Source organism: Leptotrichia sp. OH3620_COT-345 (genome assembly GCF_003932895.1).
GTDB lineage: Bacteria > Fusobacteriota > Fusobacteriia > Fusobacteriales > Leptotrichiaceae > Pseudoleptotrichia.
Genome location: NZ_RQYW01000001.1, coordinates 57,672 through 115,342, shown reverse-complemented (window position 1 = coordinate 115,342; position 57,671 = coordinate 57,672). Strand labels below are relative to the sequence as shown.

General features: G+C 28.8%; 49 protein-coding genes (2 of these 49 cut by a window edge). 42 read left to right on the top strand and 7 right to left on the bottom strand.

What is annotated here, in order from left to right; translation table 11 throughout:
- From arcA to EII29_RS00435, 9 genes are all read left to right on the top strand, one after another.
- Positions 1-605: the 3' portion of an arginine deiminase gene (arcA, locus tag EII29_RS00475; RefSeq protein ID WP_125235579.1), read on the top strand. Its footprint begins 610 nt before the window's first position; 605 of the gene's 1,215 nt are visible here — the last part of the coding sequence; its start codon lies beyond the left edge, outside the window; it ends in the stop codon at positions 603-605.
- A 119-nt stretch (positions 606-724) separates the two neighbouring features.
- Complete coding sequence (gene argF / locus EII29_RS00470; protein WP_125235578.1) at positions 725-1,717, top strand: ornithine carbamoyltransferase; 993 nt, start codon at positions 725-727, stop codon at positions 1,715-1,717.
- Entirely contained in the window at positions 1,717-2,652 is a 936-nt protein-coding gene (arcC, locus tag EII29_RS00465; protein ID WP_125235577.1) for a carbamate kinase, read from the top strand. The genes argF and arcC overlap by 1 nt, the downstream gene beginning before the upstream one ends.
- 19 nt (positions 2,653-2,671) lie before the next feature.
- On the top strand, positions 2,672-4,069 hold the full coding sequence (locus EII29_RS00460) for a YfcC family protein (protein ID WP_125235576.1): 1,398 nt from the start codon (positions 2,672-2,674) through the stop codon (positions 4,067-4,069).
- Between the two features lie 50 nt (positions 4,070-4,119).
- Positions 4,120-5,385: an AraC family transcriptional regulator gene (locus tag EII29_RS00455; RefSeq protein WP_125235575.1), complete on the top strand. Its 1,266-nt coding sequence runs from the start codon at positions 4,120-4,122 to the stop codon at positions 5,383-5,385.
- A gap of 35 nt (positions 5,386-5,420) precedes the next feature.
- Positions 5,421-7,145 (top strand): arginine--tRNA ligase, encoded by a 1,725-nt coding sequence (gene argS, locus EII29_RS00450; protein WP_125235574.1) that lies wholly within the window; start codon positions 5,421-5,423, stop codon positions 7,143-7,145.
- A 64-nt stretch (positions 7,146-7,209) separates the two neighbouring features.
- Positions 7,210-8,331, top strand: coding sequence for an aminotransferase (locus tag EII29_RS00445; RefSeq protein ID WP_125235573.1), 1,122 nt, complete (start codon positions 7,210-7,212; stop codon positions 8,329-8,331).
- 329 nt (positions 8,332-8,660) lie between these two features.
- Positions 8,661-9,059 (top strand): hypothetical protein, encoded by a 399-nt coding sequence (locus EII29_RS00440; protein ID WP_125235572.1) that lies wholly within the window; start codon positions 8,661-8,663, stop codon positions 9,057-9,059.
- Positions 9,046-9,498, top strand: coding sequence for a hypothetical protein (locus EII29_RS00435; RefSeq protein WP_125235571.1), 453 nt, complete (start codon positions 9,046-9,048; stop codon positions 9,496-9,498). The genes EII29_RS00440 and EII29_RS00435 overlap by 14 nt, the downstream gene beginning before the upstream one ends.
- 495 nt (positions 9,499-9,993) lie before the next feature.
- Here the strand turns inward: EII29_RS00435 and EII29_RS00430 are convergent, their stop codons facing one another.
- Both EII29_RS00430 and htpX read right to left on the bottom strand, forming a co-directional pair.
- A complete protein-coding gene (locus tag EII29_RS00430; protein WP_125235570.1) occupies positions 9,994-10,425 on the bottom strand; it encodes a GNAT family N-acetyltransferase in 432 nt (143 codons plus the stop codon).
- Positions 10,426-10,451: 26 nt separating this feature from the next.
- Complete coding sequence (gene htpX / locus EII29_RS00425; protein WP_125235569.1) at positions 10,452-11,309, bottom strand: zinc metalloprotease HtpX; 858 nt, start codon at positions 11,307-11,309, stop codon at positions 10,452-10,454.
- Positions 11,310-11,630: 321 nt separating this feature from the next.
- On the opposite strand from htpX, the gene EII29_RS00420 reads away from it, so the two are divergent.
- The 5 genes from EII29_RS00420 (at position 11,631) to EII29_RS00400 (ending at position 16,122) form a co-directional block, all read left to right on the top strand.
- On the top strand, positions 11,631-12,440 hold the full coding sequence (locus EII29_RS00420) for a M48 family metallopeptidase (protein ID WP_125235568.1): 810 nt from the start codon (positions 11,631-11,633) through the stop codon (positions 12,438-12,440).
- A gap of 15 nt (positions 12,441-12,455) precedes the next feature.
- Positions 12,456-13,472 (top strand): tRNA dihydrouridine(20/20a) synthase DusA, encoded by a 1,017-nt coding sequence (gene dusA / locus EII29_RS00415; RefSeq protein WP_125235567.1) that lies wholly within the window; start codon positions 12,456-12,458, stop codon positions 13,470-13,472.
- The gene (locus EII29_RS00410; RefSeq protein ID WP_125235566.1) at positions 13,456-14,211 is read left to right on the top strand and encodes a hypothetical protein; all 756 of its coding nucleotides are present in this window, start codon (positions 13,456-13,458) and stop codon (positions 14,209-14,211) included. Before dusA ends, EII29_RS00410 begins: the two co-directional genes overlap by 17 nt.
- A 98-nt stretch (positions 14,212-14,309) precedes the next feature.
- Positions 14,310-15,641, top strand: a complete 1,332-nt coding sequence (locus EII29_RS00405; RefSeq protein ID WP_125235565.1) for an FAD-dependent oxidoreductase — start codon at positions 14,310-14,312, stop codon at positions 15,639-15,641.
- Positions 15,642-15,729: 88 nt separating this feature from the next.
- Positions 15,730-16,122 (top strand): OsmC family protein, encoded by a 393-nt coding sequence (locus EII29_RS00400; RefSeq protein ID WP_125235564.1) that lies wholly within the window; start codon positions 15,730-15,732, stop codon positions 16,120-16,122.
- 239 nt (positions 16,123-16,361) lie between these two features.
- On the opposite strand, the gene thrC is transcribed toward EII29_RS00400, so the two are convergent.
- Complete coding sequence (gene thrC, locus EII29_RS00395; protein WP_125235563.1) at positions 16,362-17,852, bottom strand: threonine synthase; 1,491 nt, start codon at positions 17,850-17,852, stop codon at positions 16,362-16,364.
- Positions 17,853-18,191: 339 nt separating this feature from the next.
- Here thrC and EII29_RS00390 point away from each other — a divergent pair, with 339 nt between their 5' ends.
- The 4 genes from EII29_RS00390 to EII29_RS00375 all read left to right on the top strand — a co-directional run bounded on the left by EII29_RS00390 (position 18,192) and on the right by EII29_RS00375 (position 21,784).
- Positions 18,192-18,605, top strand: coding sequence for a hypothetical protein (locus tag EII29_RS00390; RefSeq protein WP_148096391.1), 414 nt, complete (start codon positions 18,192-18,194; stop codon positions 18,603-18,605).
- Positions 18,606-18,731: 126 nt separating this feature from the next.
- Positions 18,732-19,451 (top strand): SIMPL domain-containing protein, encoded by a 720-nt coding sequence (locus EII29_RS00385; RefSeq protein ID WP_125235561.1) that lies wholly within the window; start codon positions 18,732-18,734, stop codon positions 19,449-19,451.
- A 30-nt stretch (positions 19,452-19,481) separates the two neighbouring features.
- On the top strand, positions 19,482-20,057 hold the full coding sequence (gene efp / locus EII29_RS00380) for an elongation factor P (RefSeq protein ID WP_125235560.1): 576 nt from the start codon (positions 19,482-19,484) through the stop codon (positions 20,055-20,057).
- 524 nt (positions 20,058-20,581) lie between these two features.
- A complete protein-coding gene (locus tag EII29_RS00375; protein ID WP_125235559.1) occupies positions 20,582-21,784 on the top strand; it encodes an argininosuccinate synthase in 1,203 nt (400 codons plus the stop codon).
- 589 nt (positions 21,785-22,373) lie between these two features.
- On the opposite strand, the gene argH is transcribed toward EII29_RS00375, so the two are convergent.
- Entirely contained in the window at positions 22,374-23,756 is a 1,383-nt protein-coding gene (gene argH, locus EII29_RS00370) for an argininosuccinate lyase (RefSeq protein WP_125235558.1), read from the bottom strand.
- A 200-nt stretch (positions 23,757-23,956) separates the two neighbouring features.
- On the opposite strand from argH, the gene EII29_RS00365 reads away from it, so the two are divergent.
- The 10 genes from EII29_RS00365 (at position 23,957) to EII29_RS00320 (ending at position 38,179) form a co-directional block, all read left to right on the top strand.
- Positions 23,957-24,862 carry an endonuclease/exonuclease/phosphatase family protein gene (locus tag EII29_RS00365; RefSeq protein WP_125235557.1) on the top strand — a complete coding sequence of 302 codons (906 nt, stop codon included), beginning with the start codon at positions 23,957-23,959 and terminating at the stop codon, positions 24,860-24,862.
- A 13-nt stretch (positions 24,863-24,875) separates the two neighbouring features.
- Positions 24,876-26,246: an MATE family efflux transporter gene (locus tag EII29_RS00360; protein WP_125235556.1), complete on the top strand. Its 1,371-nt coding sequence runs from the start codon at positions 24,876-24,878 to the stop codon at positions 26,244-26,246.
- A gap of 15 nt (positions 26,247-26,261) precedes the next feature.
- On the top strand, positions 26,262-27,806 hold the full coding sequence (locus tag EII29_RS00355) for a phospholipase D-like domain-containing protein (RefSeq protein WP_125235555.1): 1,545 nt from the start codon (positions 26,262-26,264) through the stop codon (positions 27,804-27,806).
- Positions 27,807-27,832: 26 nt separating this feature from the next.
- A complete protein-coding gene (locus EII29_RS00350) occupies positions 27,833-29,044 on the top strand; it encodes a tetratricopeptide repeat protein (protein WP_125235554.1) in 1,212 nt (403 codons plus the stop codon).
- Between the two features lie 950 nt (positions 29,045-29,994).
- A complete protein-coding gene (locus EII29_RS00345; RefSeq protein ID WP_125235553.1) occupies positions 29,995-31,455 on the top strand; it encodes a sucrose-6-phosphate hydrolase in 1,461 nt (486 codons plus the stop codon).
- Positions 31,446-32,825: a 16S rRNA (cytosine(967)-C(5))-methyltransferase RsmB gene (rsmB, locus tag EII29_RS00340; RefSeq protein WP_233573206.1), complete on the top strand. Its 1,380-nt coding sequence runs from the start codon at positions 31,446-31,448 to the stop codon at positions 32,823-32,825. The genes EII29_RS00345 and rsmB overlap by 10 nt, the downstream gene beginning before the upstream one ends.
- A 96-nt stretch (positions 32,826-32,921) precedes the next feature.
- Positions 32,922-34,691 (top strand): NUDIX domain-containing protein, encoded by a 1,770-nt coding sequence (locus EII29_RS00335; protein ID WP_125235552.1) that lies wholly within the window; start codon positions 32,922-32,924, stop codon positions 34,689-34,691.
- Positions 34,692-34,696: 5 nt separating this feature from the next.
- Positions 34,697-36,205: a YfcC family protein gene (locus EII29_RS00330; protein WP_125235551.1), complete on the top strand. Its 1,509-nt coding sequence runs from the start codon at positions 34,697-34,699 to the stop codon at positions 36,203-36,205.
- A gap of 24 nt (positions 36,206-36,229) precedes the next feature.
- Positions 36,230-37,666 carry an aminoacyl-histidine dipeptidase gene (locus EII29_RS00325; RefSeq protein ID WP_125235550.1) on the top strand — a complete coding sequence of 479 codons (1,437 nt, stop codon included), beginning with the start codon at positions 36,230-36,232 and terminating at the stop codon, positions 37,664-37,666.
- 24 nt (positions 37,667-37,690) lie between these two features.
- Positions 37,691-38,179, top strand: coding sequence for a prolyl-tRNA synthetase associated domain-containing protein (locus EII29_RS00320; protein ID WP_125235549.1), 489 nt, complete (start codon positions 37,691-37,693; stop codon positions 38,177-38,179).
- Positions 38,180-38,477: 298 nt separating this feature from the next.
- On the opposite strand, the gene EII29_RS00315 is transcribed toward EII29_RS00320, so the two are convergent.
- Positions 38,478-39,707 carry an MFS transporter gene (locus EII29_RS00315; RefSeq protein ID WP_125235548.1) on the bottom strand — a complete coding sequence of 410 codons (1,230 nt, stop codon included), beginning with the start codon at positions 39,705-39,707 and terminating at the stop codon, positions 38,478-38,480.
- A gap of 145 nt (positions 39,708-39,852) precedes the next feature.
- On the opposite strand from EII29_RS00315, the gene EII29_RS00310 reads away from it, so the two are divergent.
- The 5 genes from EII29_RS00310 (at position 39,853) to EII29_RS00290 (ending at position 43,973) form a co-directional block, all read left to right on the top strand.
- Positions 39,853-40,851, top strand: coding sequence for a Gfo/Idh/MocA family protein (locus EII29_RS00310; protein WP_125235547.1), 999 nt, complete (start codon positions 39,853-39,855; stop codon positions 40,849-40,851).
- Between the two features lie 74 nt (positions 40,852-40,925).
- Positions 40,926-41,483, top strand: a complete 558-nt coding sequence (locus EII29_RS00305) for a hypothetical protein (RefSeq protein ID WP_125235546.1) — start codon at positions 40,926-40,928, stop codon at positions 41,481-41,483.
- 333 nt (positions 41,484-41,816) lie between these two features.
- Positions 41,817-42,572: a ThiF family adenylyltransferase gene (locus EII29_RS00300; protein WP_125235726.1), complete on the top strand. Its 756-nt coding sequence runs from the start codon at positions 41,817-41,819 to the stop codon at positions 42,570-42,572.
- Between the two features lie 13 nt (positions 42,573-42,585).
- Complete coding sequence (locus EII29_RS00295) at positions 42,586-43,452, top strand: hypothetical protein (protein ID WP_125235545.1); 867 nt, start codon at positions 42,586-42,588, stop codon at positions 43,450-43,452.
- 116 nt (positions 43,453-43,568) lie between these two features.
- A complete protein-coding gene (locus EII29_RS00290; protein WP_125235544.1) occupies positions 43,569-43,973 on the top strand; it encodes a pheromone cAD1 o protein in 405 nt (134 codons plus the stop codon).
- A 98-nt stretch (positions 43,974-44,071) separates the two neighbouring features.
- Here EII29_RS00290 and EII29_RS00285 read toward each other — a convergent pair whose 3' ends face one another.
- Positions 44,072-44,983 (bottom strand): toxin-antitoxin system YwqK family antitoxin, encoded by a 912-nt coding sequence (locus EII29_RS00285; protein ID WP_125235543.1) that lies wholly within the window; start codon positions 44,981-44,983, stop codon positions 44,072-44,074.
- 130 nt (positions 44,984-45,113) lie between these two features.
- On the opposite strand from EII29_RS00285, the gene EII29_RS00280 reads away from it, so the two are divergent.
- The 6 genes from EII29_RS00280 to EII29_RS00255 all read left to right on the top strand — a co-directional run bounded on the left by EII29_RS00280 (position 45,114) and on the right by EII29_RS00255 (position 51,468).
- Positions 45,114-46,046 carry a hypothetical protein gene (locus EII29_RS00280; protein WP_125235542.1) on the top strand — a complete coding sequence of 311 codons (933 nt, stop codon included), beginning with the start codon at positions 45,114-45,116 and terminating at the stop codon, positions 46,044-46,046.
- Between the two features lie 53 nt (positions 46,047-46,099).
- A complete protein-coding gene (locus tag EII29_RS00275; protein WP_125235541.1) occupies positions 46,100-48,028 on the top strand; it encodes a lipopolysaccharide assembly protein LapB in 1,929 nt (642 codons plus the stop codon).
- Positions 48,029-48,058: 30 nt separating this feature from the next.
- Positions 48,059-48,613 (top strand): hypothetical protein, encoded by a 555-nt coding sequence (locus tag EII29_RS00270; protein ID WP_125235540.1) that lies wholly within the window; start codon positions 48,059-48,061, stop codon positions 48,611-48,613.
- A gap of 1 nt (position 48,614) precedes the next feature.
- On the top strand, positions 48,615-49,463 hold the full coding sequence (locus EII29_RS00265) for an N-acetylmuramoyl-L-alanine amidase (RefSeq protein WP_125235539.1): 849 nt from the start codon (positions 48,615-48,617) through the stop codon (positions 49,461-49,463).
- 73 nt (positions 49,464-49,536) lie between these two features.
- A complete protein-coding gene (locus EII29_RS00260) occupies positions 49,537-50,736 on the top strand; it encodes a pyridoxal phosphate-dependent aminotransferase (protein ID WP_125235725.1) in 1,200 nt (399 codons plus the stop codon).
- Between the two features lie 78 nt (positions 50,737-50,814).
- On the top strand, positions 50,815-51,468 hold the full coding sequence (locus tag EII29_RS00255) for an epoxyqueuosine reductase QueH (RefSeq protein WP_233573213.1): 654 nt from the start codon (positions 50,815-50,817) through the stop codon (positions 51,466-51,468).
- A gap of 220 nt (positions 51,469-51,688) precedes the next feature.
- Here EII29_RS00255 and mscL read toward each other — a convergent pair whose 3' ends face one another.
- Positions 51,689-52,087 carry a large-conductance mechanosensitive channel protein MscL gene (gene mscL, locus EII29_RS00250; protein WP_125235537.1) on the bottom strand — a complete coding sequence of 133 codons (399 nt, stop codon included), beginning with the start codon at positions 52,085-52,087 and terminating at the stop codon, positions 51,689-51,691.
- Between the two features lie 134 nt (positions 52,088-52,221).
- Between mscL and lepA the strand changes: the two genes are divergently transcribed.
- The 3 genes in view from lepA to EII29_RS00235 are tightly spaced (at most 32 nt apart) and all read left to right on the top strand, a layout consistent with a single transcriptional unit that may run on beyond the window.
- Complete coding sequence (gene lepA, locus EII29_RS00245; protein ID WP_305021988.1) at positions 52,222-54,015, top strand: translation elongation factor 4; 1,794 nt, start codon at positions 52,222-52,224, stop codon at positions 54,013-54,015.
- 27 nt (positions 54,016-54,042) lie between these two features.
- Positions 54,043-54,630, top strand: coding sequence for a 3'-5' exonuclease (locus EII29_RS00240; protein WP_125235535.1), 588 nt, complete (start codon positions 54,043-54,045; stop codon positions 54,628-54,630).
- Between the two features lie 32 nt (positions 54,631-54,662).
- A protein-coding gene (locus EII29_RS00235) for a DUF3427 domain-containing protein (protein ID WP_125235534.1) crosses the window boundary here: on the top strand, positions 54,663-57,671 show its 5' portion. It continues 87 nt past the right edge of the window; the window shows 3,009 of its 3,096 coding nt (coding positions 1-3,009); the start codon lies at positions 54,663-54,665; its stop codon lies beyond the right edge, outside the window.

Sequence of the window (57,671 nt, the reverse complement as noted above, 5' to 3'; positions counted from 1 at the left end):
ATGAAAGGGATAATCAGTTTCATATTGAAGGTGGAGATATTCTTAATTTAAATGATAAGGTACTTGCAATTGGAATTTCTCAACGTACTCAAGCTGCAGCAATAGATCAGATAGCAAAAAACATTTTTGCGGCAAATGATTCTTCAATAAATACCGTACTTGCATTCAAAATACCTGAAACAAGAGCGTTTATGCATTTAGACACTGTGTTTACACAAATAGATTATGATAAGTTTACTATACATCCAAATATTATGGGACCTTTAGAAGTCCATGAGATAAAAAAGAACGGAGATAATATAGAGGTAAAACTTCTGACAGGAACTTTGAAGTCAATACTCGAAAAATATCTGGAAGTTCCTGATGTTAAGTTGATAAAATGCGGCGGAGAAGACAGAATTGCAGCTGAAAGAGAACAGTGGAATGACGGTTCAAATACATTATGTATAGCTCCGGGAGTTATAGTTGTTTATGAAAGAAATGACGTAACGAACGAACTTCTTAGACAGGCAGGCTTGAAAGTTCTTGAAATGCCGAGTGCGGAACTGTCAAGAGGACGTGGAGGACCAAGATGTATGAGTATGCCTTTAGTAAGAGAAGATTAAAAATTAGTACCAAAATAGGAATTATGTGTTATAATATATTAAGACAGCTACTGGTTAATCAACAGTTTAACAGATTTTGCCAGCTGAAAATACTTTAAAATATAGAAAGGATGGTTTCAATGCCAAAAAATTTAAGCGGAAGAAATTATTTGAAATTATTGGATTTTACAAGTTGCGACATCAGATATCTGCTTGATTTGTCAAAAAACTTTAAAGAATTAAAGTTGACAGGGACACCTCACAGATATTTAGAAGGAAAAAATATAGTCCTTTTGTTTGAAAAGACATCTACACGTACAAGATGTGCTTTTGAAGTTGCAGGAATGGACTTAGGAATGGGAGTTACTTATCTTGATCCGGGAAGTTCTCAGATGGGAAAAAAAGAAAGTATTGAAGATACAGCACGTGTTTTGGGAAGAATGTATGACGGAATTGAATACAGAGGATTTGACCAAACTATAGTTGAAGAACTTGCAGCAAATGCAGGAGTACCTGTATGGAATGGACTTACAAATGAGTTTCATCCTACTCAGATGCTTGCAGATTTACTGACAATCGAAGAAAATTTCGGATATTTAAAAGGAATCAACTTTGTATATATGGGAGATACAAGAAACAATATGGGTAACTCTCTTTTAATAGCATGTGCAAAAATGGGATTGAATTTTACTGCATGTGGTCCTAAAGATTTGAAACCTGCTCAGGAATTAATTGAAAAAGCTGAAGAACTTGCTAAGGCAAGCGGAAGTATAATAAGATTTACCGAAGATGTAAAGGAAGCATGTACAAATGCCGATGTTATTTATACGGATATATGGGTATCAATGGGAGAGCCTGAAGAGGTATGGGAACAGAGAATTAAGGAATTGAAAAAATTCCAGGTAAATAAAGAAGCGATGAGCTATGCAAAGGATACTGCTATTTTCCTCCACTGCTTGCCTTCGTTCCATGATTTAAAAACAACTATAGGAAAAGAAATAAATGATAAATTCGGTTTACCTGAAATGGAAGTTACAGACGAAGTTTTTGAAAGCCCTCAGTCAAAAGTTTTCGACCAAGCTGAAAATAGGATGCATACAATTAAAGCGGTAATGTATGCTACGTTGAAATAATGGTGAAAAGAATAGTAGTTGCACTTGGAGGGAATGCTTTAGGAAATAGTCCTGAAGAACAGCTGAAACTTGTAAAGAATACGGCTAAATCAATAGTTGACATGATTAAAGAGGGATTTGAAGTTGTAATAGGTCATGGAAACGGTCCTCAAGTGGGAATGATAAATTTGGCAATGGATTATGCTGCAAACGGAGAAGTAAAAACTCCATATATGCCTTTTGCAGAGTGCGGAGCAATGAGTCAGGGATATATAGGATATCATCTTCAGCAGGCAATAAGAGAAGAACTTAATGCCCAGAATATAAAAAAAGGTGTAGTATCTCTTGTGACACAGGTAGTTGTAGATGAAAAAGATCCTGCATTTACAAATCCTACAAAACCTATAGGAATGTTTTACAGTAAGGAAGAAGCTGATAAAATAGCTTCAGAAAAAGGATTTACATTTGTAGAAGATGCAGGAAGAGGATATAGAAGAGTTGTCCCTTCACCGTCACCTAAAAGAATAGTTGAAATTGAAGAAGTGGAAGCACTTGTAGATAAAGGAACTGTTGTAATTACTGTAGGAGGAGGAGGAATACCTGTAGTAGAGGAAAATGGACATTATAGAGGTGTAGATGCAGTTATAGATAAGGATAAGTCAAGTTCCAAACTTGCCGCAGATTTAAAAGCTGATATGCTTGTTATACTGACTGCCGTTGATAAAGTTTACATTAACTATAATAAACCTGATCAGAAAGAATTAGATGTTTTAAATATCGAAGAAATTAAAAAGTATATTGATGAAGGTCATTTTGCTAAAGGAAGCATGTTGCCTAAAATAGAAGCTTGCATGGAATATGTGGAAAACAATAGAGAAGGACAGGCTATCATTACTTCATTGCAGAATGCCGGTTCAGCGTTAGTAGGAAATACGGGGACGGTTATTAAATTTTAAATGAAAGTGGGAGAATAATATGGCTAAGAAAAAAGGTATACAATTGTCCGCATTCTCAATTTTATTTCTAATAATATTCGGATTGGCAATTTTAACTTGGTTTTTTCCTCAGGTTGAAAATGCATCATTATCGACAGTAGTAATGGCACCATTTAACGGATTTAAAGAAGCGATAGACGTATGTATATTCATATTGCTACTCGGAGGATTTTTAGGAGTGGTCACAAAAACAGGAGCATTAGATGCAGGAATAGGTGCACTTGTAAAAAAACTTAAAGGAAATGAACTTGTTCTGATTGTCATACTGATGATTTTATTCTCAATTGGAGGAACTACATATGGAATGGCAGAAGAAACTGTGGCATTTTATGTATTAATTTGTTCCACAATGGTTGCAGCGGGATTTGATAGTACTGTGGGAGTTGCAACAATAATGCTCGGTGCAGGAGTGGGAGTTTTAGGTTCAACTGTCAATCCTTTTGCAATAGGAGTTGCTCTTGATGCTCTGAAAGAAAAAGGAATACAATATAACAGCGGTATAGTAATAATGCTTGGAGCAGTATTATGGTTATCAGCTTTGGGTGCCGCCATTTTCTATGTTTTAAGTTATGCAAAAAAAGTGAAAGCTGAAAAAGGGTCAACAATTTTATCATTACAGGAACAGAAAGATATGCAGGAAAGTTTCGGACATGCAAATTTTGATAATATAGAATTTACGGGAAAAACAAGAGTTACATTAATATTGTTTTCTTTGACATTTCTTATAATGGTTATTTCATTAATTCCATGGGAAAGTTTTGGAATAACCGTATTTAAAGGATGGACAAGTTTCCTGACAGGAACTTCTTTGGGAGAATGGTATTTTGCGGAGTTGTCTATGTGGTTTTTACTATCCGCAGTTATAATAGGGATAGTTAATGGATTTAAAGAAACGGAAATAATAGACTCCTTTATGGAAGGAGTAAAAGATATACTGAGTGTAGTGCTTATAATTGCAGTAGCAAGAGGGGCTTCAGTGTTAATGGCAGCAACAAAATTTGATGCATTTATACTTAATACGGCTTCAGCAGCCTTAAAAGGATTACCGGCTTTCATATTTGCTCCTATGTCGTATCTGCTCTTTTTAGTGCTGTCATTCCTGATACCGTCAACATCGGGACTGGCTTCAGTAGCATTCCCTGTATTAGGACCTTTGACATCAGCTTTAGGTTACAGTGCTGAAGTTATGGTATTAATATTCAGCGCGGCTTCAGGAATTATTAACTTAATCACACCTACATCGGGAGTCGTTATGGGAGGACTTGCAATAGGTAAGATGCAGTACGGAACTTGGATAAAATTTGTAGGAAAACTTATAGCAATAATATTTGTTATGGATATAGTAATATTAACTATTGCAATGATGATTATCAGATAGGTATAAAATAAACAGAAAGAATAAAATAAATTATTAGGTGAGGAAGTTTCATGATTAACGAATTGGATTTACAGTATCAGAAGAATTATAAACATTATAAATTATATTCTTTTAATATTGAATATATTGAAACTCCTGTCAAACCGACGATACACAGTGCATCAAAATTACTGTTTTTCAGTGATGGTATTGGAAAAGTGAAAATATATGACAGGGAATATGATATTGTTCCTAATACACTGTTGGCAGTTTTTCCGTGGGAAATAATGGAAATAACTGAAATAAAGAAAATACTGAGAATAATGAAGGTATCATATAATTCTGTTTTTAGTAATTTAATATTAAATGTATTGAATAAATATAAGAAAAATAGGACTCATATTTTTTCACTGATAAAAAAAGTTCCGATTGTTTATTTTAATGAAACTGAATCTGAAACAGTAAAAAACATATTTTTTCAGATAAAAGATGAAATAGGAATGGAGTCATTTTCGGATTTTGATACATTTCCTGAAAGGGATAAATCGAAAGAAGAAAATGACTTCGATTTAAGTACGGTTTATGTGACGAATAAACTAACTGAACTAATAATAATGATAGCCAAAAAAGCAGTTTCTGAAAATAAGGAAGAGCTAAAAAAAAAAGAAGTGACAACAAATAATATAATTAAATATATTTATGCACACCTAAATGAAAAGCTTACATTAAACAAACTGTCAGTAATGTTTTTTATGAGTGAGTCGTCTATTACAAGATATTTGGAAGGAGTAACAGGATTTACTTTTAATGAATTGTTAAGGCATATGAGAATTTCAAAAGCACTGGATTTGATTGTGTATACTGATTTGAATATTGAAGAAATAGCATATTTAGTAGGTTTTGTAGATGGTGCTCACATATCAAAGCTATGTAATAAATACTTAAAAATGAATCCGAATGCCTATAGAGAACATTATAAAAATATATATCAAATATTTAATGAAAAAGAACAGGAACTTGTTTACAGTATAGTAAATTATATTTATAAAAATTATACAAAGGAACTGACTATTAGTGATTTGACAGATAAATTCAATATTACCGATACTAAATTAAATAAAATTTTAATGTCATATTCAGGAAAAAGATTTATTGAATTTTTAAATACTTTAAGAATAGATAAGGCTTGTGAACTACTTCTAACAACTGATAAAAGCATAATTGATATTTCTTTTGAATTAGGATATAATACCGTTAAAACATTTAATAATAATTTTTTTAAGTTAAAAAATATAACACCTACGGATTTAAGGAAAAATGTGAAAATAGGTGTTTAAATTATAAATTTATATTTGACGGAAATGGAGGAAAAATGAAACCGGTAATTATTAAAGTTCAAGAAGAACTGAAAGAAAACATTGAACAAATATTTGGAAAAGCGTTCAAAAATATCAGTGTAGAAGTTCGATATACTTCTAAAAAGGAAATTGCCGATTTTCAGACAAATTTTGCTCTTGTAAATTCAAAAAAAATAGGTAAAAATCCGGAAAAAATTGCAGAAGAAATCATAAAAAAATTTAGAAATTATGATATTATAGATAAATTTGAAATTGCCGGTCCAGGATTTTTAAATATATTTATAAAAAATTCTGTAGTTATTAATGAAATAAAAAAAATAGGTTCTGAAAAATATAATTTTCCAATTGATACATCAAAAAATACAATTATAGATTATTCTTCTCCGAATATAGCAAAAAGAATGCACATAGGACATTTACGAAGTACAATAATCGGGGATTCTTTAAAGCGTATATTAAAATATGTAGGTTTTAAAGTATCAGGAGATAATCATTTAGGGGATTGGGGAAGTCGTTTTGGGAAACTTATAGTCGGTTATAATAAGTGGGTGGATAAGGAAGAATATGAAAAAAATCCCATAGGAGAACTTGAAAGAATATATTTGAAGTTTTCTGAAGAAGCACAGTTAAATCCTGAGTTGGAAGTATCCGCAAAAGAAGAATGGATAAAATTACAATCAGGTGACAAAAAAAATGTTGACTTATGGAAAAGCTTTGTCGAGTATTCATTAAAAGAATTTGAGAAAATTTATAAAAAATTAAATATAGAATTTGATACGTATTACGGAGAATCATTTTATATTAAAATGATTCCTGAAATATTGGAAATACTTAGGAAAAAGAAGATAGCCGTAAATGATGAAGGAGTGCTTACGGTATTTTTTAATGAAAAAGAAAAATTAAGTCCCTGTATAGTACGGAAAAAAGATGGAAACAGTCATTTATATTCATCCACGGATTTGGCCACATTCAAATATAGGAAAGATATACTTGACATTGACAGTGCTATTTATGTAATGGATGAAAGACCGAAAGAGCATTTTAGGCAAGTATTCAAAATATCTGAAATGATAGGAAAACCGTATGATTACGAAAAAATCCATGTCTGGTTCGGGATTATGAGATTTGAAGATGATGTTTTCTCATCCGTAAATGAAGGACGACTCATTAATATATTAGATGAAGCTATAGAAAAGGCAAAGAAAATTATTAATATAAAAAATCCTGAACTATCTGAAGAAGAAAAAAGTGAAATAGCAGAAATAATCGGAATTGGAGCTATAAAATATTTTGATTTGAGTCAAAATAGAATGACACCTATTTCATTTTCATGGGATAAAGTTCTGAATTTTGAAGAAAATACATCTCCTTATTTGCAATATACATATGCAAGGATAATGTCCATATTCAGAAAATTAAGGAAAAATTATGGAAATTATATTAAGAATGATAATTTGATATTTGAAGAATTTAATAAAAATGAAAGAGAGTTAGCTTTAGCTTTATTAAAATTTCCTTATGCAGTTTTAAAATCATATGAAAGTTACAAACCTAACATTATTGCAGATTATCTTTTTGAAACGGCTAAAATATTTAATACATTTTATGCTGCTGATTCAATAACTAAAGAAGAAAATAAAAGTAGGTTTAATACAAAACTGTTACTTGCTGAAAAAACAGCTTATATAATAAAAGAAGGATTAGGACTATTAGGAATAGATGTAGTTGAAAGAATGTAAAATTTTAAATTTTTATAAAATGATACTACTTCTACTTGAAAAAGTAAGAAAGGAAGTGTGATATATGAAAATAGCTAATTTTGGAGTGGAAGAGTGGCTGAATGTGTGGGAAAATGAAGCAGTTTATGATATTGCGGGAAGCTCTATTGCTTCATTTACTTTGGAAGAAATTATAGCAATAGGAAATAAGACAAAAGAAGAATTTTTTCAAGAACTAATAATAAAGAAAATGAATTACGGATGGATTGAAGGATCGCCTGAATTTAAAAAACAGGTAAGTATGCTTTATAAAAATGTTTCTTCTGAACAGATTTTACAGACTAATGGAGCTACAGGGGCGAATTTTATGGCTTTATATGCTTTAGTCGAACCTGATGACCATATAATTTCATTATACCCTACTTATCAACAGCTATATGATATACCGCGTTCTTTAGGAGCAGAAGTTGATTTATGGAGAATCAAAGAAGAAAATGAATGGTTGCCTGACTTAAACGAATTAAACAGCTTAATTCGTTCGAATACTAAGATGATATGTATTAACAACGCAAACAATCCTACGGGTGCTATAATGAACCGTGAATTTCTGGAAGAATTGGTAAAAATAGCTGAAAAATATGAAATATACATTCTTTCTGATGAAGTTTATAAACCTCTTGAAAATGGACTTGAAATTCCTGCTATTGTAGATTTATATAATAAAGGAATTTCAATTAACAGTCTATCAAAAACTTATTCGGTTCCGGGGATAAGAGTAGGTTGGACTGCAGCAAATCTTGAAATAACTGACCTTTTTCGTAAATATCGTGATTATACAATGATTTGTGCAGGGGTATTTGATGATTATCTGGCAACATATGTATTGAAAAATAAAAATGCCGTTTTGAAACGTAATCAGAAAATAGTATCTGAAAATCTGCAAATTTTAAAGGAATGGATAAAAAAAGAACCGAGAGTATCGGTAATTTTTCCGAGAAATGTATCTACTTCCTTTATTAAACTGGATATTCCGATGGAAACAGAGAAATTTTGTATCAATTTGTTAAAAGAAAAAGGGGTTCTTTTAGTTCCGGGAAATCGTTTTGATATGCCGGGTTATGCACGTCTGGGATATTGTACCTATACAGAAACATTAAAAAAAGGATTGGAAAAACTTTCAGAATATTTGAGAGAATTTGATAAATAAAACTGATATTTTATAACTTCTAAAAAAAATGATAAAAAACAATTATTCCAAGCTTAAAATATTTTATATATTGAAAATTATAAGTTTAAATTTCTTAAATAATCATTTTTAGTATTTATTTGTATATTTTTATTGAAATAATTTGATATTATCTTATTATTGATAATTTTTTTGAAAAAAATAACCGTCAGATTATATAAATAAAGGAATAGAAAGAAATTTTCTGAAATTTGACAATAATATTTTTTTGTTGTAATATCTAAGTGAAAATTTGTATTATAAATTATAAAAAAATATGAAAATATAATATAAAGGAGATGAAGAGGTCTATGACAAAAAAATTATCAGATAATACTATAAGTAAAACAGTAGTTGATTTTTATACACCTATACTTTACGAAGTAAGAAAGCCCTTTAAAGATAATTCTTATGAAGAATTGCAAAGAGCTTATAAATTTTCTGAAAAGGAAATAGATAAATATGTAGCAAAATACCTTAAAGATACAAAAAATGTAAATTTTGCAATTGAATTAGGTATATTGCTGATTCCAGCCACAAATTTTGAACTTTCCTTATCAAGTATAGGAGAGCTTGTTTCTAAAAAATTAGCTGAAAAAGGTATCGAAATTAGTGCTGAACAAGCAATGATTATTATTTCTAAAATATTTATAAATCAAGGCATTAAAAACACGAGTATAACGGAAGAAAAAATGATTGGACGAAGTTGATCTTATAAAGTTATCTCCTGCGGAATTAAAAAAAGTACAATATCGGGAAATAAATGAAATTAATAAAGAACGAATGTATATAGCTGTGGCAGTGAGAGAAAAAGAAAGATATCATGAAGCTGCAAAACTTGCCGATAAAGATGAAGAATTTTTAAGACCTATTGCAACTAAAAATTTAAGTATGATATTACCTAAAGATATTAGAAATATGTGTAAAAATAACAATATATGTATAGATGAGGAAAGGTTCAAAAAGAAATATCCGAGTGGTGATATAAAAATTGCCAAAGAAAGATTAAGCAGATATCTTAATTTTATGGATAACTATATAAATGTAAATCAAATAGCAAGAACAAACTATTATTTAGAACCTTTTACAAAAAACACACGTCCCTTCAGTAATAGCAAACAAAGTCAGAACAATGGACATAGCCGCTAAGAAAGTAAATATTCTATTTTTAAGAATTTTTTTTACAAAATTGATATTTTTTATTTATTAAGAGGACAAATGTTTGGTAAAGGAGGATTTTAAATATTTGTTTGTTATATTTTTAAATTATTTACAATTTTTAATATTTTATGACAGATTAGTTATAAAGAGATAATTTTATATCAGTTAACTACTATGATAATATTTTTATTATATTTGTTATTTACAGAAAGTAAAATTATTATTAGGAAATTAGAGTATAAAGAATTATCTTTTTTTCTTTTGCATTATTTTGAATATTTATCCTGCCTTTTTACTATAAAGGAGAATATAAAAATAAAAAAGGAAGAAGAAACGTAACTTTTCAGTGTTGGTGAAATGAACTACAATTAAAATAAATCTCTCTTTTGTGTAATGACAATTAGAAAAAATAAAATAATTTTTAGATGATATTATAAAAAAATGAGGGCAAGATTAGCCCTCATAAATTTATCAGCAGCCCAATTATGATAAAATCATATCTAAATGAGGAATATTGTCTTCAAGATACACATCAGAAACAGCCTTAAATCCGAAAGAGCTATAAAATTTTTCAAGATATGCTTGAGCTTGAGCATACACAGGTTTATTTCCCCATTTTTTCTTTATAATTTTTAACGCTTCAGAAACAAGTTCACGTCCTATTCCTGATTTTCTTGAACTCTCTCTTACAAGAACCCTTCCCAAGTGAATTCCGTCTTTCATGGGAATTATACGACAGTATGCAACAATCTTTCCATCATTTATTTTATATATGTGTGTAGCAATTAAATCATTGTCATCTATTTCCTGATAAGGACAATTCTGTTCTACAACAAACACTGTAACTCTTTCTTTAAAAATAAGAAAAAGTTCGTTTGAAGTCAATTCGTTAAATTGTTTGCAAATCCAGTTCATTTTTCTATCCTTTCATATTCTTGAGATTAATATCCTTTATTTTTTGCAAGTTTTTCCAATTCTCTTATTCTTTCTTCAGTTGAAGGGTGAGTTCGGAAAAGATTTGCAAGTCCTCCCAGTCCTGCCAGAGGATTCACAATAAACATATGAGAATAAGCCGGATTTTGATTGCGCATATGAATTCCTCTGCTGTATGTTTCAAGTTTTTCAAGGGCATTTCTTAGATATAAAGGATTTCCTGAAAATTCGGCACCTGCTCTGTCAGCCATAAATTCTCTTTTACGTGAAATCGACATTTGAATGATTAATGCTCCTATAGGTGCTAAAATAGAAAGGAGCATTGCCAATGCGGCAGTACCTCCATTGTCATTACGTCGACGGCTTCTCCCTACACTGTATGGTAAAAATCTTGCTATATTTGAAATTGCTCCTGCAAAAGTAGCGGCAATAGTACTTATCAATATATCTCTATGCTTTATATGTCCGAGCTCATGAGCTATTACTCCTGCCAACTCCTGATCATTCATTATTTGGAGAAGCCCTTCAGTACATGCGACTGCTGCATGTTGAGGATTTCTTCCTGTAGCAAAGGCATTCGGTTGTTGCTCGGGTATTATATACACCTTTGGCATGGGAAGTCCTGCATTTTGTGCTAAGTTACGTACCATTCTGTATAATCTCGGATCATTATTTTCAGTAACTTCACGTCCTTTATAAGCACTTAAAACCATTTTATCACTGAACCAGTAACTGAAAAAACTCATTCCTCCGGCAAGTATAAGTCCCATTAACGCCCCTTCCTGTCCGAACAATCCTCCTATGGCAATGAATAGAGCTACAAGTCCTGTCATAAGAAGTCCTGTTTTTAAACTGTTTTCAAACATATATTCCTCCTTTTTATGTGTCAAATTATTTTTAATTTCAATTAATATTACAGAAATTGAGATAAAAATAAACCTCATTATAAATTTATTATTTTTATCAATCTAATTAACTTTTATACCGAAATCTAGTCAATTTAACTGTAACATTTAATATTTTCCATCATGTTTATTATAATATATAAAATCTAATTTTTCAACGAATATTATTTTAAATAAAGTATAGAATTATATATGTTGAAAAAAGAAGAAAAACAATGTAAAATATAAATTAAGAATAACAATAGACAATTTTGAACAAATTTAAGGGAGGATATACAAAGTATGAAAAGAATTTTAAAAGTTATAATGATTTTAACAGGAACTTTACTATTTACAGGTTGTGCTACTGCACCGTTAACAGGAAGATCACAACTGAAATTGGTAAGTGATGAAAGTATTGTATCGCAGTATTCAGGAGAATATACTAAATTTATAAAAGAATTACAAGTAAAAAATCTGCTTGCAAATAATACGGTTGATGGGAAAAGACTGTCGGGAATAGGGAACAGAGTATCTGTAGCTGTAGAAAAATTCATGAATGAAAACGGTATGGGAAATAAAGTAAAAAATTTGAATTGGGAATTTAATCTTATAAAAAGCAACGAAATAAATGCTTTTGCGCTTCCTGGAGGAAAGATAGTCTTTTATACGGGGATAATGCCTATATTGAAAACAGATGCAGCAATAGCATTTGTAATGGGACATGAAATAGGACATGTAATAGGCGGACATCATGCTGAAAGTCAGAGTGGGAAAACGGCAGCATCAGTGGTAATGCTTGGAAAAGCACTTGCAGATGCTCTCACAGGAGGAGCTACTTCAATTATAGATAATGACCTTATGGAACAAGGGTTGTCTATAGGTCTTCTTAAATTCAGTAGAACTCAGGAATACGAAGCTGACAAATACGGAATGATATTTATGGCGATGGCGGGGTATAATCCTCAAGAAGCAATTAAGGCACAAGAAAGATTGATGGAAATGGAAAAAAGTGTGAATGTCGAAATACTTTCCACACATCCTTCTACTCAGAATAGAATAGAGGCATTGAGAAAGTTTTTACCTGAAGCAATGAAATACTATAAAAAATAATAAGCAGGAAGTTAAATGAAAAAAGATATAAAAGATATAATTAGTGTTGCCCCTATGGTTGACAAAACAGACAGACATTTTAGAAATTTTGTAAGAATGATAAATAAAGATGTTCTGCTATATACAGAAATGATAACCGCACAGGCAATTATAAACGGTGATCTTGATTATATTCTGGACTTTGATGAAGTAGAACATCCTATCGTATTACAGCTTGCAGCTACTAATAAAGAAGAAGCTTATAAAGCCGTAAAAATTGCTGAAAAATATAATTATGACGAAATAAATCTTAACGTAGGATGTCCTTCGGACAAAGTATCGGGAAATATGATGGGAGCTTATTTAATGGCTTTTCCTGAAGGTGTGGCTGAAATAGTTTCAGAAATGAAGAAAGCTACTGATAAGCCTGTTTCTATAAAACATAGAATCGGAATAGACGGAAAAAATGTACTACCCTCTTCCTTTGAAAGAACATTATTTGATAAATATGAAGATATGCTTAATTTTATTAATATTACAGAAAAAGCGGGAGTAAAAAAATATATTGTTCATGGCAGAATAGCGATTTTAGCAGGACTTGATCCGAAACAGAATAGAGAAATTCCCCCTTTAAGATATGAAGAGGTGTATAAATTGAAAAAAGAGAAGCCTTATTTACATATTGAAATAAATGGAGGGATAAAAACTGTTGAGCAGATAGATGAGCATTTGAAATATTTAGATTCAGTTATGCTGGGACGGGAAATATACGACAATCCTATGATTTTGGAAAAATTCGGTAAATATTACGGAAAAACTATAAATATTACAAGAGAAGAAATAATTGAAAAAATGATACTGTATGTGGAAAATATAGAAAAAAAAGGAATAAGACCTCATCGTTTTTTAATGCATACACATGGACTTTTTCATAGTATAAATGGAAGTAAATATTGGAAGAGGGAAATAAATACTCCAAAAGCCGATTCAGAAACTTTGAAAAGATTACTGAAAGAAATCGGAAGGAAAAAGAAAAATGAAAATTATCAGTAAATTTAAAGATTTTTATGACTACAAAGTAGGAAAGTACGGAATAGATGAAAAATTGATTTTTGACCGTCGTGAACCTGTGGTTGTAGATGAAAAAACTCTGATACCTGAAAGTGTATATAAACATATTGGTGATAGTGACGCACTTCATTCAGTAATTTATATAGGAAATAACATGGTTCACGTTTTTGCTACTAAAAATAAAGTTTATACTCACTTTGATATGGAAAATTATAAAGAACTGGATACTGCTTATTTTTCTTACTTTGATAAAATTTATTTTACTTTTAATGACAGTAAAAAAATAAGGATAATATCCGAATTTGTACATTACGACAGTACTTTTTCAGATTTACTGAAAACAGGCAGAAAAAATGATTCTCTCGATATGGAGGGATTTGACTACATTCACGGATATAGTAAGGAGCCTCCTCAAATAAATGAGTGGAGTGAACTGAATCAAGTACCTGTATTACTTGTACAGAAGTTTATTGACGAAAGTGTAGTAAAACATAGGAGAACTAATTCAAAGGGAATAAGAAAAAGAGTATTCATTAATCCTTCTCTGGATAAAATAGGAGTATATATTGATGCAGATTGGATATGGCAAAGCCTTACTGAATTTTTGTCAATGCTTAAAAGTGAAAAAGAAGTATCACCTGAAATGTCCAATGAAGAAAAAATTTTAAGTAAAGGATTTGACAGTAAAAATTCATTCCGTTCCAAAATGAAAAATAAATAAACAAAAGATTTTAATTTTATATTTTACATTTTTAAACTTTTATAGTATAATACGTGTAGGTACAAAAGAGAAAAAAGTAATTTACAAGGAGTGTTAAAATGAAAGTAGTCGTAATAGGATGTACACATGCCGGGACAGCAGCGGTATTGAATTTAAAGAGATTAAACCCTGATATAGATGTAACTGTATTTGAAAGAAATGATAATATTTCTTTTCTGTCATGTGGAATTGCACTGTATGTGGGCGGAGTAGTAAAGGACCCTCAGGGATTGTTTTACTGTTCGCCTGAAAAACTGAAAGAACTGAACGTTGATACAAGAATGAAACATGATGTAAAAAGCGTTGATATAAAAGGTAAAAAAGTGCACGTAGTAAATCTGGAAACAGGAATTGAATTTGATGAAACTTTTGATAAACTTATTATTACATCAGGTTCATGGCCTATTATTCCTCCGATTGAAGGAATAGACTTAAATAATATCCTGCTTTCAAAAAATTTCAATCATTCAAATGAAATAATTGAAAGAGGGAAAAATGCAAAAAAAATAGTTGTAGTAGGTGCAGGATATATCGGTGTGGAACTTGTGGAAGCATTTAGAGATAACGGAAAAGAAGTTGTTTTAGTCGATGCGGAAGAAAGAATATTAAGTAAATATTTTGATAAGGATTATACTGATATTGCCGAAGAATCATTTAAAAATCACGGGATAGTCATTGCAACAGGAGAAAAAGTCGTAAAATTTGAAGGAAAAGACGGAAATGTAACTAAAGTTATTACTGATAAAAATGAGCATGAAGCTGATATGGTAATAATGTGTGTAGGATTTATGCCTAATACGGGAATATTTAAAGGTCAGCTGGAAATGTTACCGAACGGGGCGATAAAAGTTGATGAATATATGAGAACAAGTGATAAGGATGTAATGGCGGCAGGAGATTGCTGTTCAGTATTCTTTAATCCGTTAGGTTCCCCTATGTACATTCCTCTTGCTACAAATGCAGTAAGAATGGGAACTCTGGCAGGACTTAATTTAATAGAAAATAAAATAAAACACCCGGGAACACAGGGAACATCAGGTATTAAAATATATGAAAATAATATGGCGTCAACGGGGATAACTCAGGAAACAGCTGAAAAAGAAGGAATAGATGCTGATTATGTTTATGCTGTAGATAATTACAGACCTGAATTTATGCCTACATATGAAAAAGTCACATTAAAAGTGGTATTTGAAAAAAATACAAGAAAAATTTTAGGAGCCCAATTAACTTCAAAGGCTGATTTGACTCAATCAATAAATACTCTGTCAGTATGTATACAAAATAATATGACTGTTGATGAACTGGCATTTATTGATTTCTTCTTCCAGCCACATTATAATAAACCTTGGAACTTTATAAATCTTGCAGGATTGAATGCATTGAAATAATTGAAACATAAAATAAAACGATAACCGGAAATAAGTTCCGCAAGTTATCGTTTTTATTTAATTAAAAATAAATATAGGAGGAACAATAATGTCGAAAGTAATAACAGTAAGCTACAAAGGAAATTTTCAGACAGAAATAAAAGCAGGGAAACAGAAAATTTTAACGGACAGAAAAGGAGAGATTCTTTCTCCATCAGAGCTGACAGCAGCAGCAGTTACTTCATGTGCAATGACGGTATTATCCATAGTCATAGAAAATGAAAATATGAATTTTGAAGACAGTTATGTAGAAGTAGAGAAACAGACAGATCTGACAGTGTACCGTATAACTGAAATAAAGCTGGTATTTCATCTTAGAAAAGAATACAGTGAAGAAATTAGAAAAAAAGCCGAGACAGCGGTAAAAGAAATGTGTGTGGTAGGGAGAAGCTTGTCTTCTGATATAACTCAAAATTATACTTTTATTTATGATGTTGAATAATGTTTTTTCTGTGAGAGTTAATTGCTATCCTTATGTTTGTTGTCGACTGTAAAATTTTTAGCTCTCAAAAATATTTATTATGTTTAAAAAACTGGCAAATTTACTTCGTTTAAACAGCAGTTTTTTTGAATATCATAATTTTATATTTTCTCAGAAAAATTCTGAACGTCGGATAGTTTTTGGCATGTCGGGAAGTTTTAAAATAATAAAAAAGAGGGTATTAAACCCTCTAAAAATGCTTATTTTAAATTATTTATATAATTTTTTACAAAGTTCTGAATTTCGGTTTTGTCAATTATTTTTGAAAATCTTATTTCTGAATTTCTAATTTCTTCAAGTTTTTCAGGAAATTCAATACCTGTAAGAGATGAGATTTCATCAAGAATTTCATAAGGATCTTTATTCTCATCTATTCCTAATGCTTTTGCAATAGGTAAAGGGAATTTGAAAGGATGAGCAGTAGACATAATAACGGTATGAAAGTTTTTATCAAGTCCGTTATTTTCTTTTTCATAAACTGAATAAGCAACGGCAGTGTGCGGATCCATTAAATATTTGTATTTTTCATATACACTTTTTATTGATTTTATGGTATCTTCATCATCAGCAAATTCTCCGTAAAATTCTTTTCTTATATTTTCAATTTCTTCGTTAGAAACTGATAACTTTCCTATAGAAAAAAGAGAATTTATAAGTTCTTTCACTCTTTCAGAATTTTCTCCTGTGCTGTAATATAAATATCGTTCAAAATTTGAAGAAAGAAGAATATCCATTGATGGAGAATTTGTAGTAAAGAATTTTCTGTTTTTATTATAAGTTCCCGTTTTGAAAAAGTCTGCAAGGACTTTATTTTTATTTGAAGCGGAAACAAAATTTTTTATAGGTATTCCTAATTTTTTTGAAATATACCCTGCAAGTATATTACCGAAATTTCCTGTAGGAACTACAACATTGAACTTTTCTCCGTTTTTTAATGTTCCGTTTCTGACTAAATTTATATATGAAGAAACATAGTAAATCACTTGAGGAAACAGTCTTCCTATATTTATGGAGTTGGCACTGGAAAACATTATTCCATGATTTTCTGCATATTTTTTAAATTCATCTGATGAGAATATATTTTTAATAGCACTTTGAGCATCGTCAAAGTTTCCGTTTATAGCGACAATTTCGACATTTTTTCCTAATTGTTTTCTCATCTGTTCTTCCTGCATAGGACTGACACCGTTTTTAGGATAAAAAACAATAATATTTATTCCATCAATATTTTTGAAGCCTTCCAAAGCCGCTTTTCCCGTATCTCCCGAAGTAGCAGCCAATATTAATATTTTTTTATTTTCATTTTGCTTTTTCTTACTTAAAAGAAGCAGATACGGAAAAATAGAAAGTGCCAAGTCTTTGAATGCCAATGTTCTTCCGTGGAATAGTTCGGCAAAGCTCACTTTTTCATTTAATTTATGTAAAGGGACAATATTTTTATTTGTAAATGTAGTATTGTTGTAAGCATTATTAACTGCATTTTTAATTTCTTCCTGAGAAAATTTTGTAAAAAATAATCCGATAATTTTACATGCCAAGTCCTGATAAGACATATTTTTAATCTCATCATAAGATAATTTTATATCAGGAAGTTTTTCAGGAATATATAATCCTCCGTCTTCTGCAAGCCCATGCAAGGCGGCAAATGTCGAAGATTTTAATTTATTGCCCCTTGTACTTTTATAATTCATATGTACACCTCTTTCAATTTTTAATAATATATTTCATTAATTTATTACAAATAATAACACAAAATTAGTATATATACAATAAAAAACAGAAATTATATGAAATATTTTTTCTTGTAAATTATTGGAAATAAGAGTAAAATATAATTGAAAAAATTTAAGAAAGTTATAATAAAATTTATATAAATAAAAAAATGTATATGAACGGGGAAAAACTCATATTTAGGAAAAAAATACTGATTTTTATTTTTTTTACTATATTTATCAAGTAATGCAGTCTTTTTTCAGAAGGTATTCAAGATAACGAAAAATATTCAAGATTAACAGATAAAGCTTTGGAATATGAAAAAAATGGAGAATTTGAAAAAGCTGAAAGTTATTATAAAAAAGCTGCAAAAATACGATACAGATACGTATTACGAAATAGCATTAATGTATTATTACAATATAAACAAGGAAAAAGGGATAAAAAAGTTTAAAGAAGTTTATGAACGGTATAAAATCAGAGATGCAGCAAAAATGTTGGGATATATAGCATATAAAAAGAATGATATGGTGGAAGCTAAAGAATGGTATACTAAATCTTCTGAAGACGGGGAAGCAATGCACCACAACCTTATGTGGATATATTATGATAAGAATGATAAGTCAAATGCAAGAAAATGGGCGGAAAATATTTTAAACGGAATAGCTACCGAAAACCTTACTTTTGTTTTGAAAAGAGAAGTGATAGAAATATTGGATGAAGTAAAATAAAGAAATATTATAAAAATAATAACATAATTGACTTTTTTAATAAAATAAACTATAATTCAATGGCAAAGAAAAAGAAATATAAATTTATAAATTGAAATAACAAATGAGAAAGTACGTGATCTGATTATGAAAAAAGTACAGTTTATAATAATTTCGACAATACTGGCATTTGGACTGATAGTGTCAGGAGCATTAATATCAAACGCATTGGACAAAATAAATAAAAGTGAAAACAGAATAACTGTAAAGGGTGTTGCTGAAAGAAGAATAAAAGCCGACAGGGCAATTGTAAATGTAATATTAAGTGCTAAAAATAAAGACATTGAAGAAGCAAAAAAAGCTATTTCAGAAAAAGAAACGGCAGTAATAGAGCTCTTAGATTTGATAAAAGTCGAAAAAGAAAATTATAATGTCCAAAATTTGAAAATAAAACCTACATATATTGGAGAAAGTAATAAAATATCCGATTATCAAATATTACAAACAATCTCGATAAATATGAAAGAAATAGATAAAATTGATGAAATTTATGAAAAATTATTTGAATTAACTTTGAAATTTAACAATTTGGAAGTAATTAAACCGAAATTCTATATAACGGGAATTGAAAAATATAAAAAAGATTTACTTATAGATGCTTCTAAAAATGCTGAAATGAGAGCATTTGAAATGTTGAAAGTAAATAACGGAAGGATAGCAGAGCTAAAAAAATTAACACAGGGACAGTTTGAAATTCTTGAAGATAAAGAAGATGTAAAACGATCGGACGAGCCTGTGGAAAATCAGATGTATAAGAAATTAAGATCAGTCGTAACAGCAACATACTCGATTGATACAAATAAATAAAATTAAAGAAAATTTAGGAGGAAATAATCAATGAAAGCGGCAATGGATTTAAGACAGGGAAGCACATACAGAAAGGATGGAGTTCCCTATTTAATATTGAGAGCTGACAGACATCAGTCCACATCGGGTAAAAAGGCAAGAGCGGCTGAGATGAAATTTAAAATAAAAGATCTGATTTCAGGAAAGGTACAGGAAATAACAGTTTTATCCACTGAAATGATGGATGATATTATATTGGACAGAAATCAGATGCAATTTTTATATGAATCGGAAGAAGAATATTTCTTTATGGATCAGGAATCTTTTGAACAAATAGCCTTAACAAAAGAAGACTTAGGAGATGCAGTAAATTTTCTTATTGAAGAAATGGTAATACAGGTATTAATGTATGAAGGAACTCCGGTAGGAGTGGAACTTCCAAATACTGTAATAAGGGAAGTTACTTATACAGAGCCGGGATTAAAAGGAGATACTATAGGAAGAGCAACCAAGCCTGCTACCATTTCTACGGGATATACTCTACAAGTACCTTTGTTTGTTGTTATAGGAGATAAAATTAAAATTGATACTAGAACAGGTGAATATATGGAAAGAGCAAATGGATAAAAATATTTAAAAACGGGAATTTTATGTTAAGTTCCTGTTTTTTAATTGTAGAGAAAGTAAAGTGTTATTTTTTTAAAAAATAGAAAATAATAATGAACTGTTAAAAAATGAAAACAATAAATTTTAAAATTATAATATTATTTTCTAATGTTTTTTAATAATCAAATAATATCAAGCTTAATAAATCAGCATATACATCTAATTTATTAAAAATAATTATATCGTTAAAAATGAATTTTATACTTTTATTTAAAATCTAAATATTATAAGTAATAAAAAAAATAGTAAAAAATCTAAAATACAGAAAATAGGAAAAAACAGTGTATTAAATAAAAAAAATCAACTTTATTATTTACTTTCGTTTTATTGTATTTCAGTTTTTGAAGATTATATTTGTACAGTATAATTTTTTATATATATTTCAATTATATATAAAATGAAAGTTAAAATATCAAATCATATATTGACTTTATCATTTAAGTGTGATAAATTAAAAAAATAATCAAAAAACAAAGGAGGAGAAAATGAAAGACAAGGTTATTTTGGCTTATTCAGGTGGACTGGACACTTCCATAATAATTCCATGGTTAAAAGAGAACTATGATTTTGAAGTGATTGCATGTTGTGTTGATGTAGGGCAGGATGAGAATATGGAAGAAATAAGAAAAAAAGCTATTGAATCCGGAGCTTCAAAAATTTATATTGAAGATAAGAAGGAAGAATTTGTAAGGAACTATGCGTTCAGGGCATTAAGAGCCGGAGCGGTATATGAAGATAAATATTTATTGGGTACATCATTTGCAAGACCGTTGATAGCAGAAGTACTTGTAGATATTGCCCATAAGGAAAATGCAAAATATATATGTCATGGCTGTACAGGAAAAGGAAATGATCAAGTAAGGTTTGAAACCGGAGTCTTTTCATTGGATCCTACAATAGAAATAATAGCACCATGGAGAATGTGGGATATTTCTTCAAGAGAAAGTGCCATAGATTATGCACAGAGATTTGACATAAAGTTAACAGTAACGAAAGAAAAAATATATTCAAGAGACCAGAATTTATGGCATATTTCTCACGAAGGCGGAGATATAGAGCAACTTGAAAATGAGCATAATGAAGAAATTGTTTATATGATGGTGACACCTCCTGAAAAAGCAAAAGATGAGCCTACTTATGTAACCATTACTTTTGAAGAAGGATGGCCCGTGAAAGTCAACGGAGAAAGTCTTTCTTCTGTGGAGTTATTAAAAAAGCTTAATAAAATAGCAGGAGAAAACGGTGTAGGAGTTATAGATATAGTTGAAAACAGACTTGTAGGAATGAAATCAAGAGGGATATATGAAACGCCGGGAGGTACTTTGCTTATAGAAGCATTAAGTGATCTGGAAAGTGTAGTATTTGATAAGGATACTTATGAAATGAAAAAGATAATTGGTCGAAAATATGCAGATATTACATACTCAGGACAGTGGTTTACTCCTTTAAGAGAAGCTATGGATGCTTTTGTAGATTCAGTAGAAAAAAATGTTTCAGGGACAGTAAAGCTTAAATTATATAAAGGGAATATAAAAATTGCTTCAAGAATAACTGAAAATGCACTTTATGATGAAACAATATCTTCTTTCGGTGCAAGTGAACTGTACAATCATAAAGATGCAGAAGGATTTATAAAATTATTTTCACTGCCTAATAAAATAAGGGCATATAAAAAATTAAGTAAATAAAATTAATAGGATTTTATAAAAAGAGCTTTTGATCAAAAAATATTCAATTCAAAATTTTAAAAATATTTAAAAGTATTTCATTCGTTATAAAACAAAAAGGATATTTTTAGTATTCTTTATATTTGAAAATTTGAATATTAAAGATATTAGGTGATAAGAATAGAAAATATTTATAAATAAATATGGATAAAATGAAATTGAAGTGATAAGTTTTAAAGTTGAAATTTAAGTTAAAAATTTTAATATTTAAATGATATCAACAAGAAATGAAGAAATGAATCATTCTCTGAATAAAAGTAAATTCAAATAAATAAAGCAGTTTCGGAATATAAGAATATTTGAATTGGTACACTTTTTTGTGGGGAACATTTCCATAAAGTGCAAAAATATATTGATTTATAGACTTTTGTATATATTAATTGTATGGATTTTTACTTAAAATCATAATTTTAATTTTTAAGATATGTATTGTTTGTAGATATAGAAATATTTTTTAATTCATAAAAAACTATTAAAATTTTAAAAATAAATAAAAGAATAATAAAAATATGAGAGCTTGATTTGCTCTCATATTTTTATTGATATTTTACTACTCAATATTTTCAATATATTTTTTTCCTTTTTTTATTTGCATTTTGATATTTTCATAAGAAGTTCCTCCATAGGAATTTCTTTTATTGACACAATTTTTTAAAGTAATTTCATTAAAAATATCATTTTCAAACATATCTGAAAAGTTTTTAAATTCTTCAAGTGTCATTTCTTCAATATCAATATTTTTATCTTCACAGTATGAAACTATTTTGCCTGAAATTTTATGTGCCTTTCTAAAAGGAATATTTTTCTTTGCAAGGTAATCAGCTACATCTGTTGCATTTAAAAATCCTTTTTTCATAGAAGTTAAGATTTTTTCTTTATTAACTTTTAAAGTACTAAGCATTTTATAAAAAATCTCAATTGAAATTTTGATAGTATCAATAGAATCAAATATACTTTCCTTATCCTCTTGCATATCTTTATTGTAAGCTAATGGAAGTGCTTTCATTGTAGTTAATAAACTTATAAGATTTCCATATATTCTTCCTGTTTTTCCCCTTATAAGCTCCGGAATATCAGGATTTTTTTTCTGAGGCATAATAGATGAACCGGTGGAAAAAGCATCATCAGGAGTCAAAAAAGAAAATTCTGATGAGCACCAAATAATAATTTCTTCGGAAAATCTTGAAAGATGCATTGATATCATTGAAATAATGAAACAAAGTTCAATGATAAAATCACGATCACTTACAGAATCAAGACTGTTTTCAGTGGGTTTTGAAAATGCCAGTTCAGAAGCGGTAAAATGCCGATCAATATTAAAAGTAGTTCCTGCAAGCGCTCCGGCACCCAAAGGCATTTCATCCGTTCTTCCAAGAAAATCTTCAATTCTTGAGATATCTCTCTTAAACATCTGGAAATAAGCCATAAGGTAATGAGAAAATAGTATGGGTTGTGCTCTTTGAAGATGTGTATATCCCGGAATAATTACGGATTTATATTTCTCAGACATATCTATAATAGTTTTTTCCATATTAATCAGTAATTTTTTTATTTCTCTAGCTTCTTCCATAGCATACATTCTTATATCAAGAGCGACCTGATCATTTCTGCTTCTGGCAGTATGAAGTTTTCCCGCTGTTTCTCCTATTATTTCAGTAAGTCTTTTTTCGATTGCCATATGTATATCTTCATCTTCAATTTTGAATTCAAAAATTCCTTTTTCTATTTCTTCTTTTATCTGTAAAAGCCCTTTTTCAATATTTTTTTGTTCCTTTTCCATGATAATTCCCTGTTTTGAAAGCATTTTACTATGAGCAATACTTCCTTTTATATCTTCTTTATAAAGTCTTTTATCAAAAGTTATAGAAGCATTAAATTTTTCAAGCAGTTTATCAGTAGCTTTGGCAAAACGCCCTTCCCATAGTTTTTTCATATTTTCCTCCGTTATTTGAATTGTTTTTTATTATAACATATGGGAATACTTTTTAGAATATAGAAATTATTATATATTTAGATTGAAAATAAAAAATTTAAAAAAATTGAAATTGTAAATTGATAAATATTTTAAAAAATAGTAGAATATAAAAATAAATATATTTTTTACAGATATTTCAGAAAAAAGGCGGGGGTTTTATGAAAAATATAAAAAAGGGAATTTTTATGTTACTGTTTTTTTATTGCATTTTTAGTTGTTATAAAAAAACAGATACAGAAGATAAAAATAGAAAAAATATTTTTGAAAAAAATGTAAAATCTGAAAATAAAAGCGAAAATCTGATAAGCATAGCTTCTTTCAATGCTATGAGATTAGGAGAAAAGGAAAAAAATTATGAAGTAATGGCAAAAATAATATCAAATTTTGATTTGACGGGAATAGAAGAAGTTATGAATGAAAACGGTCTGAAAAGACTCAAAGCTCATCTGATAAAACTTACAGGGGAAAAGTGGGAATATATAATATCTGAAAGCAGTGTAGGAAGTGAAAATTACAAAGAGTATTACGGATATATATACAAAAGTGAGAAAGTTCAGGAAGTAAAAAAAATAGGATTTTATAAAGAGAAAAATAAAAATGATTTTATAAGGGAACCTTATGGAGTATATTTCAAATTTGGAAATTTTGATTTTATATATGTAATTTGCCATTCCATTTTCGGTGACAATGAAAAACAGAGATTGATCGAAGCGGGGAATTATTCAGATGTATATGAATATTTTTTGAATATAACGGAAGAAAATGATATAATAATGGCAGGTGACTTTAATGTACCTGCTAACAGTACCGCATTTAAAAATTTAATTTCAAAAAATAATATGTCTTATATTTTAAATCCTGAAAGTGATTTAACCACTCTTTCAGATAAAAAATTAGTAAATTCATATGACAATTTTTTTATAAATAAAGAAAAAACGAAAGAATACACGGGAAGATACGGAGTGTATAATTTTTTACGAAATAATAACGGTGAAATTAAGAAATATATTTCAGATCATTTGTTAATATTTTCAGAATATTCAACTGAAAATGATTTGGATTAAAAAAAGGAGAGTTATGGATAATAAAATAAAAGCAATATATAAAAAAGTGTTTACAATAGGATTACCTGTTTCATTTGAAAATATGATATACAGTCTGATGAACTTTATTGACGTATTTATGGTTGGAGTGAAAAATCCTGTACTCGGACTTGGAACTGCTGCTGTGGCAGGATTGGGATTTGCCAATCAAGTATTTATGATTTTCATTGTTTCTTTATTCGGTATGAATAGTGGCGGGGGAATACTGGCAGCACAATATTTTGGAAGCAGGGATTATAAAAATCTGAAAAAATGTCTGGGAATTACCATTGTTGTAGGGTTCTTATTTTCGTTATTATTTTTGTCTTTAGGTCTTAAAATACCTGAAATTATAATAGGCATTTTTACGAATGACAAGAAAGCAATATTTCTTGGAGGAAAATATTTGAGAATTGTAGCATGGACGTATCCTTTAATAGGAATAGGATTTGCTTTTAATATGCAGTTACGTGCCATAGGAGCGACAAAACATTCCCTTTATTCAAGTATATTAGGATTGTTTATCAACGGGATTACAAATTATACTCTTATTTTCGGAAATTTCGGATTTCCTGCAATGGGAGTGGAAGGAGCGGCTATCGCTACTGTATTTTCAAGAATTGTAAGTACATTATATGTAATATTTATGATATATAAACTAAAACTTCCAATAGCAGGAACTTTTTCTGAATTGTTCGGATTTTCATTGGAATTTGTAAAGAAAGTGATGAAAATTTCACTTCCTGTATTTGGGCATGAAATAATGTGGGTTTTAGGAGTAAGTATGTATGTGGTAATATACGGAAGAATGGGAACCGAATCTGCAGCATCTATACAGATTGTAAAATCAATAAGTAATTTGGTGTTTACATTGATATTTGGTCTTTCAAGCGGAACTTCAGCTATAATCGGTCATGAAATAGGGGCAGGAAATGAGGAAGATGCTTATAAATATGCGGTAGAATTGTTGAAAGCTGCCATGATGCTTGGAGTGATAATTGCACTGTTTGTTTACGTGACAAGTCCTTTAGTCCTGAAATTAATGGGTGTAGATAAGCAATTGTATCCGTTAACTCGGCAGATTATATTTTCCGAGGCTATTTTAATAATAACTAAGACGGCGGGAACTCTTTTAATTGTAGGGATACTCAGATCGGGAGGAGATACATTGTGGACGATGTTTGCCGATTTACTTCCGTTATGGCTGTTTGCCATTCCGTTGACATATATAGCCGGAATAAAAATAGGGCTTCCTGTAGCACTAGTATATTTATTTTCAGGAAGTGATGAAATGCTTAAAGTATATCCATGTCTAAAAAGGCTGAAAAGTAAAAAATGGATAAACAATCTTGTAAGAAATCATTAGCTTAGGGAGAAAATGATGAAATTTAAAAATACTTTAAAAAAATCCGAAAATATAAAAAAATATTTATTGCCACTACTTTTTTTTCTGGTGTTATCATGTTCCACAATAAAAGAGCCGCCTTTGGGAGTAAATTATGAAAGTCCTTTAAGAAAAAGTAAAAATGTAGATTTTCATTATGATTTGACTTATTTGGATAAAGACGGAAATATAAAATATGACAGGAATTTATGGGAATCAACCTATAAAATAATTGACAATGCAAAAGATTATCTGATTATAGAAATGTTTCTGTTCAATGATATTTATAATAAAAATAAGGAAAAGTTTCCTGAATTTGCTAAAGAATATGTTAAAAGACTTATAAAGAAAAAAACGGAAAATCCTGAATTGAAGGTATATATATTGACAGATGAAAATAATAATTTATACGGTGCATTTGAACATCCTTTTTTGACGGAATTAAAGAAAAACGGGATAAATATCATAATAGTGGATATATTTAAGCTGAAAGATACATTTCCTTGGTATTCACCCATCTGGAGAAGATCTATAAAGCCTTTTGGAAATCCACAAAATAAAGGATGGATAACTAATTTTTACGGTCCTATGTGGCCGAAATTGACATTGAGAAATTTATTCAGAGCATTGAATGTAAAAGCTGATCATAAAAAAGTATTTCTGAATGAAAGAGAAGTTGTTGTTTCCAGTGCAAATATACATGATCCGAGCTATTTTCATGAAAATATAGCTGTTTATGCAGATGGAGACATAACAGGAGATGTACTTCATAATTTAGAACTTGTTGCAGAATTTTCAAACTCGGAAATAAATATAAGAAAAAATAGTGAAGAAAGCAATATGGAAAAAGATGAATCTTCTTCAGTTAAGCTTGAAAAAATAGAAAATTCGGAAGAAATAAAGGAAAACGATATAAAAAATGATAAAATAACTGATATTGAAGGAGGTGAATATAAAATACAGTATATTTCCGAAGGAATTATTGGGAAATATATGGATAGGGACATTGACAGTCTACAGTCAGGAGATGAACTTATAATGGGGATGTATTTTCTTGCTGATAAAAATATAATAAATAAATTAATAAATGCTTCAAACAGAGGAGTCAAAATAAGACTTATACTGGACAGAAGTAGGGATGCTTTTGGAATGAGTACTAACGGTCTTCCTAATAAACCTGTATCCAAAAAACTGAAAAAAAAATCAAAAGGAAAAATTGAAATAAAGTGGTATTTTACTAATAATGAACAATATCACACTAAGATTACTCTAATGAAAAAAACAGACGGAAGTGTTATAATATCAGCAGGTTCAGCCAATCTAATAAAGAAAAATGTAAGAGGTTATATAATGGATGCCAATTTCAGAATATTAACAGATAAAAATTCAAAATTGACAAAAGATATATATTCATATTTTGATAGATTGTGGGAAAACAAAGATGGAATATTTACAATAAATTTTGAAGATGAGCCTACAACAAGCGGATTTTCAGATTTTATGTATAAAATTTTGGATGCAACTCAATTAGGTTCATTTTAAAACAAATTACAAATAAGGTGATAAGAGTGAAAAAAAAGGTATTTTTTCTATTATTGGTTGTTGCAGGGATGCTTTCCGTATCTTGTTTTAAAGGTAAAAAAGAAGAAAAACCTAAGGAAAATAAAGAAACAGGAAGTCAATCTCCAATAAATGGAAATATCACTTCTTCAGTAAGCGGAGATATTTTTAATTTAGGAAAAAATAATAATGAAAAGCAGGAAAATAAAGGACAAGAGAATATAAAAAATTTAACTCCCGAAGAACAGAAAAATCTGATTGATAATAAAATAGATCCTGCAAAAGTTTCTCAAGCCATAAAAGATGCTGAAAGTGGAAGTAAGGAAGCTATTCTTTCATTAGCTCATCTTTATTACGGATTAAATGACAGTACTAAAGTAAAGAAATATTTACAAATGGGTGTAGATAAAAATTATCCTGAAGCTATATATAATATGGCTATGATATTAAAAGAAGAAGGAAAAACAGTAGAAGCGGAAAAACTTATGGCACGTTTGCCTAAAAATGTCGAAAACGGTCAGCTACCTCCGGGGGCACAAGCTTATAATAAAGGAATCGGATTTATTAAATCAAAAAATTACAAAGAAGCAAAGGCACAGTTTGAATCTGCATATAGACAAGGTATAAAAGAAGCCGACATTCAGATTGCTCTTTTAAACAAACAGACAAGAAATTATTCTGAAGCTGTGAAATGGTTTAAACTGGCAGCTAATCGTGGAATAAAGGAAGCAAATTTTGAAATAGGGGCTATATTATTTGATACGGGACGGCAAGTTGAAGCAAGACCGTATCTTACAAAGGCCTATAATTCAGGGAATAAAGCTCTTGCTATGCCTATAGCTATTTCATATCATAAGGAAAATAATATAAATGAAGCTTTAAAATGGTATAAGATAGCAGCTAAAAATGGTAATAGTGATGCAAAACAGGCAATAGCTGAAATTGAAGGAAATAAAAGTGCAAGTGGAAAATCCGGAGTAAATCAGTTTTTAAATTCCGGAAAGCAGAATTCGAATTTTATAGATAATACTTTATCACAAACAAAAAAATCTGAAAATATTCCAAGTGTAAAAAAATCATTGGAAAGTAATAGCAAGAATTTAAGTGCTACTTCAACGGTAAATAAAAATGCGAAGCAAAGTACAGCAAGAGAAAAACAGAATTATAATATTGAAATTGAAGAAATTACGAACAGTAGAGTGAAAGAATTTAATAAATAAAAATAAATAAGGAGTATATACTCCTTATTTATTTTTATTTATTAAATCATATTATTTTATACTTAAAAATATTCCATTTACTGAAAAATAAAAAATCTTCTTTGTTCAAGCATAGTTTTTTTAATGTTTATTCCCGTATTTTTTTCGTTGAAATAACTTGAATATCGGATTTTTGCTTTTATTTTAATTTTATATAACTAGAATTTAACTACATTATTACTTAAAGCAATTTATAATGAAAATATCAAAGATCCTAATATTATATTAATTAGAAAAATCAACATCAGTAAAGATCTGTTCAAAAATTTCAGAGCCTTATTTAAAGGATAATATGTAGATAATAAAAAGAGATTTATAATAATATAAATGACTAGCGATATACTTAGATTTTCAAATACAAAATATTGAAATTGCCGACTATTTAGAAATAAAAGGGCAGGAGGCAGTAAGTATCCGAAAGAAGAGAAAAATATAAATAACAAAATAATAAATATTTCAAATATAAGAATAAAAACAGTAATTCTTTCAGAAAATTTATGATTTTCCTTATTAAAAGAAAAATTTGAAATTATGGAGTAAAATCTTACAAAAATCATTAAAATTGATAAAAAAGAAAATATTATTATCACATTTATCTCCTAAGTCATATATTTTTTAAATATTTTATCATATTTCCCATTTATAGTCTATTAATAATTATTATTATTTATAAAATAGCAAAGAAAATCATCATTATACTTAATTAAAATTTATATATTAATGTTTTTTGAAGTTTCTCAATTTATTATGTTAACAACTATATTTATCATAATAGTAACTATAAATATATTTTATATTATGTATTAAGAATTTATCATATATTTGAGTAATTTTTTCAAATTTTAGTAATTTTTATTTTAAAATGTGGTATATTATATATGTAAAATAAAAAATAGCTATGGGGTGAAAATATGGATTTTAAGTATGTAAGGGAAAACGAAGAAAAATCAATTTTGGAAAAACAGAAAAAAGTTGATAGCGATTTCTGGAGACAGAAATATCATATACAGGGAATAGTGGGACTTATAAATGATCCTAACGGATTTTCCCAATTTAACGAAAAATACCATATGTTTTATCAATGGAATCCACTGAAAACAGATCACACAGCTAAATATTGGGCACACAGTACAAGTGTGGATTTGCTTCACTGGAAAAGGGAAAAAACAGCTTTAAGACCTGAAACCGAATATACTAAAAATGGAGTTTATTCAGGAAGTGCTTTAATAATAGATGAAAAACTTTATTTATTTTATACCGGCAATGTAAAAGATGATGAGGGTAATAGAAGTTCTTATCAATGTATAGCGATATCTCAAGATGGAAAAAATTTTAAAAGAATTGAACCTGTAATAATAAATCAACCTGACGGTTATACAAGGCATATAAGAGATCCTAAAGTATGGGAAAAAGATGGAACTTATTATATGGTATTAGGTATTCAAAGTAGTGATTTAAAAGGAAAGACAGTTCTTTATAGTTCTGAAAATATATATGACTGGAAATTTGAAGGAGAAATAGCAGGTGCATATAAAGGAAAATTGAAAGAATTCGGATTTATGTGGGAATGTCCTGATTACTTTCAGCTGAAAGATGAAAAAACGGATAAAATGACTGACATACTTCTATTTTCTCCTCAAGGACTTAAACCAGAAGGAGATTTGTACAACAACAAATATCAGAGTGGTTATTTTTTAGGAAAATTAAATTATGAGAAACCTGAGTTTATTATTGAATCTGATTTTATTGAAATTGACAGGGGGCATGATTTTTATGCTCCTCAGACAATGGTAGATAACAAAGGGAGAAGACTTATAATTGGTTGGATGGGAGTACCTGAAGAAGAAGACTATCCTACAATTGAAAATGAATGGCTTCATTGTCTAACTTTACCTAGACAACTGAAATTTATGGACGGAAAGCTTTATCAGCTTCCTATTGAAGAAATGAATACAATCAGAGGAGAAAAAACGGAATTTTTATCGGAGGTCAAAGGAGAAAGAGAAGTCGGAAAAGGATTGATATATGAATTAAAAGCTGAATTTACAAATATCGGTTCTAACTTCGGATTAAAATTAAGAGTAGGGAAAAACTGTGAAACGGTTTTAAGATTTGACTATAATGAAAAAAAATTCACATTGGACAGAAGCCATAACAGACAGTCCGACAAAAGTCTGAGAAAAGTGTATTTAGGAGATATAGATAAGCTTGAATTAACTGTATTTGTAGATAATTCATCAATTGAAATATTTATAAATAACGGAAAAGAAGTGTTTTCATCAAGAATTTTTCCTGATAAGGATGGAAACGGGATAACAGTTTTTTCCGAAAACAGTATAAATGCTAAAATAGAAAAATGGGAATGGAAATAATAGAAAATATGGAAAATAAGAAAAATTCAAAAAACGGAATAAACGGAAAAAATTCAGAAAAAGCAGTAAATAAAGAAAAAAATAATATAAAAATCGATATTATAAATTTATTTGATGATATTATGAACGGTAAATACAGTAATATTCAGTTGAATTATTATTTTAGGACAAAAAATTATCTTAAAAAGGAAAAATTGTTCATAACCAATATTATAAATATAACATTGAAAAATTTAATATATATAGATTATATACTGAGTAAAATTGTAAAAACAGTCCAGAAAAGGAAAATAAAACAGTTATTGAGAATATCCGTAGCTCAGATATTATTTATGAATACGGATAATGCAGGTGTTATACATGAAGGAGTAGAAACTGCAAAAATACTTAACAACCATCAGTCCGGCTTTGTAAACGCAGTATTACAAGGGGTTTTAAAGGATAAAGATGAAATAATTCGAAATATTCCTAAAGATAAAAGAGAAAGTATTATTTTTTCTTATCCCCAGTGGTTTGTAAATAAGTTGAAAACAGATTATCCTGAAGAATATACGGATATAATGAAATCATATAAAACGAGAAGTTACTTATCTGTACGATATGACAAAAAAAATTTGACAGAAGAAAAATTTAAAAAAATATTATCGGACATTGATTCGGAGATATTATTTTCAACGGAAGAAGTTTACTATCTTTCAAATTCAAATATATTTGAAACTGAAGAATATAAAAAAGGAAATATAATAATACAGGATGCTTCTTCTTATCTGGCAGTAAAAAATATGGAAATAAAAGAAAATGACACAGTTTTAGATGCATGTAGTGCTCCCGGAGGAAAAACATTGGCAATATTGCAGAATTTTTCTCCAAAACTGTTAGTTGCTACAGATATTTACGAGCATAAAGTAAAGCTTCTTAAAGATATAAAAGAAAAATATAAATTTTCAAATTTTGAGATTTATATTAATGATGCAAGCAAAATAGAAAATTTGAATATGAAATTTGATAAAATACTTCTTGATGTTCCGTGTAGCGGACTGGGGGTGTTAAGAAAAAAACCTGAAAAAATATACAGTTTGACTTTAGAGCAGATAAAAAGTCTTAAAAAGCTTCAAAAAAAAATATTTGACAGTGCTTACAAAGTTTTAAATAAAAATGGAGTTATACTGTACAGTACATGTACATTTTTAATTAATGAAAATACTAATAACATAAAATCTTTTCTTGAAAAATATAATGATTTGATTACTGAAGAAGTAAGTATTCCTGAAAATGTGGATATAGGAAAAGATGAATGCGGAGGAGTGTATATTACTCATAAAAATAAATATATGGACGGATTTTATATAGCAAAACTGAAAAAGAAGTAATCTGATCTTCAAATAAGTAATTATATACCTTTGAATAAAATGGAAAATTTCTTTTGAAAAACTACATATTAACTTAAAGAAAGGAAAAATATCGGTATGCAATTTCATTTAAACAACGACAATGTAAAATTCATATTAAGTAAATTAAATGAGAACGGAACAGGATTTCTTGTAGGAGGGGCCGTCAGAGATTTGATAATGGGAAAAAATCCCGAGGATTATGATTTTGCCACTGATATTGAATATAGAGAATTAAAAAGAATATTTTCAGAATTTAATCCTAAAGAAGTCGGATCACATTTCGGGATATTGATGATAAAAGTGAACAATGTAAATTATGAAATAGCAAGATTTAGAAAAGAAACAGGAATTTTTAACAGTAGACATCCTAAAAAAATTAAGTTTGTAAAAACAATAGATACAGATTTAGCAAGACGTGATTTTACTATAAATGCCATGGCTTACAATGAGCAGTTGGGGTTAGTGGATTTATTCAACGGAAAGAAAGATTTGGAAAAAGGAGTTATAAAATTTGTAGGTAACCCTAAATTAAGAATTGAAGAAGATGCTCTTAGGATAATGAGAGCATTCAGATTTATATCAAAATTGGGTTTCAGGATTGAAAAAAAAACTGCTGAAGCTATATTCATAAAAAGAAAATTTTTAAATAAAATTTCAAAGGAACGGATTTTTGACGAATTAAGCCGAATTCTTTTGGGTCAACATATGGAAAAAGCATTAAATGAGATGAAAAGATTGGGAGTTCTTGAAATGATTATTCCTGAATTTAAATATACATATGATTTTAATCAAAATAATCCGTATCATAGGGATAATTTATTTAAACATATATTAAAAACAGTGGATTTATGTGAATTTGATTTAATTACAAGATTTTCCGCACTATTTCATGATTTAGGTAAAATAAATGTGAAAATTATTGATAAAGAGGGAATATTTCATTATTACGGTCATGAAAAAGAAAGTTCAATTATAGCTGAAAGTAGGTTAAAAGAACTGAGGGCCCCCAATGATATGATTTTTTCAGTAAAGAAAATAATAAGTAACCATATGCTGGTATATAACTCTCCCAGTGATAAAACATTGAAAAAGTTGATTATTGATTTAGGAGAAAAAAACCTAGAAAGACTTATTAATTTATTTTCATCGGATATTTTGTCAAAAGAACCACTTAAAAGTCATGAAAACAAATTATCACTTGAAAATTTTAAGAAAAGAATAGAAAATATACTTGAAATGGGAAAAATACTCGAAATAAGAGATTTGGACATAACAGGAGTAGATTTGATAAATCTGAAATTTGATGCTAAAAATATAAGGGAAATAAAAAATGAGATATATGAAAATATTTTGGAAGATAAACTGAAAAATGAAAAAGAAGAAATAATAAAGTATTTAAGTGAAAAATACGGTATTCCTGAAAAAATAAAGCATGAAAAATCATGTGGTGCAGTAATTCTGAACAGTAATAGTAAAAAACTTCTAATTGTAAAGATGTACAATGGAAACTGGGGATTTGCCAAAGGGCATATGGAGAAAAACGAAACTGAAAAGGAAACTGCAATTAGGGAAGTAAAAGAGGAAACCGGAACGGAAATAAAAATAATGGAAGATTTTAAAGAAAGTATAAAATATGTACCTAATGAAAAAACTTTAAAGGAAGTTGTATTTTTTATAGGTCTTACTGAAAATGAGGATATAAAAATAGATAAGAATGAAATCGAAGATTTTAAATGGTGTAAATATAATGAAGCTATGAAGTTGATAACGTATAAATTACAAAGAGATATTTTGGAAAAAGTTATAAAATTTATAAGAGATAAAAATAAAAATTTTGAGGAGTGATTTATATGAAAAAGAAAACATTTGAATTTCCGAGCGCATTTACAGTACTATTTGTAATCCTTATTATAGTTGCAGGATTAACTTATATGATACCGGCGGGAAAATTCTCAAAATTGTCTTATGATACGGCAACAAATGAATTTATAATAACCGATCATAATGATGAAACAATTTCCGAACCACCTACAGAAGAAGTTCTTAGGAAATACAACATAAACTTACCTCTTGAAAAGTTTACAAAAGGAACTATAAAAAAACCTATGGCGATTCCGGGAAGTTATACAAAAATAAAACAACATCCTCAAGGAATATTGAATATTGTTAAGGCACCTATTTTAGGAATTATGGAATCCGTTGACATTATAATATTTGTCTTGATTATAGGCGGGATAATAGGAGTGATCAATAAAATAGGAGCTTTTGATGCCGGAATAAATGCACTTTCGAAAAAAACTGAAGGAAGAGAGTTTCTGCTTATACTTTTTGTTTTTATTTTAATAGCAATTGGCGGAACAACATTTGGAATGTCTGAAGAAACGATAGCGTTTTATCCCATTTTAATGCCTATATTTTTAGTAAACGGATTTGATGCTATGACTTGTGTTGCAGCTATTTCCTTAGGTTCAACTATTGGAACTATGTTTTCGACAGTTAATCCGTTTTCCGTGGTTATTGCTTCCAATGCGGCAGGGATTTCATTTACGGAGGGTATTCAATTTCGTATAATTACTTTACTTTTAGCTTCCGTTATTACTATACTGTATATTTATCAATATATTAAAAAAATTAGGAAAGATCCTGCAAAATCTTTAATACATGATCAAGAAAAAGAAATTAGGAATAAATTTTTAAGTAATTTTGACAAAAGCTCTAAAGTTGAATTTACTACAAGAAAAAAATTATGTCTTGTGGCTTTTACTCTTGCTTTTCCTATTATGATTTATGGTGTTTCCGTATTACAATGGTGGTTTGGAGAAATGTCGGCATTATTTCTTTCAGTAGCAATAATTATTATGTTTCTATCCGGATTGTCGGAAAAAGAAGCTGTCTCTTCTTTTATAGGAGGAGCAAAGGAACTTACAGGAGTTGCATTAACAGTGGGACTTGCGCGTTCAATAAATATTATTATGGATAACGGTCTTATCTCAGATACGTTATTATATTATTCGAGTCAATTAGTTGCAAATATAAATAGCAGTGCTTTTGCTTTAGTACAATTAGGAATTTTTTCCGTTCTAGGATTTTTTATACAGTCTTCTTCAGGACTTGCAGTATTATCAATGCCTATCATGGCACCATTGGCGGATACGGCAGGAGTATCAAGAGAAATTATAATAAATGCTTATAACTGGGGACAGGGATTAATGTCTTTTATTGCACCCACAGGATTGGTTCTTGTGTTTTTGGAAATGGTAGGAGTTACTTTTGATAAATGGTTGAAATTTGTTATGCCGTTGTTTGGAATTATGGCTGCTTTTTCAGCTGTTATGCTTATAATTAATACATTAATTTAAAATAAATATAGGAGGATTAAACTGATGAGAAAATTAGAAAATATAAAACCGGAAAGAGTATTTTATTATTTTGAAGAAATTTCAAAAATACCCAGAAATTCCTATGAAGAAAAAGAAATCAGTGATTATCTCATAAATTTCGGAAAAGAGCATAATCTTGAATGCTATCAGGATGAAGTTAATAACGTCGTTTTACGTAAAAAAGCAAGTGAAGGCTATGAAAATGTTCCGGGAGTTATTTTACAGGGACATATGGATATGGTTTGTGAAAAAACCGAAGATAGTAATCATGATTTTAAAAAGGATCCTATTAATTTAATAGTTGAAGGAAATATTTTAAGAGCAGATAGGACTACACTTGGAGCCGATAATGGAATTGCGGTCGCAATGATGATGGCTATTGCTGAAAACAAAGATTTAAAACATGGACCATTGGAATTTTTAATTACTACATCGGAGGAGATTGATTTAGGAGGTGCATTAGCTCTTAAACCGGGAATATTAAAAGGAAAAATACTTATTAATCTTGATTCTGAAGAAGAAGGAAAATTAACAGCAGGTTCAGCAGGAGGAGAAAATATTGACATTCTTATTCCTTATAAAAAAATAGATATAATGGGAAGATTTACGTATAAAATAAAGTTACAGGGATTTGCAGGAGGACATTCAGGAGCGGAAATTCATAAAAATAAAGAAAACGCCAATAAAGCAATGAATAAAATTTTAAAATTATTGAATGAAAAAGCAAATATATACATGGTTTCAATTTCAGGAGGAAGTAAAGATAATGCTATTCCGAGAGTTGCCGAAGCAATTATTACGTCAATTGAAGATATAAAGGAGTCAATTGAAAAAGTAATGGAAGAAGTAAAAGAATTGTATATAAAATCCGAGCCTCAAGTTGAAATTTCAGTGGAAGAAATATCTACTGTAAATAGAGTAATTGAAAAAAAAGTTTTAGATAAGTATATCGGTCTTATTGAAGAAATTCCTACAGGAGTTTATAGTTGGATGAAAGAATATCCTGAGATAGTGGAAGCTTCGGATAATTTGGCAATAGTAACTACTGAAGAGGAAAATATAAGATTGGCAATATCTATGAGAAGTTCAGAACCTGAAATACTTGACAAACTAAAAAATTCCATAGTTTTAATTGCTGAAAAATATGAAGGAAATTATGAATTTTCATCAAAATATCCTGAATGGAGATACCGCTCAGATTCACCTTTTAGAGAAAAAGCCGTAGAAATATGGAAAAAATTAACAGGAAATGATATGGAAGTGGAAATAATACATGCAGGGCTTGAATGCGGAGCAATTTATCAGAACTATCCGGATATAGATTTTATAAGTATAGGACCGGATATGTGGGATGTTCATACACCTGATGAAAAATTGGATATTGCTTCTACAGGAAAAATTTATGATTATGTTCTGAAATTACTTGAAGAATTAAAATAATCAGATAAAATCAAGGAGAAAAAAATGAAAGAATATGAAAAGGTATATGCAGAGCTTAATAAGTTGAATATTCCTTTTGAAATTATTGAACATCCTGCTGCGATGACTACAGAAGAAGCTGACAAATATGTTGAAGGGATAGAAGGTGTACTTACAAAATCTCTGTTTCTTACGAACAGTAAAAAAACAGCTTATTATCTTCTAATTATGGATGATAAAAATCGTTTGGATATGGGGAAATTTAGTGAGATAACAGGAGAGAAACGTTTAAAATTGGCTTCTCCTGAAAGTCTTTTTCAGAAAATGGAACTTCACCCCGGGACTGTTTCAATTTTTGGAATTATAAATAATTCTGAAAAAGATATAAATATATATTTTGAAGCCGGAATTTTAAAAGAAAACAGAATGAGTTTTCATCCTAATGATAATACAAAAACTTTATTTTTACTTACAAAAGACATTTTGAAATTTATAAATTCAGTAGGATTTGAATATAAAGTGGCAGATTTATAAATGTTTTTATGAGGATAGCAGGATATTCTCACAGAGGGAAAAACAAATCGAAATGAGTTTTTTTGGAATATCATATTTTTAAATATGAGATAACTTAAGTTGTCTTTTTTAGAAGATATGGAAAAAGAATGAAAATAAAATGTAAGAAAGCTGTTTCATAAGATAATAAAATATATTTAATTATAAATTTTGAATATACTTAATATTTATAAAATTCAGTAAAAACAGTAATTTTGATTTTTTAAAGTATATATTATTTATGTTTATAAAGTTATTTTTGACTTTTGAAACAGCCTTCTCATAAATTTTCCGATTTTTTTTCCATTCCCATAAATGATTTATCGAAAAATTTTATTACAGGAAGAATCATTAATAAAATAGAAGTTCCACAAATTAGATGTTCTATTTTTACTTTATCTGAAAGAGGTCCAAAAAATAAAATTGAAAAAGGATATACAAAAACTCTTATAAAATGTATCATTGAAAATACACGTCCCATCATTTCCGAATCAGTATTTTCCTGAATAAATGTAGTTTCAATAGTATCTCCTATTATTATAAAAATTCCTCCTAAAAATAAAATAATTAGAAGTACATTAAATTCGGTTGTTGTACTTAAGAAAAAAAAATCAATTCCTAAAATAAAATAAATAGCTAGAAAAAGTTTAATTTTATTTTTTACATTTTTCATACATGAAACTATAAAACCTCCTATAATCATTCCTAAAGACCAGACTATTTCACTTAGTGTTATTTTCCAGAGATCATTTCCAAAAATACGTTTAATCATAAGAGGATATAGAAAGGCAACAGGAGTAATTATAATATAAATTAATATAAAGAGTTTTAGCATTTTATTTATTACAATGTTATTTTTCGCATATTTCAAACCTGCTTTTAATTGTGAAAACCCTGTTTCCCGAACAGAAGATTTATCTGTATTTTCAGTAAATTTCAGAAAACTTATTATTCCTATTCCGATTATAGCTGTAACTACATCAAACATAAGAGAATAAACTATTCCCAATGAACCGAGAATAATCCCGCCTATTACAGGAGAAAGAAGAGAAACTGCTGAATAGACGGTACTGTTTATTCCGTTTATTTTCATCAGGCTTTTTTCAGGAACAATTTCAGGAATAACTGCAGATATGGCGGGAGCCTGTATGCCGCTTCCTATAGAACGGATAATTGATGCGGCATAAATTACATAAAGTGACCGGTTTCCTAGAAGAAAAAAGAGGGTGACAGTAAATGTCGCCAGTGCAATAAAAGTATCGGACAGTATTATAATCAGTTTTTTACTATATTTATCAGCCCATACTCCTGCAAAAAGAGAAATTATTATCTGAGGCACAAAAGTGCAGAGAACAAGTATTGTAATAAATGTTCCGGAAGAATACTTTAAAGTTATATACCATAAAATAGAAAAACTGACAACGGACGAACCTAAAGTAGACACTGTCTGACTAAATAAAAACAAAGAAATTTTATTTTTCCATTTATTTTCTTTACTTTCTATTAACATAGGATTACCTCCGAAGATATTTCATATTTTTCTTCCAAAAATTTTTAATTTTATTATATCATAAAGCGTAATATAAATTAAAGACATTTAGTAAAATATATGTTACAATTATATATATTTAGATAATTATGGGAGTTGAAAAAATATGAGATTTGGAATAATAGGAACAAACTGGATAACTGATAAACTCATTGATGCAGGAAAGGAAATAAAAGACTTTAAACTTACAGCCGTTTATTCAAGAACAGAGGAAACAGCAAAAAAATTTGCTCAAAAATATGGAGTAGATACAATATTTACAAATTTAGATAAAATGGCTGAAAGTGATAAAATCGATGGAGTGTATATCGCTTCTCCCAATTCTTTCCACAGTAGTCAGAGTATCCTTTTTTTGAAAAATAGAAAAGCAGTTTTATGTGAAAAGCCTGCAACTTCAAATTTAAAGGAGTTGGAAGAAGTTATAAAAACAGCCGAAGAAAATAATACATTATATATGGAGGCTATGAAAATACCTTTTATTCCTACATACAACGTGTTAAAAGAAAATCTTCATAAAGTAGGAAAAATAAGAAAAATGGTAACAGGATATTGTCAACATTCTTCAAGATATGAAGATTATAAAAAAGGAGATGTGAAAAATGCTTTTAAACCTGAATTTTCTAACGGAGCATTAATGGATATAGGTATATATCCGTTATTTCTTGCAGTATCTCTTTTCGGAAGTCCTGAAAAGCTGTATGCAGATGGATTAATACTTGAAAATGGAAAAGGAATAGATGCACAGGGAATTATTAATATGTCTTACATTGATATGGATATTACGGTTTTATTTTCAAAAATTACAAATTCATATGTTCCTACTGAAATTATGGGAGAGGACGGTTCACTTTTAATAGAGCATCCATCAGAAATGTCGGAATTATATTTTATAGATAGAAAAAATAATAATAAAAAAACTGAACTGACATTACCGGGACAAGAAAACAGCATGTATTATGAACTAAAACATTTTATAGATTTATATAATGAAGGAAAAACAGAATCGCCGATAAATAACTTTCATTTAATGAAAAAAGTTATGAAAATAATGGATGAAGCAAGAAAAAAAATAGGAATAATATTTCCTGCAGATAAAGTAAAATAATAAAAAATCAAATGATATTTAAAGATAAGAATAGTATAATTTAAAAAATTAATAATCAGATAACAGGAGGAAAAATGAAAAAAATTATAACTTTATTGATGACGGTAATAACAATAAATAGTTTTTCGGCACAAGTTCTAAATAATAAAATTACTTCTTTTTTGACAAATAAAGAAATTAAAAATCTTATTTTCGGACAATATAATCTTGATGTGGAGATAGCTTCCGTTTCAAAGATAAAAGGGACAGGAGAAGAAGCAACTACTAAAGCTGAATCAGATGCCAAAGCGGGTGTTCAGACAGGAGCAAGAGACTATGCCTATGAAGTTTTGAATAACTATCTTAGCGGAGCACTTGTAAGCGGACCCGGTTTTAATTCTTCAAAAATGAGAGAATTTGCAAATGAAATAGCTAAAGAAGTTTCGGCAAGCGCTCAAAGAAGAGGCTCATGGAAAACAAGTAAAAATGAAACCGTAACTCTTTATACTATTGATAAACAAACTATAAAATCAGCTGCAGGAAGAGTATTTAATGAAAGATTGGGAGCAGTAATCCAGAAACTTACAGAATACAGGAATAATTTTGAGCAGGCACAAGGAGCGACAGGGGTAACAGTAGAAACTGTCGAATAATGTACTTGTTTTGTAAAAAGTTTTTAAATTTCTGAAAAACCTGTTAAAACGGTACAATTTAAATTTTAAATATTAAAAGATAAAAATATTTTAATTAATATGGAATAGAAAAAATATTTTTAAGAATATTTATTACCATGGTTTTTATTATGAAGCTTGAATATTAAGTAGAAATTTATTTAAGTGAATATTATTTATAATTAGAGATTTGTTTTTAACTTGTAAAACAGTCTCTTTTTTTAAAAAAATATGATATAATAAGTCCTGTCTTATTCAGAAAGAGTAATGAGATATTAAGTTTTGAGAATAGAAAGAAAGGAAAAGTACACTAATATGAAGCAAAGATTTTCAAGATTTTCAATGTTGGTCGGTGAAGAAGCCATAGAAAAACTGAATAAATCCAATGTAATTGTTTTCGGTGTAGGGGGCGTAGGATCTTATACTGTAGAATCCCTTGTAAGATCAGGTATAGGAAATATAACAATGGTTGATTATGATGAAATTTCAGAATCAAATATAAATAGACAGCTTCACGCTTTAGACAGTACAGTGGGAATGTCTAAAATAGAAGTTATGAAAAAAAGGATTTTGAATATTAATCCTGATTGTAATGTCACTTTAAAAAAAGAGATAGTCCTTAAAAATGTAGAAATTTTTTTTGAAAATAATAATCAAAAATATGACTTTGCAGTGGATGCCATAGATGTCATTGATTCAAAAATTAATATTATAGAATATTGCTATAATAATAATATAAATATCATCTCATCTATGGGATTCGGAAATAAAATGCATCCTGAAATGATTGAAATATCTACAATTGAAAACACAATATCCTGCCCTATGGCAAGAAGGATTAGAAGTATATTAAAAAAGAAATGTATAAAAAATATACCTGTTGTTTTTTCCAGAGAAGAAGTACTAAAACCTGATAAATCTGAAACTTTTGCTCATGAAGCCCCGACAAAATTTAAACAGAATAACGGAATGCCGAGAAAAATTATTCCGGGAAGTAATGCTTTTGTACCCGGAACAGCCGGACTTATAATAGCATCTTATGTAATAAGAAATTTGTTGGAAATAAAATAGGAAGGTGAGAAAAATGTTAAAAATTTCAAATAAAAATAAAATAGTGAAAATAGCCTTAATTATAGGGATATTATTATGTGTATTAGGACTGATGGATATAATATTGAAATTTACGGTACAGGATTTTTTTAAAAACCTGACAAAACCATATCTTGAAAAGGCTTATGAAGAATCAAAAAAATTATTTATAACATTGTCACTGTTAAAAGGAACAACGGATGTAATAGAAGGAAGTACAGTAAATGTAAATGTTATATTGGGAATGAACATACAGATAGGAGATATGGTTCAACCTATATATGATATAGTAGATGTACTTTGGAAAATATCTTTAGCCAGTGTGGTAGTCTTAAAATTGGAAACGGTGTATTATGAAATATTTAAAGTGAAACTTGCATCAATACTTGTATTTGTATCTTTAATAAGTTATTTCCCATATACTTTTTTTAAAAATACAGTTACCGAAATATTGAAAAAAATTTCAAAATATATCTTATTGACATTTATATTTATATATATATTGTTGCCGGGAACTATATTTGTAAGCTCAGTAATATCGGATTATTTTGAGAGGGAATATAAAAATCCTGCTGTGATGAGGCTAAATCAAAGTCTTGATAACCTGAATAAAGTAAAAGATGATTTATTCATATTGGAACAATCTAAAGGTATATTTAACATTCCCGGCCAAATAGAAAGTACAAAAAATAAGTTTTCCAACCTTAGTCACGAAATTGCTAATGTTTCAAAGGATTTAGCAGACTATACTCCCGTAATAATAGGAATAACACTAATGTCTTATATAATAATGCCATTGCTGCTTTTAATTTTTCTTTATAAATTGACAAAATCGGTATTACTCGAAAAGATCAATAAATAGATACAAAAATACAAAGAAATGTATCATGAAAATATTACTTGTATTTTTTATCAGTTTAAGGTACAATATGTTGTAGAGACATATTTGAAATTGTCTTTATGTAGGAGGCGGGAATTATGAAAAAAATAGTAACTATATTAATGTTTTTAATGGCTTTTCTCGGATTTTCAGCAATGAAAGACGGTATATACTATGCTGAAAAAAATAGTGGCGGAAACTGGAAAGCTTTTGTAAAATTGACTATAAAAAGTGATAAAATTATCGGTGTTCAGTATGACAGAAAAAATAATGCAGGGGAATTATTGTCAATTGATCAGAAAGAAAATGAGAAATATAAAGCAAAATTTGGAGAAACATTCAGAGATGCGAGTTTTTCAATGACAAGAAATCTGGTCAGTTCTCAAAATTTGAGTTCTGTAAGAGGAGTTAAAGACGGAACTGCATTATCTGAATTTAAGGAACTTGTGCAATTTCTTATTAATAAGGCAAATGCAGGAGAAACCGGAAATTTTAAATTGTAGTTTAGTTACATTCAGAAAAATTTTTGTTTTAATAAAAAACTGCTTTAATCTTTGGAATTAAGGCAGTTTTTTTACTGTAATATTTTAAGTTTTAATGATTAATATGGATTTCCAAGTATAATATTTCCATCTTTATCATAGAAAGTCCAATCTCCTGCAGAAGTATAGTTTACATAGGACCCTTTGGCTTTTAATTTGCCGTTATCATAGTACTGGGTAAAGCTTCCGGTTCCGTTTGTTATTTGAAATACACGTTCTTTATTTCCATTAGGAAAATATCCTGTAATATTTCCTGAGATTTTTCCGTTTTTATAATTTTCAACAAGTTTTACAGTACCGTTAGGATATTTCCATATCCATTCTCCATTTCTCAAGTTATTTACATACATTCCTGTAGACCTTAAAGTTCCATCTAAATAATAAGATGTGGATAACCCGCTTAAAATACCGTTTTCATAATTATTTTCCAAAGTAATGACTCCATTGGAAACAATAAATTCTTTTCCATTTTTTCTATTATTTGTATAATTTGTGACTGATGTCAAAACACCTATAAGATCAAATTCATATGAAGAACCATTTAACAGACCGTTTTTATAATTTTTTATTGATTTTGAAATTCCGTCAGCATAAAATTCTATTTCCTCACCGATTTGTTTTCCTTGACTATACTCCATTATTTTTAAAATATTTCCATTATTATAATAAAAGTACATTTTACCGTCATACAATCCATTTTTGAAATTTTTCACAGATTTGATTTCCGAGTTACTATTAAACTCGACTAATGTTCCTGTGAAAGGTGAACCGTCTTCTTTCAGAACAGCAAAAGAGTCCGAAATAGAAATTGCTTCGAGAGTTAAATAAGGAGAATTCAGCACCTTCGCATATAAATAGAGATATTCATTGGCTCTTTTAGGATCCATATTAAAATTTGCGGAAAAAATATAAAACCCTGACATAAAACATGAAAATAGAATAATTAACGGTTTACTTAATATTTTTTTCATTTTTAACCTCCAAAATTATTATAGCACTTTTTATAAAAAATAAAAATTAAAATTTCATTTGAGTATTTAATGTCAGGCAAAAATATGATATAATTTTATAAATTACAAATAATTAAGGAGAATTACAATTATGGAGGAAATAAAAGAGAAATTGGCTGAAAAATATTTGAAAACGGAAGCTTACTTTAATATATCATATGAAGTGTTTAAAAAAATAATTTTTGAAAATAAATTTTTAGTTACAGTAATCTTTATACTGCTATTAGTTTTAAATGTGATGGGAGCAAAAGCGGCGGAAAAATATGCGAATTTAGTAAAGAATGGAGATATTGAAGGTTTTATCAGGGCAGTTTCAGAAAGTTTTGAAAGCACATCTTCTACTTTATTAGGTGTTTTATTAGGTATTTTATTTATAATTATTATGAAAAATGTAGCTTCTAAAATAGAAAATAAAAATACTTTCAGTTTATTGGAAATATTAAAAAGATATTTTACAGTGTTCATATTTGAAATTATTGTATTCGGAATTTTAGTTATTATTTTTTGTTTAATTTTATTTATGGGGGCGGTATTTGCTAGGGGTATGATAAGTTCAGGGGCAAAGGACAGTGAAATAATATTTTTACTTATAGTTTTCGGTAGTATCGGTGTTATTTATGCTGTAGCAGTTTCTTTTATATATTGGATTAAATTTTTATATTTCAAACCGCTGTATATTTTAAGAAATCTTAAATTTAAAGAAGCTATGTTTTATAACTTCCATTTATGTAAGGGAAACAGGTTGAGAATAATTATTCCTCATCTGCTTTTATTTATCTTGAGCAGTCTTTTATCCATTCCGTTTACTGTAATGAATTATATTTTAGGCAGTCCTTTTTCAAATATCATTGCTATAATATTTTTTGTAGTAAATGTAGGAATCAATATGCTGATATCGATAATGTCCGTTATATTGGGAGTGGTTATATATCTGAATGTGGAATATATGGATTTGAAAAAAAGTAAAACGGTAAAAAGTACAGATGAAAATAATTTGTTTGAAAATAATGAGGAAAATTGGTAAAATACTGATAAAGAATAAAAAAAGTTATATATAATTAATTTTTAGGAGGAAAAATGAAAATCTTCAATTTATTTAAACGTTCTCCAGAAAAAGAAGATCAGAAACCGGAGATTTTTGAAAATATACTGACAGAAAATGAGGAAATTTCATATTTAGATGAATTTGGAAAAGAAAAAAAAATATCAAAAATAGAATGGATAAATCGGATTTTAAAGCCTTCTATAGAAAAAAACTGGGATAATGTTGAAGAATTATATTCCGTTGTATTGGACGCCTTTTCAAAAAATGTTTATTACGAAGCGAAAGATGCCTGTCTTAGAATATATTCTCTTGATAACAATAAAGAAAGGAAAACCAATATTTTAGGAATATATTATATAAAAAACAAAGAATACGATCAGGCGATAGACTTATATAAAAAATATACATTTTATGAAAAACCGTCTGAAACTATTTATTCCAATTATGCAAAAGTTCTTGAAAAAACAGGGAATTTTGAAGAAGCTGAAAAACTTTATTTAAAAGCGTTAAATTTAAATCCCAATTCTGCAAATGCATTTAAAAAGTATTTCAATATAATCAAAAAAAGGAATATTGCTGAATATAATACGAAATTACAAGAGTTTGCTCATTTGGAAGATACATGGAGAGCAAAACTGACTTTTGCAGTGAAGTGTTTTAAAAGCGGGGATATTGAAAAGGGGAAAGAATTACTGAATCTTGCTCTAAAAGAGTCAGAATATGATCCGGAAGTTATGTCTATAGCTTCCGGAATGTATGGAATGAACAGTCTGTTTGACGAATTTGAAAATGAAATTTTACCGTATTTCAATCCTGAGCAACATGGAGCATATACGGCAATAAATATACTTGAATATTATAAAAGAGCTGAAGACTTTGAAAAAGGACTGGAATTATGTAAGTTTGCTTCAAAATTTCCATGGATTGAATTTTCAGATACTTTTATAAATTATGAAGAAATATTTTTAAATATGAAAATAAGATATGATAAGAAAAACAGTGAAGATGAGTTTTTTGAAGAATACTCACACGACAGTTTTTTTTCCACTAACGTACCGCTTTGGTACTATGGTTTTAATAATCCTACATGGATTTTAAATAAAAATAAAAGAGTGGCTCCAAACCTACTTATTCTGTCTTTCACTTCAATAGGGGAATATAATGAAACATCAAGAAATCTTGCTGTTTCCATTCCTTTATTTATAAATGAAGTTTTACACTATAAAACAAATTTAAATTATCAGTTGGCGGTTGCTTATGAAGGATATAAACTAAAAGTAGCAAATAAAAGGTACAGTACAGATTATATGAAGTTGATTAAAAGCCAAAATTCCAATTTGAATTATGTACTTTCAGGAAATGTGGAGAGAGCTTTTGATGAAAATAATGAAGAAATATTTAAAGTGGAAATATATCTTTATAACTGTCCAAATGAAATGAAAATAAAACTTATAGATACTGATTATAAAAAAGAAGAATTGTATAAAGTACAGAAAGATGTTATAAGTAAGTTCAACAACTTTTTTGAATGTATAGATAAAAATTATGAAGTGACAGAGTCCAATTCGGAAAATTTAATGCTTTATTTTCCAAAAATGAAATTATTAATTGAAAATCCTGATTATAAGCCAAATAAAGCATGGAAATATAAGAAGCTTCTTTCCGAACAGATAAAAATTGTTCTGGACGATAAGGAAAACGAATTAAAAAAAGTAAGTTTAACGGCACTTTTATATGAAATAGGAAAAACAAACAGTCAGCTTTTGAAATGTGAAAAACCGGCTATATATAATATGATTTCGAGAGGTGTATTTTCTTCAAAAGTATCAAAACTTCTTGTGCCTATTATTTTTAACGTATATAATGACGAAGTGAATTATGATGCTTACATGGAAACTTTAAATGAAGATAATCCGTTATACATAGACTGGATAAATAAATTTTTGGATTATGTGGATTGAAAAAATAAAAAAATAGTAAAGAGGTGATTTATGAATATTACAGTAAAAAAAACAATGATATTATTTCTATTTTTGTTTTATATTTTATCCAATTTACTATTTTACAGAACAGGGTATAAAGATTATCCAAATTTTGTTCTTTTATTTATAACAAGCATACTGTTTATATCTGAAGTTTCGTTTTGGAGTGTATTATTCAAATCAATAGGTGATAAAAGGCTCTCTGAAAGAAACTATCATATTGAAATGTTTTTTATGATAGGATTAATCGGATATAGTTTGAGTCGTATTTTTTTGACAAGCTCTCCATATATAAATGACTTACTGAACAGCAGTATAGTTACAGCATATATAATAGGAGTTATAAGACTTGTATTTATGTTTTCTTCTATTATGAATATATTTTACTTGATTGATACAAAAAATATATTTTTAGTTGCAATATCTATTTTTAATATTATATCATCCATATTAATATGGCTTGATTTTGATACCGGTATAAATGCAGGTATAAGAATATTAACGGGAATATTGGCGATAATATATATAATATCAGTTAAAAATAAAAATTCTGAGGAGGTATAATATGAAAAAAATATTGTTTCTGTTTTTGATATTATGTATATCGGGAATAATATATCCGTCAGGAAAGGATGTTTCAAAAAATATAAAGAAACCTTTAAAAGTTATAAAAAATACTGCAGGAAGTATCATTCTTGATAATTCATATAATTCAAAAGGGCAGAATTTCAGAGAAAGATTTATAATAATACATTATACAGCTTTAGATAAGAATCGTTCATTAGAAGTACTGACAACTCAAGAAGTCAGTTCACACTTTCTAATATCCGATGTGGAAAGTGATCCTGTCTATGCTTTAGTTGATGAGAGTCGACGGGCTTGGCATGCGGGAGTAAGTGAATGGAAAACAAGCAAAAATTTGAATGATAGCTCAATAGGAATAGAAATAGTAAATCCGGGATATATAACTCAAGGAGAATTTATACCGTATAAAGAATTTCAGATTGAAAAATTGGCAGTATTACTGAAATATTTATCTGAAAAGTACGAAATACATCCGACAAATATTTTGGGACATTCCGACATTGCTCCTCAAAGAAAGCAGGATCCGGGTCCTTTAATGCCGTGGAAAGAGCTTTATACAAAGTATAATATAGGAATGTGGTATGATGATAATACAAAAGAAATGTTTAAGAATGAGTACAGTTCAATTTTTCCGACATTATCCGTTTCAGATATTCAAAAAGAACTGAAAAAATTCGGATATGCCATTGATGTTACAAATCAATGGGATAAACAGACACAAAATGTAATAAAAGCATTTCAATATCATTTCAGACCTGAAATATTTGATGGGAAAATGGATTTGGAAACTTTTTCAATATTAAAAGCATTAAATGAAAAATATAAATAAATATAAATGAAAGAAGGGAGCAGAAGCTGCTTTGAGCATTTTTGGATGGGCGGTTTCTTTAAATATAGATATTATGGAATTTTCAAGAAGAATTTTGAGTATGCAATATTCACCTATAAGAAAATTAGTTCCTCTTATAGACAAGGCAAAAAAAGAAGGAGTAACAGTTTATGAACTGCATATAGGACAACCTGATGTAAAAACTCCCGATACGTTTTTTGAGGGGTTGAACAATTTTAAAGAAAATATAGTAAAATATGCAAACTCTGCAGGAATAATGGAATTGAGAGAATCTTTTTCAAAATCATATAAGAAATCAGGAATAGATATTTCACCTGATGATATGCTTATTACCCACGGAGGAAGTGAGGCAATACAGATAACATTGCAAACTATTTGTAATCCCGGTGATGAAGTTTTAATACCGGAACCTTATTATACAAATTATGACAGTTTCTTGAAAACTGCCGAAGCGGTTTTAATTCCTATTGAAACTGTTATTGATAATCATTATCATTTGCCTGTAAAAGAAGAAATTGAAAAACTTATAACACCTAAAACGAAAGCAATTATGTTTTCAAATCCAAGTAATCCTACAGGGATAGTTCTTACTCCGAAAGAAATGGAAATTATTAAGGAAATTGCTCTAAAATATGATTTATACATTATTGCAGACGAAGTATATAGACAGTTTATATATGATGATGATTTGGAATACCAGTCTTTTATGACTATTTCTGAAATTAGTGACAGAACTGTATTAATCGACAGTATATCCAAGCATTATAGTGCCTGTGGTGCAAGAATAGGAGTATTGGCTTCAAAAAATAAGCAATTTATTGCCCAAGCACTGAAATTATGTCAGGCTAGACTATCAGTATCTACAATAGAGCAGATAGCCAGTGCCAATCTAATTAATACACTGGATACATACATAGACAATGTAAGATTGGAATATAAAGTAAGAAGAGATATGATGTATAATCATTTGAAAGAAATGCCGGGGGTTATTTCTTTTAGACCTGACAGTGCATTTTATATATTTGCGGAACTTCCTGTTGACGATATTGAAAAGTTTATAATATGGTTATTAAAAGAGTTCAGATATAAAAATCAAACTTTATCTTTTGCAACTGGTCCCGGATTTTATTCAAAGGAAGGAAATGGAAAAAAAGAAGCGAGATTTTCTTTCTGTACTCATAATCTGACTGAGATAGAAAATGGAATGAAAGTGTTGAAAAAAGCTTTGGAAGAATATAACAGAGCTAAATAACATATAAAAACAAACTTTAAGGAGTTATAATTGTCAAAAAATAATGAAATAAAAGATGCTAAAGATATATTAAGCAGAATGAATTTAAATCAAAAAATAAACTACCACACTATACTGACGAAACTTATTTCTGATTGGAAAAGTAGAGAATTGAGACCGAAAATACTGCTACACAGCTGTTGTGCTCCATGTAGTACATATACACTGGAATTTCTTACGGAATATGCCGATGTTTCAATATTGTTTGCAAATTCCAATATTCATCCTGAAGCCGAATATAGAAAAAGAGCTCTTGTTCAAAAAGAGTTTATTGAAAAATTTAATAAAAAAACAGGAAATAATGTAGGATTTATTGAAGATGAATATAAACCTGCAGATTTTTTCAGAAAAGTAAAAGGACTTGAAAGTGAAAAAGAGGGAGGAGTAAGATGTACTTCCTGCTTTCAGATGAGGCTTGATATTGTAGCCCAAAGAGCACAAGAATTGGGCTATGATTATTTTGGAAGTGCACTAACCTTAAGCCCCAAGAAAAATAGTGAACTTATAAATAATATAGGACTTGAAGTACAGGAAATATTTGATGTTAAATATTTGCCATCAGATTTTAAAAAAAATAACGGTTACAGTCGTTCAGTTGAAATGTGTAAGGAATATGACGTATACAGACAGTGCTATTGTGGATGCGTGTTTGCTGCGATGAATCAGGGTATTGACTTGAATTTATATAAATAATTTTTTAGTGAGGGATTATTATTAACCTCACATTTTAATTAACTATTAAATTTTTTAACTTTCAAAAATATGAATTATGCTGTAACATATTAAATTTTTGCTTTTTCAAGTATAATTCGTATTTTTAAAAAAATTGAATGTCGGAGCTTTTATTATTTTTTCTTAAATACTTAAATTATACAGTAAAAAAGAGGAGATTCTCCTCCTCTAATTTATAAATTTACTTATTTTTCAGTATATCTCTTATTTCAGCCAATAGTACTTGCTCTTTTGTTGGGATTTCCTCAATTTTTTCCTCTACAACTTCAGCAGGTTTTCTTAATTTATTGATCGCTTTTACCATTAGAAAAATAACAAAAGCCATTATTAGAAAATTAACTATATTCTGTATAAAATTACCGTATAATACAGCTACTTCCGGATTATCCCCTTCAGCAGGTGTAATAACGAGTTTAAGAGCCGTAAAATTAATTTTTCCGAGAATGATACCCAAAATAGGCATAATCATATCGTCAACCAATGAAGTTACTATTTTACCGAAAGCTCCACCTATAATAACCCCAATTGCCAAATCCATGACATTTCCTTTTGAAATAAATTCTTTAAATTCCTTAAACATTCAATTTTATCTCCTCTCATAAATATCGTATATTATAAAATATATTTAAAAAAAAAGCAACTTGAAATAAATTGCTACATATTATATAATATTTAGTAAAGTAAATAGCTATAATCGGAGGAGTATTTTAAATGCTGAATCAAAAAAACAAACGTAATTTTTCTATAATAGCTCATATTGATCACGGAAAATCCACAATTGCCGACAGACTTCTTGAAGTAACAGGAACAGTTACTGAAAGGGAAATGAAAGACCAGCTGCTTGACAGTATGGATTTGGAACGTGAAAAAGGGATAACTATAAAAGCTCAGGCAGTAACTTTGAACTATAAATCTAAAAATGGGGAAATTTATGAGTTTAATCTTATAGATACACCGGGTCATGTTGATTTTATTTATGAAGTATCAAGATCTTTAGCTGCATGTGACGGAGCTCTTCTTGTAGTAGATGCAGCTCAGGGAATAGAAGCACAGACATTGGCAAATGTATATCTCGCTCTGGAAAATGATTTGGAAATATTGCCTGTCATAAATAAAGTAGATTTGCCATCGGCAGATCCTGATAAAGTAAAGATGGAAATAGAAGATGTTATAGGTCTTCCATCTGATAATGCTGTATTAGTATCAGGAAAAACAGGACTTGGAATAGAAAATCTTCTGGAATCGATAATAGAATATATTCCTGCTCCTGCGGGAAATATTGATGCTCCTTTGAAAGCTTTAATATTTGATTCGCATTATGATGATTTTAGAGGAGTAATTACATATATAAGAATAGTAGAAGGAAAACTTTCCAAAGGAGACAAAATTAAAATCATGTCTACAGGAAAAGAATTTGATATTCTTGAGGTGGGAATTTTTTCTCCTAAAATGAAAGAAGTGAAAGAACTGACTGTAGGTTCCGTAGGATATATAATTACAGGAATAAAATCAATAAAAGATACTCAGGTAGGAGATACAATAACGCATGTTAAAAAACCTACAGAACTACCTTTAGCGGGATACAGACCGGCACTGAGTATGGTCTTTGCGGGAGTTTATCCTATTTCTACCGATGACTATGAAGATTTAAGAGAAGCTTTGGAGAAACTTCAACTGAATGATGCTTCATTGACTTATACTCCCGAGACATCCCTTGCTCTGGGATTCGGTTTCAGATGCGGTTTTTTAGGTCTGCTGCATATGGAAATTATAGTTGAAAGACTTAGACGAGAATTTAACATTGATTTAATATCTACAGCACCATCGGTTGAATATCATGTAACTAATGAACTGGGAGAAATGCTCATAATAGACAATCCGGCAGAATTTCCCGTAGGAAAGAAATATATAGAAGAGCCTTATGTGAAAGGAACAATTATCGTACCTAAAGATTATGTGGGAAATGTTATGGAATTGTGTCAAGAAAAAAGAGGAACATTTCTAACAATGAATTATTTGGATGATACAAGAACAATGATAAGTTATGATTTACCTTTGGCTGAAATAGTAATAGACTTTTATGACAAGCTGAAATCAAGAACAAAAGGATACGCTTCATTTGAGTATGAAATGATAGGATATAAAGAATCAGATCTTGTAAAAGTGGACATACTTGTGAGTGGAAATCCTGTAGATGCTTTTTCTTTTATTGCTCATAAGGATAATGCTTATTATAGAGGAAGAACAATAGTAGAAAAACTGAAGGATGTTATACCGAGACAACAGTTTGAAATACCGCTACAAGCAGCTTTAGGGACAAAAATTATTGCTCGTGAAACAATAAAAGCACTTAGAAAAAATGTATTGGCAAAATGTTACGGAGGAGATATAACACGTAAGAAAAAGTTGTTAGAGAAACAAAAAGAGGGGAAAAAACGTATGAAGGCTATTGGTAATGTAGAAATACCGCAAGAGGCATTTTTATCGGTACTGAAGTTAAATGATTAAAATAGCCTTAATTAAGAGAGGTCGATTATGAAAAAAAATATTATATTTTTTGATGTTGAAACAAACGGAAAAGTAGGAAGTTCAGTTTTATCAATATCTGCAATAAAAGTAAGTTATGATTTTGAAAAAAAGAACTGGGAAAAAGTTTCAGAATATGACAGATTTTATTTTAGAAATGAGGGAGAGCCTATAGATTTTGGTGCTATTAATGTAAACGGCTTGACTGATGATGTTATTTCCCAAAAAAGAAATGGAACAGATTATCCATTGACTTTCAAAGAAGATATGGACTCATTTTATTTATATTGTCAGGATACAAAACATTTTGTAGCACACAATATAAAATTTGACAGGAGTTTTATTCCTTTTCCTCTGAAAAATCAGTTTGATACAATGATGGAAAATGTAGATATAGTAAGAGTCGGACTTAATGATTATGGTTCATATAAATGGCCAAAATTAATGGAGTGTGCCAAGTTTTATAATGTGCCTATGGACGAAAATCAGCTTCACGAAAGTTTATATGATGTTCTAATTACATTCAGAGTATTTTATAAAATGTCAAAAAATTCTTTTGGAAAAATAAGGGTAAACGGTTTTCTGGAAAAAGAATAAAAATAATTAATTCATAAATTTGGAGAAAATGAATGGGAATTTTACTGGAAAAAAATAATAAGAATGGAGAAATTATAAATGTCGAAAGTTATTCTGAAATTTTGAAATTTGAAGTTTCAGAATATTTTTCACGTAACATTTCCGGTTTTATTGAAAAAAAAGATTTTCAAGGAGTATTGGAATATACTGAAAATCAGATTAATAAAAAACTTGAAATTCCTCTTAGAATAGATAGCGGTTCAGCTTTAAATGATAAACCCAATATGCTTATTATTAATGAAAAGGCCAAATTTATGAATTTTTTTGTTTATTTAAAAAAAGAGCTTTTAAGTTGTAAAAAATTTTATTTTATAGTAAGTTTTATAAGATATTCAGGAATACAGCTACTCATAAGTATTTTTGACGAACTTGAAGCAAAAGGTGTAAAAGGGGAAATTATTACATCAGTTTATTTGAATATAACCGATCCTAAAGCACTTAAAAAACTTTTTTCCTATAAAAATATAAAAGTAAAAATATACAATAATTCCAATGAGAGTTTTCATACAAAGGCATATTTATTTCAAAAAGAAAAATATCACACTTGTATAATAGGCTCATCAAATATCAGTCAGAGTGCTTTATATTCAGCTGAAGAGTGGAATTTAAAACTTACAGGAGGAGATTTTTTCAATATTTATGAAAAATCTATGGAACAGTTCAAAAAACTTTGGTATAGTAATGAAGCTGTAGAGCTTTCAGAAGATTTTATAATCAAATATGAACATTATAAAAACAATAATAAACCTCAAAATACATTTGATTATAGAAAAATAAAAAATCAAACAGGTCAATTCGAACCTAACGGTATGCAAGAAGAAATTCTTAAAAAACTTGAAGATACAAGAAAAAATGGAAATAAACGCGGACTTGTAGTAGCAGCTACAGGTACGGGAAAAACATATTTAGCGGCAATGGATATAAAAAATTATAATAAAAACAAAAATATTATCGGACATAATAGGGAAAATGTCGGTATTAAAAGAATAAAATTTTTATTCATCGCTCATAGGGAAGAGCTATTGGAAAATGCTATAAATGTATTTTCCGACATACTGAATATAGATAAAAATATATTTGGAAGAATGTTCAAAGGAGAAAAAAAAACTCAGGCTGATATAATTTTTGCTTCAGTTCAATCTTTACGTAGTTGTTATGAAAAATTTGATAAAAATAAGTTTGATTATATAGTAATAGATGAATTTCATCATGCAAGTGCGGAAAGCTATAACAAAATTATAAATTATTTTGAACCTGAATTTTTACTGGGACTTACCGCCACTCCCGAACGTATGGACGGGAAAGATATATTAGCTTTATGCAATTATAATTTAGTTGGAGAAATGGGATTAAAAAAAGCTATGGAGAAAGATCTTATAGTTCCTTTCCATTATTTTGGTGTTGATGATACAGTAAATTATGAAAATATCCCTTACAAAAATGGGAATTACAATGAAGAAATACTTTTAAGTCAGTTATCCGAATTAGAGAGAGTTGATTATATAATAGAAAAGATTAACAAATTTGGGTATGATGGAAATAAAATGAGTGCTGTAGCATTTTGTCAAAATGTAAAACATGCTGAATATATGAAAAAAAATTTTTTGGAAAGAGGATATAAAAGTGAAATAATAACTTCAAAAACTAATATGACCGATCGGTCTAAAATTTTAGAAAAATTTAAAAGAAAGAAAATAGAAATACTGTGTGCTGTTGATATTTTAAATGAAGGAATTGATATTCCCGATATAAATCTTCTTTTATTTTTAAGACCGACTTTATCTTCAACAGTATTTATACAGCAGATAGGAAGAGGGCTCAGAAAATCTAAAAATAAAGATTTTGTTACAATAATTGATTTTATTGGAAATCATAAAAAAGATTATTTGATTACTAAAGTATTTTCTGAAGAAATTCATAATAGAAGTTTTTTGTATGACAAAAAAGAAAAAATAATAGATGAAATAAAAAATCAGTTTTCAAATATTCCGGGAGCTTCTTATATCGAACTTGATCGTATATGTCAGGAAAGAATTATAGAAAAAATTGAAAAAATTAATTTTAATTCACGAAATACATTGAAAGAAATATATCAGGAATATAAGATGGAAATTGGAAAATCTGAAAATGAAATTTTGGAAATTTCAGATTTTGATTCAAATATGGAATTATATGTAGAATTGGTTTTAAAGTTGGAATCTTTTTATAATGCACAATTACATTTTGAGAATTCAAATTTTCTTCAAAAATACAAGTTGAATAATAAAGAAAATTTATTTTTAAGTTATTTAGAAAAAAAATTGAAATTAATTGAACCTTTTACTTATTTAATAATAAAATATTTTTTAAAACATAAATTTGAAAAGATTACTTATATAACTCAAGAAATTGTCATACAGGAATATAAAAAATATTTCAATATGAAATCAGACTTTCAGAAATTATATTTAATAAACAGAATTTTTCAGGAATTAATTGAAGATAATATACTTGAAAGTAGATTATATGGATATAAAATTTCATCTGAATATGAAGAACTATTTTTGAATAAACATTCGGAATTTGAAAAAAGATTGGAACATTTATTAATGTTAGGGTTAAATGAATTCAGAAAAAATGATTTAGAAGAATTTAATGAAAATGTACTGATTACTTATAAAGAATATATGAGGATAGATTTGCAGATATTGCTTGATTCTAAAGTACCTAAAGGAACATGGCGTGCAGGATATGCAAATACTGATAAAGATATATGTCTATTCATCACAAACGATAAATCACATATAGTCCAAGAAAACCTTAAATATGATAACTCTCTCCACGCTGACGATATAATTCAATGGATAAGCCAGCCCAAAACTTTTCATAAATCGAGTGTAGGTCAGATGTTTATAAAACACAAAGAAAAAAATATAAAAGTTCATATATTTATAAGAAAATATGCATTTATGAGTAATAATAAAACTAATCCTTTCATATATTTAGGAAATGCATATTATTAT

Coding starts and splice junctions, on each gene's coding strand:
- EII29_RS00305 (WP_125235546.1), top strand. CDS start 40,926: ATGAAAAAAATTATAACTTTATTGATGACGGTAATAACAATAAATAGT.
- EII29_RS00275 (WP_125235541.1), top strand. CDS start 46,100: ATGAAAATCTTCAATTTATTTAAACGTTCTCCAGAAAAAGAAGATCAG.
- EII29_RS00360 (WP_125235556.1), top strand. CDS start 24,876: ATGGATAATAAAATAAAAGCAATATATAAAAAAGTGTTTACAATAGGA.
- efp (WP_125235560.1), top strand. CDS start 19,482: ATGAAAGCGGCAATGGATTTAAGACAGGGAAGCACATACAGAAAGGAT.
- EII29_RS00255 (WP_233573213.1), top strand. CDS start 50,815: ATGAATTTAAATCAAAAAATAAACTACCACACTATACTGACGAAACTT.
- EII29_RS00420 (WP_125235568.1), top strand. CDS start 11,631: ATGAAAAGAATTTTAAAAGTTATAATGATTTTAACAGGAACTTTACTA.
- dusA (WP_125235567.1), top strand. CDS start 12,456: ATGAAAAAAGATATAAAAGATATAATTAGTGTTGCCCCTATGGTTGAC.
- EII29_RS00335 (WP_125235552.1), top strand. CDS start 32,922: ATGCAATTTCATTTAAACAACGACAATGTAAAATTCATATTAAGTAAA.
- EII29_RS00440 (WP_125235572.1), top strand. CDS start 8,661: ATGACAAAAAAATTATCAGATAATACTATAAGTAAAACAGTAGTTGAT.
- EII29_RS00280 (WP_125235542.1), top strand. CDS start 45,114: ATGGAGGAAATAAAAGAGAAATTGGCTGAAAAATATTTGAAAACGGAA.
- EII29_RS00400 (WP_125235564.1), top strand. CDS start 15,730: ATGTCGAAAGTAATAACAGTAAGCTACAAAGGAAATTTTCAGACAGAA.
- EII29_RS00240 (WP_125235535.1), top strand. CDS start 54,043: ATGAAAAAAAATATTATATTTTTTGATGTTGAAACAAACGGAAAAGTA.
- EII29_RS00310 (WP_125235547.1), top strand. CDS start 39,853: ATGAGATTTGGAATAATAGGAACAAACTGGATAACTGATAAACTCATT.
- EII29_RS00260 (WP_125235725.1), top strand. CDS start 49,537: ATGGAATTTTCAAGAAGAATTTTGAGTATGCAATATTCACCTATAAGA.
- EII29_RS00315 (WP_125235548.1), bottom strand. CDS start 39,707: ATGTTAATAGAAAGTAAAGAAAATAAATGGAAAAATAAAATTTCTTTG.
- EII29_RS00445 (WP_125235573.1), top strand. CDS start 7,210: ATGAAAATAGCTAATTTTGGAGTGGAAGAGTGGCTGAATGTGTGGGAA.
- EII29_RS00455 (WP_125235575.1), top strand. CDS start 4,120: ATGATTAACGAATTGGATTTACAGTATCAGAAGAATTATAAACATTAT.
- EII29_RS00270 (WP_125235540.1), top strand. CDS start 48,059: ATGAATATTACAGTAAAAAAAACAATGATATTATTTCTATTTTTGTTT.
- EII29_RS00345 (WP_125235553.1), top strand. CDS start 29,995: ATGGATTTTAAGTATGTAAGGGAAAACGAAGAAAAATCAATTTTGGAA.
- rsmB (WP_233573206.1), top strand. CDS start 31,446: ATGGAAATAATAGAAAATATGGAAAATAAGAAAAATTCAAAAAACGGA.
- EII29_RS00430 (WP_125235570.1), bottom strand. CDS start 10,425: ATGAACTGGATTTGCAAACAATTTAACGAATTGACTTCAAACGAACTT.
- EII29_RS00410 (WP_125235566.1), top strand. CDS start 13,456: ATGAAAATTATCAGTAAATTTAAAGATTTTTATGACTACAAAGTAGGA.
- arcC (WP_125235577.1), top strand. CDS start 1,717: ATGGTGAAAAGAATAGTAGTTGCACTTGGAGGGAATGCTTTAGGAAAT.
- thrC (WP_125235563.1), bottom strand. CDS start 17,852: ATGAATTATAAAAGTACAAGGGGCAATAAATTAAAATCTTCGACATTT.
- EII29_RS00405 (WP_125235565.1), top strand. CDS start 14,310: ATGAAAGTAGTCGTAATAGGATGTACACATGCCGGGACAGCAGCGGTA.
- argH (WP_125235558.1), bottom strand. CDS start 23,756: ATGAAAAAACTATGGGAAGGGCGTTTTGCCAAAGCTACTGATAAACTG.
- EII29_RS00375 (WP_125235559.1), top strand. CDS start 20,582: ATGAAAGACAAGGTTATTTTGGCTTATTCAGGTGGACTGGACACTTCC.
- EII29_RS00460 (WP_125235576.1), top strand. CDS start 2,672: ATGGCTAAGAAAAAAGGTATACAATTGTCCGCATTCTCAATTTTATTT.
- EII29_RS00295 (WP_125235545.1), top strand. CDS start 42,586: ATGTTAAAAATTTCAAATAAAAATAAAATAGTGAAAATAGCCTTAATT.
- EII29_RS00355 (WP_125235555.1), top strand. CDS start 26,262: ATGAAATTTAAAAATACTTTAAAAAAATCCGAAAATATAAAAAAATAT.
- EII29_RS00300 (WP_125235726.1), top strand. CDS start 41,817: ATGAAGCAAAGATTTTCAAGATTTTCAATGTTGGTCGGTGAAGAAGCC.
- EII29_RS00325 (WP_125235550.1), top strand. CDS start 36,230: ATGAGAAAATTAGAAAATATAAAACCGGAAAGAGTATTTTATTATTTT.
- argS (WP_125235574.1), top strand. CDS start 5,421: ATGAAACCGGTAATTATTAAAGTTCAAGAAGAACTGAAAGAAAACATT.
- EII29_RS00390 (WP_148096391.1), top strand. CDS start 18,192: ATGAAAAAAATGGAGAATTTGAAAAAGCTGAAAGTTATTATAAAAAAG.
- EII29_RS00290 (WP_125235544.1), top strand. CDS start 43,569: ATGAAAAAAATAGTAACTATATTAATGTTTTTAATGGCTTTTCTCGGA.
- EII29_RS00285 (WP_125235543.1), bottom strand. CDS start 44,983: ATGAAAAAAATATTAAGTAAACCGTTAATTATTCTATTTTCATGTTTT.
- mscL (WP_125235537.1), bottom strand. CDS start 52,087: ATGTTTAAGGAATTTAAAGAATTTATTTCAAAAGGAAATGTCATGGAT.
- EII29_RS00265 (WP_125235539.1), top strand. CDS start 48,615: ATGAAAAAAATATTGTTTCTGTTTTTGATATTATGTATATCGGGAATA.
- EII29_RS00365 (WP_125235557.1), top strand. CDS start 23,957: ATGAAAAATATAAAAAAGGGAATTTTTATGTTACTGTTTTTTTATTGC.
- argF (WP_125235578.1), top strand. CDS start 725: ATGCCAAAAAATTTAAGCGGAAGAAATTATTTGAAATTATTGGATTTT.
- EII29_RS00330 (WP_125235551.1), top strand. CDS start 34,697: ATGAAAAAGAAAACATTTGAATTTCCGAGCGCATTTACAGTACTATTT.
- htpX (WP_125235569.1), bottom strand. CDS start 11,309: ATGTTTGAAAACAGTTTAAAAACAGGACTTCTTATGACAGGACTTGTA.
- EII29_RS00385 (WP_125235561.1), top strand. CDS start 18,732: ATGAAAAAAGTACAGTTTATAATAATTTCGACAATACTGGCATTTGGA.
- EII29_RS00320 (WP_125235549.1), top strand. CDS start 37,691: ATGAAAGAATATGAAAAGGTATATGCAGAGCTTAATAAGTTGAATATT.